This is a genomic window from Granulicella sp. S156 (assembly GCF_009766105.1).
In the GTDB taxonomy this organism is placed as follows: domain Bacteria; phylum Acidobacteriota; class Terriglobia; order Terriglobales; family Acidobacteriaceae; genus Granulicella.
In genome coordinates this window covers 1-54,406 of sequence record NZ_LMUH01000003.1, presented here as the reverse complement: position 1 = coordinate 54,406, position 54,406 = coordinate 1, and the positions used below count along the sequence as shown (strand labels likewise).

The window sequence follows — 54,406 nt, the reverse complement described above, 5'->3', positions numbered from 1 at the left end:
GGCAAATATCGCATAGAGCAGCAAAAATCTTGACGCCTCGGGCGCAAAGAAAAAGCGCAAAGGTACGCCACGGAAGCCGTCGCGTACCTTTGCGCTTTTTCTTTGCGCCCGTTGCGTCAAGGCTTTTTGCTGCTGCTTGGAAATGGCAAAGTCTGGATATCGGGATCGAGCCATGCCCTGCGAGCCTCCACCGAGAACAACCGTGGCCGAGACCAATACGTGAGAAGCCACTCGGATCTACCCAACGGAGAGGCCATCAGTTCATTGCACGTCACAAACAAAGGTCGTCGAGTATCCTTTGCGAGCAGCCAGATCACTGCCGCGAAATGAGCCGCATGAGTCCATGCCGCTTTAGGCAACGTCCGATCCATCAGACCATAACCGATCTCCAAAATCTCATCGTCAGAAGTAAACGGAACAAAGGGATGCATATCAGGCTCCAGGTGTGAATACCCGACAGGCCCATAAGAAAACCCGCCGGGTGGTGGCGGGTTTATCGGTTCCCAGTTCAGAGAAGTAGAAAGATTCAAAATCTTTTGCTTTTCAGTCTCCGGCGCCCACGCACGCAAACAACATCTGCGACGACTTTCGTTGCGTTTGCATGGTCTTTGAGCTGAGAAAAAACATATCTGAGCAGAGCATAGCCTGGGAGCAGTTATCGATCAAGATCAGTTTTTATGGATATCTCTCCCATTTTCATCAGAATTGCACGCATGCTCAGTGGTCCTTCTTTGCCTGTCTTTATAACTCGGCGATTGGTTGCATGGAAACGAAACCACCTTTTTCGATTTATGAATCCTTCTTCCTTGCTCGCGAGTCCTATATGCAGTTAGGAGGTGTTGAGATGAAAAGCCAATTGAAAAGCAAGTCATTTCGCATCGTCGTTGCAGCAGTCCTGGCACTCGCCCCTACTGTAGCTTTCGCACACACGCCCACAGTGGCGCATGATCATACCCCGGTTGTCCATACACACACGCCTCAGGCGCATGTTAGGACTGTCAGCGTCCATCGCTCGTAAGCGATTCAAAATCGGGAAACAGACTCGACCTGCTAAACGGCAGGTCCTGCCATTTAAGGCGCCTTTATTTTTATTCTGGAAGATTAATGCGGATTGATCCGTTCACGCTATCTAACCCTTAGCGTGATGCAGCCCGAGCCGCCGCAATAAATGCTCGCACCTTTTCAGGATCCTTTTTTCCAGGCGTCGCCTCAACCCCACTAGCCACATCCACGCCCCAGGGCTGAAGCGCCTTAATAGCCTCCGCAACATTCTCAGGCCGAAGGCCACCCGCAAGAATCACGCGAGGCCTCTCGCCTGAGGACGGATACGCACGCTGCAGTATCTCCGCAACGTGCTCCCAATCAAACACCACACCCAGCCCACCTGAAGCGCCCGACTTCGCCGTGTCCAGGAGCACTGCCCACACGGCAGGTTCTGCAAAGGCCGCCCGCAGCACAGCCTCGAATCGTTTATCCGATGCAGCAGGATCGGCAGGATTCAGTTCGTAGGCGACGGTCTGGATAATCTTCAGTTCGCCACCGAACTCTGCCGACAAAGCCTGCACCATCTCCTGATCGAAAGCACCGTGCAGTTGCGCTGCCGTGAGCTCCGAACAGGCCACATAGTGCTCCACCTCATAGGGGTCGTCGGTAGCAAAGACACCGACCTTTTCTACCCCAGCGGGCAGCTCGGGCGTAATCTCCGCGACCTGCTCCGCAGTCACCTGACGCTTGCTGGGCGCGAAGACGAAGCCAACCGCATCCGCACCCAGTTCAATGGCAAGCTGGGCATCAGCGAGGTTCGTATTGGCACAGATCTTGATGAACATAAACAGTAAACAGGTAAAAACAGCTGTGCGGACTACTTGGCTGCTTCATAGAGCAGATGCGTGAGCGCCTCGCCCGGATGCGGTTTCCGCATGAGCGACTCCCCGATGAGAAAAGCCTCATATCCCGCTGCGCGCAGGCGCTGCATGTCGGCGAGGGTGTGGATGCCGCTCTCGGCCACGCGCACAGCGCTTGCAGGCAGGTGCATAGCCAGCTCACACGCGCGGTCGAGCGAAACCTCAAATGTGCGCAGATCGCGGCTGTTTACGCCGACGCACTCGCAGTCGAGCGCCAGAGCGCGGTCGAGCTCTTCTCTATCGTGGACCTCGCACAACACATCCAGCCCATGCTGCTTCGCGGAGTCGCGCAGCGTACGAAGTTCAGCATCAGTCAGCGCGGCGACAATCAACAGAATCGCATCGGCGGCGTTCGCACGAGCTTCGAGAATCTGGAACTCGTCGACCATGAAGTCCTTGCGCAGGCACGGGATCTTTACCGCAGCCGAGGCACGGCGCAAGTTCTCGAGCGAGCCCTGGAAGAATTTTTCATCCGTAAGCACGGAGAGCACGGCCGCTCCCGCGGCCTCCAGCTGCGGCGCGAGTACTGCCGCATCAAAATCCGTACGGATAAGGCCCTTGGAGGGTGAAGCCTTCTTCAACTCCGCAATAATCGCCGGGCCCAGCTGCGCCTTCGCACGCAACGCCTTCGCAAACCCGCGCAGAGTGTGGGCTTCAGCTTGTTGCTCTAGCGCGCGCAGGTCAGCCGCAGCCTTGCGCTCCGCAACCACGGTACGCGTGTGCGCGAGAATTTCGGGAAGGTACATTGTGCGTTCTGTCGTAGCAGCCATCTCTTACATGCTACGGCAGCGGGGGCTACCAACGGAAACAGGATGCTACCCACAACCCCGTCATATGACCGCACCGGGGTGCTGCGTCAGTTTGAGATTTGGCCTCGGCTCTTGAATAAAACTCGCAAGATGACAATGAATCCGATCCCAGCGAGAGCGACAAACATATCGGTGATCCTGTTTGCTGGCCTATGCCAGTGAAACAAGGTCCAGACGCCCCAGCACAGTATGAGGAGTCTTCCCACCCACATCTCGAGGCGAAGCACTCGATCTGTTTCCATGCCAGCCATAATCTCATACATCTAGGACGTGTCTCAAATTGCGCGAAGCACGTTTCCTGATGCTTCAGCGTCAGGGAGACGGACGGAGCCGTAGCCTTTAGGCTACGGAAGAAAACCAGGCAAGAATCCGGCTTTAGCCGCGAGCCGTTTGCCAATACGGGCAAGAAACCCGGGCTAATTCCTGTCGCAATTCTTGAGGGCATCACTGAGGCAAAAACGAAACAGCGAGCCCCAACTACAGACTCGCTGTTTCCTGTTTGCTGTTTCCTGTTTCCTGCTTTTACGCCTTCCCCGCCAACTGGCGCAGCACATATTGCAGAATCCCGCCGTGCTGGTAGTAGAGGATCTCCTGCGGCGTATCGATGCGGACGGTCACGGAAAACTGGAACTTGTTCCCGTCAGCCGCAGTCGCAACGACACTCAGCTTCTTGCCATCGGCAAACTTCGAGTCGAGCATCGCCTTCAGGTCGCCGGGTGCCGTGCCGAGCGTAAAGATCTCCTCGCCCGTCAGGCCAAGACCTTCCACGTTCTCGCCCTCCTGGAACTGCAACGGAAGAATACCCATACCCACCAGATTGGACCGGTGAATACGCTCGTAACTCTCTGCGATGACAAAGCGAATCCCCAGCAGGCGTGGGCCCTTTGCCGCCCAGTCTCTGGAGGATCCAGACCCGTACTCCTTACCTGCAAGAATCGCCAGAGGCGTTGCACGCTTGGCATACTCGACCGAAGCGTCGTAGATGCTCATCCCAGTCCCTTCAGGCAGCAGCCGTGTGACGCCGCCCTCGGTGCCTGGAGCCAGCTTGTTGCGCAGCCGGACATTGGCAAATGTCCCGCGCACCATCACCTCGTGGTTACCGCGGCGTGAGCCATAGGAGTTAAAGTCCGAGGGCTTTACCCCGTGATCGGTCAGGTACTTCCCTGCCGGGCCATTGAGCTTGATCGAACCAGCAGGGGAGATGTGGTCCGTCGTCACCGAATCGCCGAGGACCGCCAATACACGCGCATCGCGGATGTCATCCACGGGTGCAGGTGTAGCGGGCATGCCGTCGAAGTACGGGGCTTTGCGAATATAGGTGGAATCGGCCTCCCACCCATACGTTTTGCCTGAGGGGAACTTCAGATTCTGCCAGTTGGCGTCGCCATCGGTAACGGTCGCATACTGCGTGCGGAACATTGTCGAGTCGATGCAGCTTGCGACGGTATCCGCAACTTCCTTCTGCGACGGCCAGATATCACGCAGATAAACAGGCTCGCCGTTCTTCCCCTTACCCAGCGGGTCCTTTTCGAAGTCATGCGAGATATGCCCTGCGAGCGCATACGCCACCACCAGCGGAGGACTCATCAGGTAGTTCGCACGAACCTCAGGCGAGATTCGACCCTCAAAGTTGCGGTTGCCGGACAGCACCGACACAGCTACCAGGCCATGCTCCTCAATGGCCTTCGAAACATCCGTGGGAAGTGGACCGGAGTTACCGATGCATGTTGTACATCCGTAACCGACAACCTGGAAGCGCAGCACGTCGAGGTACTGCAACAGGCCGGCGCGTGTGTAGTAGTCGGTCACCACACGCGAACCCGGCGCGAGTGAGGTCTTCACCCACGGCGGTGTGCTCAAGCCAGCCTCAACAGCCTTCTTCGCCAGCAGCCCTGCGGCGACCATCACATACGGATTGCTCGTGTTCGTGCAGCTCGTAATCGCGGCAATGACGATCGAGCCATCGACGAGGTACTTGTCCGGATCGACACCAAAGCGCGCCTGAACGGAGTGGGCAGTCTCGGTAACGGCGACAGAACCACCCGGGACTGCCGGCTCGTCATGCGTTGTGGTCAGCACAGCGACTGCCTCGGGTACCACCGGCGGTTGTGCTCCCTGAGAACTCATCAGATCGCCATTCGCCGATGCAAGTCCGCCTTCCCCCTCCCAGCGCACCATCTGGCGTACAACGGTGCGGTTGGCGTTCGGTCCCTGCAGTGCCGGCAACTGCTGCGCGAAACTCGCCGGCGTCTGCGAGAGCAGAACGCGGTCCTGCGGGCGCTTCGGCCCGGCGACACTGGGCTCGACCGTTGCGAGATCCAGCGAGAGTGTCGTGGAGTACTCAGCCTCATGCGCATCCGGCGTGTGGAAGAGGCCCTGCTCACGGAAGTAAGCTTCGGTAAGCGCAATGTGTTCTTCGCTGCGGCCCGTCAGGTGCAGGTACTTCAATGTCTCCTGGTCGACCGGGAAGATGCCGCAGGTAGCTCCATACTCAGGAGCCATATTGGCGATCGTCGCGCGGTCAGCCAGCGGAAGCTCGCTGATACCAGGGCCATAGAACTCGACAAACTTACCCACCACGCCGAGCTTGCGTAGCATCTCGGTAACAGTCAGCACGAGATCGGTCGCAGTAGCGCCTTCCTTCAGCTTGCCGGTCAGCTTGAAGCCGACGACCTGCGGAACGAGCATCGAGACAGACTGACCCAGCATCGCAGCCTCGGCCTCAATGCCGCCAACACCCCAACCCAGCACGCCCAGACCGTTCACCATCGTAGTGTGCGAGTCGGTGCCGACCAGCGTGTCGGGATAAGCCATAATGTTGCCCTCGGCATCGGGCTGCGTGGTGAAGACAACGCGCGCCAGATACTCCAGGTTGACCTGGTGGCAGATGCCCATACCCGGCGGCACGGCAGAGAAGTTGCGGAAGGCTGTCTGGCCCCACTTGAGGAAGGCGTAGCGCTCACGGTTGCGTGTGAACTCCAGCGCGGCGTTCAAGTCGTAGGCGTTGGCTGTGCCGTACTCGTCCACCTGTACCGAATGGTCGATGACCAGTTCGGCAGGCTGCAGCGGATTGATCTTCTCCGGGTCGCCGCCAAGCTGCTTCATAGCGTCGCGCATCGCAGCGAGATCGACGATCGCGGGTACTCCGGTAAAGTCCTGCATCAGCACGCGAGCAGGCATATAAGCGATCTCGCGCGAGGGCTCCGCCCTGGGATCCCAGTCAGCAAGAAAGCGGATGTCATCTGCGGTAACGGTCTTGCCGTCCTCGCAGCGCAGCAGATTTTCGAGCAAGATACGCAGCGAAAACGGCAGGCGCGCAAGATTGGTGTCCGCAAGCGCCTTCAGGCTGAAGTAGCTGACCTTCTGCGAGCCTGAGGTGAGCGTGGCGGCGGCATTGAAGCTATTGGGGTGCGTGGTGTTCGGCATAACGGGGCTTCTCCTTAGCTGAGTAGCGGACAGGCTGGGGAACTCGCGCACACTGGCAAGAAGCTCCCGAGCAACTGGGGCCGCGGCTTCGCATGTATACGGCGGCATGCGATGGCGGCAACGAAATCGGTAAATCGTATCGAGGGTAGCAGAGAACGGCGGCAGCTAGAGAGTGCGTCCGCGGTCGTGGCGTCCACGACGAAAGCGCTTGAGATGAGCGCAACTCGGCATGAAGTCATTTTACTCGGGGCAGCGTTTTTTTTCGAGGGAAGTTTTGGCAGGCGATGCGTTGTTTTACCTAGACGCTGTATGATCCCTGTGCATCTCATACAGTTGCGGCTGCCCCTGCAAATTTTGGGGAACGCGGGAGATTGGAACGATGACGACATATTTGTCCACCTTGTCTACAAAATATTGGCTGCGGAGCCTGGGTGCGGTCGGCCTTGCTGCCGGCCTTGCCCTCGGCGCAAACGGCTGCCATAGCAACACAGCACCGGCGCCTATTGTGAATAGTGGTGACGCCGCTAACAACACCGGTACCGATCCGGCCGCCGCCAACCAGGCACCAGCGGATGGCTCCAACACCGCCTCTAACACCGGTTCCAGCAATGGCTCGTCTAGCGGCGGCCAACCGACCCAGGTGATGAGCTCAAGCTCCTCTTATAACCAGCAACAGCAGTCTCAGAGCTATCCGCAGGACCAGCAGCAGGCCCCTGCTCCCATTCAACAGGGTTACGACAACTCACAGCAGGGCTACGACAATTCACAGCAACCTTACGACAACTCGCAAGACGCTGAGCCAGTCGCCCAGTCCGACCAGCCTCCACCACCGCTGCCCGACTATGAGCAGCCAGAGGCGCCCGAACCCAACTATCTGTGGACGCCCGGCTACTGGGGCTGGGGTGGTTCTGGCGGCTACTACTGGGTTCCGGGTGTATGGTGCCCGCCGCCCTACTACGGCGCGCTCTGGACGCCTCCCTACTGGGGCTTCTTCGGCGGCCACTACCGCTTCAACCGCGGCTACTGGGGCCAGCATATCGGCTTCTATGGCGGCATCAACTATGGCTATGGATACACTGGCAGCGGCTACGAGGGCGGCTACTGGAACGGCAACAACTTCTATTACAACCGCTCGGTTAATCGCATCAACATCGTCAACATTCATAACGTTTACAACCGCACCGTGATCGTCAACAACAACAACCGTGTGAGCTACAACGGTGGACGAGGCGGCATCAATGTTCAGCCGCGGCCTTACGAAGTAGCAGCCATGCGCGAAAACCACGTGGGTGCCGTGCCAGCTCAGGCACAGATCCGTCAGCAGGCTTCACAAAACAAGCAACAGTTCTTCAATAACAACCGCGGACGTCCGGCACAGGTAGCCTTCGCCCGTCCCGCTGGCGCGCAACCTGCCATCGCCAACCGGCCTGCAGTGATCAACCGTCCGGCGATCAACCAACCAGGAGTTAACCGTCCAGGGGTCAACCAGCCGGGGGTCAACCGTCCGGAGGTAAATCGCCCAGGAATCAATCAGCCTGCGGGTAACCGTCCTGGGGTCAACCAACCAACGGTGAACAGGCCAGAGGTGAATCGGCCTGGGGTCAACAACAACGTGCGTCCAACACAACCGGTACAGTCACGCAACAACGTGACGCCGCAGAGACCTGTCGAACCGCAACGCAATTTGCAGCAGCCAGCACGCAATACGCAGGTAGCACCGCAAAGGCCTGTGCAGCAGCCACAGCGTGCCCAGCCCGAGGTACAACGCCCTCAACCGCAACGCGCGGCTCCTCGCCAGGAGGCCGCACCTCGCCCTGAAGCGGCGCCACGCGCTGAGGCTGCTCCTCGTGCGCAGCCTCAAGCGCGACCAGCACCCGCTCCGCGTGCTCAACCCCAACAGCGCCCGGCACCCGCTCCGCGTCCAGCGCCCCGTGAGGAAGAGCACCCCAAATAACTGGTCGCTAACCTGCTAAAAGAAAATGCCCGCAGCATTGCGGGCATTTTTCTTTGGCCAGACTGACCTTGGCTCCCCTTGGACGGGGTTCGACTCACGATGGTTTACGGTTATACGGGCATTTACCGCATCTTATTTTCGGTACCTGTGTTTCAGCAGAAGTACGCCGTACCAGGAGATACATATGTTCGACATTCAAGAGAAAAATGGACGTACCTACATTTTTGCTGCCGTAATAGGGCTGGCAGCGCTGACCGGAATCGCAGGATGCAAAAAAAACACCCCCGCGCCGATCGTATCGACGACGAACGACTCAGGTCCTGACCCCGCCGCCGCCAATCTGGCTCCCGTCGATCCCAACAGCCAGCAGGTCAATGAGAGCCAGCAGCAAAATTTGGCCTCAGACCAGCAGCCAGCCCAGCAATCGGCTCCGGTCCCCTGCGCTCCTGCCCCGGCTCGAGCTTTGACGGCTACGAATTATAACCAGGTAGCTGCTCCAGCCCCCACAGAACAGGCTACCCAACCTCCTCCACCGCTGCCCGACTACCAGCAGCCTCCCGCGCCCGCCCCCAATGATCTCTGGACCCCCGGCTACTGGGGCTACGCGCCCACCGGTTATTACTGGGTTCCCGGCGTCTGGATAGCCGCACCCTACGTCGGCGCGCTCTGGACGCCTCCTTACTGGGGCTTCTTCGGCGGCCGCTATCTCTTCCATGGCGGATACTGGGGCCCGCACATTGGCTTCTATGGCGGCGTCAACTACGGCTTCGGCTACGGCGGCCACGGCTATGAGGGCGGCTATTGGCACGGTAACAACTTCTTCTACAACCGCTCCGTCAATCGCATCAACGAAGTCAACATCCACAACGTCTACAACCGCACTGTAGCCGTCAACAACTACAACCGCGTGAGCTACAACGGTGGGCGCGGCGGCATCAATCTACGGCCCTCCCTGGCAGAGTCCGAGGCGATGCGTGAGCGGCACACGCCTCCGGGGGCGGAGCAGAGAGAGCTTCACCAACAGGCTGGACAAAACCGGCAGCAGTTCTTCAACCAAAACCAGGGACATCCAGCGCAGGCCGCATTTGAGCATCCCGCCGCTGCACGAGCTGGTTTCGGAGCCGCGGGAAACCGGCCGGAGATCAATCGCCCTGGTGCCTCCAATGCGATGCGTGGCCCGCAATCACAGGTCCAACAGCATAACCAAGCACAGGAACAGCGCAACTTCCAACATAATCAGCCGCAGGAACAACGTAACGTCCAGCAGCAGAGAGCGCCACAGGAACAGCAACGCAGCTTCCAACAACAACGACAACCGCAGGAGCAACGCAACTTCCAGCAGCAGCGCGCTCAACCTCAACAACGGAGAGCCGAACCGCAACGTGCCGCACCGCAATCTCACGCGGCACCCCGTCAGCAGTCACGCCCGGCACCTCAAGCTCACGAAGAGAAAAGGCGCTAAGACTCGTAGCAAGCAAGGAAAACGGCATCAGCCCTGGGCTGATGCCGTTTTTCTTTGCCTGCAGTGTTCGCAGCTATCGTTATCCCATGGCCAACTGCAACAACAGCACCATGTTAAGTGCGAGGATAACCGTCGCCACTGTCCAACCTGCTGCGCGCATGCGGAACGCGCTCTTGAATTCTCCCATGACCTTCTCGCGATTGGTCAGCAGCAATAGCGGAATCAGCGCTGCGGGCAGCGTAAAGCTCAGCAGCACCTGCGAGCCAATGAGGATCTTCAGCGGGTCCCAGCCTACGCCGATGACGATCAGCGCCGGAACGACAGTGATGAACCGGCGCAGAAAGATCGGGAACTTGATCTCGAGGAAGCCCTCGATGATGACCTGTCCAGCCATGACTCCGACCGTCGAACTTGAGAGCCCGGAACACAGCAGCGCTACCGCAAAGACGATCGCCGCTGCGGGCCCCAGCAGCGGCCCGAGTGTATGGTACGCATCTTGAATCGTGGGCGAGATGCTTGGACCGTGAAAGAGTGCCACTGCGGCCATCACGATCATCGCGGAGTTGATGAGCCACGCCCCGTTCATGGCAACGAAGACGTCGATGAGCTCAAAGTGCAGATACTGCCGCAGGATGCTGGGCTTTGGATCCCGGGGCGGCGGAAGCAGCTCATTGAGCCGAGGCTGCACCAGTGCCGAGTGTAGATAGATGACGTGCGGCATGACGGTCGCACCCAGCATGCCAACCGCCGCATAAATCGAGCCGCGCATCGCATGCGAATCGAAGGTCGGCAGGATCGTTGCAACGAAGGCGCGGTGCCAGTCGGGATGCACGAGGAAGACCTCGAAGCCATAGCACAGGCCGATAACGCCAACGAAGGCCATGATGCCGCGCTCCAGCCACTGAAAACCTGCCAGATCGAGTGCCAGAATTGCGAAGACCGCGACCGTGGCGATCGTTGCCGCTAGAAACAGTGAACCCGTCGGGGAGAACCCATGCGCCTGTAGTGCGGGCCCGATCAGAAGGTCCAGGCCAATGGCCGCGCCCAGAAACTCGGCCAGGTCGGTCGCAACGGCAGAGACCTCGGCGCAGAGCCACAGGCCGATGCTCGTTCCCTTGCCGAAGTGCTTGCGGCAGTTCTGGGGCAGCGTCAGGCCGGTCACGATGCCGAGCTTCGCCGAGAGGTATTGAATGAGAATCGCCATGATGTTCGACCACAGCAAGACCCACAAAAGACGGTAGCCGAACTGGCTTCCACCAAGGATATTGGTGGCGAAGTTGCCCGGATCGATATAGGCAACCGACGCCACGAACGCCGGACCGAAGTAGCTCCATATCTGGTTGCTGCGGAAGGCGTTGCGCCCTTTGCCGCCAGGCGTCATTGCGGCCACGGAGGCCGGCGACAGTACAACCTCCTCTACGGCGCTATCGGGTGCAAACGACATATTTTCGCTGACACCGGACGGATTGGCATGCAATTCTGGCATTTCGACTAAATTTAGTCTAGCCTAAAAATGCTGCGACGAAACACCCATTCCGCCACACTTTGCCACAAAAACTGATGGGCAGTTCTTTTACAGGGGAAACATTCAGGCGTTATAGCATCTTCACAGCCATCGGAAGAGGAGATCCGCACGTTGACCAGCCTGACCGCAACCGAGGTACTGCATTGGAACGACACGAACACCGCGCAATGGCGCAAGCTGTTTGAGAGACATCCAGAGGCACTCGCGCTGCCCTGCGACATTCGCGGCAGCTCGACCGTGGCCGACCTGCTGCAACATATCGTTGCCGTGGAGCTTCGCTATGCCGAGCGACTCGGCGACGAAGCCGTTACGGAGTATGCCGATGTCTCTAAAGAAAGCATCATCAAGATCTTCGCCGTGCACGATCGAGCCATCGCAAAGATCAATATTCTCCTGGCAGATGCAACGTATGACTGGGAACTCGAGATCGACATGGAGACACGCCAGGGACGCCTGATTGCATCGCGAAAGGCCGTGCTCTTTCACGCTCTACTGCACTCCATGCGGCACTACGCGCAGTTGGCTACACTGCTCCGCCATGGCGGCATCACGGCAACATGGCCTATGGATTACCTCATGGTCACCGCGCGCCGAGCCTAAAGGCTCCAAAGAAACACGAAAAGCCCCGCATCCTCGAAGAGATGCGGGGCTTTCCATTGCAACCAGGGGTTGCCGATTGCTTACGCTGCGATAGTAGGCTCGATCGAGACGAAGCGACCGAGCTGACCGCGGTCTGCGAACTTGACTACGCCGCTGACCTTGGCGAAGAGGGTGTCGTCGCTGCCGCGACCGACGTTCTTGCCGGCCTTCAGCGGTGTGCCGCGCTGGCGAACGAGGATCGAACCGCCGGTAACTGTTTCGCCGCCGAAGCGCTTGACGCCGAGGCGCTGCGCGTTGGAATCGCGACCGTTCTTAGAGCTTCCTAGACCTTTTTTATGTGCCATTGCTGTGCCTCTTTCGCGTCGGGGCGCTCGCCCGCGCTTCTGAAATCATGCGGCTAAGCCGCGAACCTTGCTTTTATCGCTCCGCCGCGTCTGCGGTGGAACGGTACTTACTTCGCCTCAGCCTTGAAGCTCTTGCCGCCGACGAGGATCTCGTTGATTTTGACCTCAACGAAGCTCTGGCGATGGCCCTGCAGCTTCTTGTACTGCTTCTTGCGCTTGTAGTGGAACACGAGGATCTTGTCGCCACGGCCTTCGCTGACGACTTCGGCCAGCACCTTCGCGCCGCCCAGCTCCTGCTCAAACTTACCCTCTTCGCCGCTGACAGCAACAACGTCGGAGAACTCCAGCGTGCCGTTTTCGTGCGCGCTTTTCTCAATCCGGACGGTATCGCCGGGGGCCACGCGGTACTGCTTACCACCGGTGCGAATGACTGCGTACATAGCTTGAAACCTCATGCAGCGCGCAGAATGCCACGGCTGCTTTTCCTAATCTGCTCAATGTCTTGTCAGGAGGCGCTCGCCTTGCCGGTTCCGGATCTCGCAGCTTAAAACCCAGCTGCAACCCGCCCGGCACTGCAACTCTGTCCCTGGATGCCAGAGACACCGATTGCATCGCCAAACTTCATGAGTTTACTGGAAATTGGGGCCTCAGGTCAATATTTCTACGACATCACAGCTACTTTGTCCGCACAATCGACCCGATTTCAACACTTCCCTGGGCTTGAATCGGAGAATAGGTATAGTCCGCCGGGATCTCTGGCACGAGGGTCCGGTCGAGCAGAAGCAGCCGGGGTCCGTTCGCCATGGCCTCACTCAGGGGTTCGGGGTCAAAGAGATACCTCTCGACCGGCGTACCGGGAGGTACCGGCTGAAGCGTGACCTGCTGTACGGGACGTTGTGCATAAAAGATGCTGGAGGGAATCGGCACAAAGCGCGCCTGATTCCAGACCAGAAGGGGTCCCTGAATCGGCTGCGGATGCCGGAAGACACTTCGCAATAAGAGGACAGCGTCTTTGTTGTCCCCTGTTACCAAGCCATTGGAAAGCATAGGCGAGTGCAGCTGCTTGCGCGGCCCGATTGTGATCAGTGTGCAGGCAATGTAGGCCACTACGGCGGCGGCAACGATGCTCACTCGTACGGAGGCCTTTTTTCTATCCAGAGAGAACCTACGCCATTGCGCAGCCAGCCACGCTGCCGTCAGCGCGGCCAGCGCTGGATAGGCAGGTGCAATGTAGTGCGGCAGCCGCGTCTTCACCGCAGAGAAGAAGACGATCACTACCAGGGAAAAGACCGCGAAGACGCGAAGGCTCTTCATCTCCGGCCGCCGGAAAGCACCGGCAATCGCAGACGGGAACAGTAGAGAGAAGAATGGCGCAGAGACCAGCAAGACACCGAGGTAGTACCACGCATGCGTGACGTGGCCTTCGATCGCCGTTGCAGCACGTTGCAGCACCTGGTAGCCCAGGTAGTCCCCAAGAAATTCGCTGCCGAAGCGATGGATCATATACACATGCCAGGGCGCGACGACTGCGAGAAAGAGCGCCAGCCCCAGCACGAAGGCCTTGCCGCCATGCTTCCAGATACGACGTTGCATCACGGCAAAGAACAGGAGTGTAAAGACCAGGACGATGCTCGCGGCACCTTTCGTCATGACGGCGATGGCGAATCCGCCCCAGAAGAGATACCAGCCCCAGTGCCTGCCGGGCCAGTCTTCCTCCTGGAGTTCAGCCAGGCCAATCAAGGCCAACAGGCAGCCCAGCGTGAGCAGCATATCCACCTCTCCGGCCCTGGAGGCGTGCTGAAACCCGAAGTTGCTCAGCAGCAGCAGGCTGGAGAGCCAGGCGGTCAACCGGCTTTGCCGGAGAGCCAGCCAGCCATGCAGCAGACCGACGGTGGCTACGCCGGAGAAGGCTGACCCGGCTCTTGCCCAGAACTCCCCCACACCGAAGAGCTTGAAGAATACTGCGGTGATCCACATCATCAGGGGAGGCTTTACAAACCAGAGCTGCGCATTCCAATGGGGCACGAGCCATCCACTGGAGAGCATCTCACGCGAGACCTCGGCATAGATGCCCTCGTCCCAGGAGGTCAGCGGCCGGTGCCCCAGCAGAGGCAACAATACAAAGCAGGCGAGTACGGATGCCAGTGCGGCGGAGAAGAAGGCCACCCGCTTTCCACACCGAAGATCGCGTCCGAAAAGAGGTATGGCGTCAGACGGCTCATGCGATGCCGTCTCCTTGAAAGGTCTCTCCATATGACGAACATACGCGATCTCGGACGATCCTTCGACGGTGTCTCCCATTGGCTTCTTCGTTAGTAGAAGCGTCGGTGAATACAGGGGTTTCTCCGCTCCCGTTGGTCGGTCGAAATGACAGGCATTGGTGGTGGTCGAAATGACAGACGTCGAGGTGGATTTGTGGGGACAACTGTAATACTTACTAGAATGAAGCTCGCAGCGACTATGCCCGAATCCTCGAACCGCCGACTCAGCTTCCGAGCCCCCTGGGTCATCTTCTGGACCGGGTTTGTACTGCGGATAGCCTGCATCCTTATCGGCCATACCTATCGCATCCGTGCCTTCGACGATCACTTCGACTATGGTTTCGAGGCCGGACGGATCGCGCGCTCCGTGGTTCAGGGGCATGGCTATGGCAACCCTTTCAATGGCTTCTCGGGCCCCACGGCATGGCTTCCACCGCTCTATCCGCTGCTGATGGCGCTGAGCTTTAAGATCTTCGGCATTTATACAAACGCTGCAGCCATCTTCCTCATGGTCTGCGACAGCCTCTTTTCCGCCGCCATCGCGCCGGCGGTGTATGAGATCGCCGCGCGATGCTTCGATGCCCAGGGCATTGCCCGCCGCGCTTCCGCGAAAGCGACACCGATGGCACTGTGGTCGGCGTGGCTATGGGCTGTGTATCCGGCGGCGCTGCAGTATGCCGTCCACTGGCTTTGGGAGATGTCGCTTACAACATGCTTCTTCGCGTGGGCCTTTGTTTTAGCGCTTCGCCTGCGGCGCATTGGCGAGCAAGATGATGTTGAGCGGAAGACGAGTCGCGACTTCAAGCTTTGGGCATTCTTCGGCCTCCTGTGGGGAATGATCGCGCTTTCGAACGCATCGCTGCTGTTGTGTCTGCCTGTGTCGATCCTTTGGATTCTGTGGCCGCTAAGAGACAGCAAACAGCAAACAGCAAACAGGAACCAGTTATCCGGATACAACGATCGAAGCTTAAGCCAGTCTGTTGCAGGAGCTATTCTCGCGTGTGTCGTCTTTGCGGCGACGCTGGCTCCGTGGGTCGTACGCAACGAACGTGCTTTGCATGCGTTCGTGCCGACACGCTCCAACTTCGGCGTCGAGCTTTGGCAGAGTTCGCTCTTCTATCACGATGTCTTTCCCTGGGGGCAGGCTGTACCCCTATGGACGGGCGACCCCGAGTTCAAACTCTACGTGCAGATGGGTGAGTTGAACTACGCGAAGATGCGCGGGGCCCAGGCGATGGAGAATCTGCGCGCGCGACCGGACCTATTCGCGCGCTTCACACTGAAGCGCATTCAGTTCTTCTGGTTCGGTGTGCCGCACGCCTCAGAAAAACACGAGTCCAACGAAGTCGCTCGTATCTTCAACTACAGCTTTCTGAGCGTTGCCGGACTGCTTGGGCTGGGTCTCGCGCTCAAACGACGCGTGCTTGGCGCGTGGCTGATGGCGAGCGCCTTTCTGCTGGTTCCATTGGTCTACTATGCAGTCACCGTGCAGGCGCGGTTTCGTCATCCTATTGAGCCTTTGATCGCGATTCTGTCCGTGTATCTCTTTCGCTCGACGACATCGCGCAATCGCGTGGGATTGGGTACATAGAAAGCTGACATCGGCCACCTTGAACGGCTGTGATCGTGCCAGCGGGGCGAACGTTCGCGGTTGAAAAGGTGCGAACCGTTTGGGTGAGATAGGCCTCTTCGGGGTCCTTCGACTGTGCGTCTCGCAAAGTGCGCGAGCCGCTTCGCTCAGGATGACGATTTTGGGGTGAGGCAGGTGAGGTCGAAATGACAGGCTTTGTTAGGCAGGTTCGTAAGGACAACGGTAGTACTAACCGAAGTTTAGAATCGGGACGTGCGAACTTTGCAGTACAAGGAACAGGATCTTCAGGGCGAGTCAGGCTTATCGTTATGGCCCTGGCTAGATAAGTACGTGCTGGCTGCGATTGCGCTTTTCGGCGTTGTTGTGCTGCTCGCGCTCGTTTCAGCGCCCCATTTCTTTCTGCCTTCCGAAGACGTTGTCATTCTGTACCAATACAGCCATAACCTCGCGCATCATGGTGCCATTACCTACTATGCTGGCGGGCCACACGCGGAGGGTGCGACGGACTTTGCGTGGATGGTCCTCGTTGCCGCAGCGATACGGCTCGGCGTGGCTCCTTTCGTGTTCTCGGCGGTCGTGAACGTTTGCGCCCTGCCGTTGCTGGCACTGGCACTGCTGCGCTTGGGACGCATCCGCGTGACCTGGCTGCGGATACTCGTGATTGCCGGGGTGGCGGGTATGACGCCACAGATACTGGCTGCGGGTTTAGGCTTTGCGGTTCTTCCCGATGCGTTGCTGTTAGTACTTCTCACTCTCGCAGTGGAGCGTGAGCGAACAAGTATCGCGGCTCTCCTCGGACTAACCTTATGCCTCTTCCGGCCAGATGGCGTGCTGTTTGCAGTACCTCTGCTTGGGTCGCTACTGCTGCCCCGCAATGACCGAAAGCACCGAACGCTCCTTGTCTTTCTTTTGTTCGTTGTGCCGGGACTCGTCTATTTTGCGTGGCGAGCCCATTACTTCGGATCTATTTTGCCTTTGCCGTTCCTGGTTAAATCAGACGCACACCGTGCCCTGGGCATGTTCGTTGCACACTCACTTTGGCAAAGCCTGAAATATCTCCTGTTCATCGCGGCATTGCTGCTGCCTGTGCTGCTGAGGAAACCCCTCGACCCTTTCGTGCGTACCTTGTTTTTTGGAACGGTACTGGTGCCGACACTGTTCTTTTGGACTATGCGATTGGACCAAAATGTCGGGGACCGTTTCTTCTTCTATCTTCCGCTTTCCGCAGCGATGGTACTAGCACTCTCCTGGTCTGCACTTCCACCTCAAAGACGCCATATCCTCCTGTATGCCGGGCTTTTCGCATGGCTTGTGTTGTTGCTGGGTCCCCTGTTGCGCGAGGTGCGCAGCTTCCGCGATTACCAGTTTCAAGACGTGCAAGCCATCGCGCAGGAACTGGGACAACTGCCGATGCGCGGCTCGATGATTACTACGGAAGCGGGCTTTTTAGCCTACGGCTCGGGATGGGTAGCCTATGACGCCTGGGGACTCAACACGGCAGACTTCGCACGACATCCTATCCAGGCTGCCGATGTCGTCGCATTAGAGCCAGACCTGATCGTCATCCATCCCAACCCATTAGATAGCTGCGTGCCTGTGCAGAGCCAGTTTCCAGCTTCCAGTAGTCGTTCCTGGACTCAGGTGATACAAAGTCTGGTTTCAGGGGCACAACAAGTAGGCCCTTACCAGCTCTGGCTTCTCTCCTACGGCTCGCCCTTCTATCGCCAGCGCGAGCATTGGGGATATGGAGAAGGCAACCGGGAATGTTTTCTGGTGCGGGAGAATTCGCCTTTAGCAAAAGGAATTACCGATGCTTTAGAGAGGCATCACGCGGTCGGGCCGCCGAAGTCTATAGAGTTGGAGCAAGGCCACATTCACTGAGCCCGAGATGCTTATGAGACCGGCCTTCGCAGCATCGTGAGGGAAACGCATGGGTCATCCTCATGCATCTTCGGGCACATAAAAGAAGGCAATTCTGTCGTTGCGGCTGCGCCTTCACTCCGGGCCCTTCGACTACGCTCAGGGCAGAGCGGCATGGCTGAAGCCATGCCCTTCCGATTCGTGCCACCGCAGAGTGTTTGCGCGCTACGAGCGAGAATTTGAGGTCATACCCCAGGATGTGCCTCACCCCAAATCCTCGTGCTAAGCCGTTTTGCAAAGTAGATGATAAAGTTCAGACACCGTAGTAGCTGTTGAATCCTCCATAGAGTCAGGGGACTTCCCGCATGGCGCTTACGATTACAGGTCTATCGAAGACCTATCCGAATGGTGTTCACGCTCTCAAGAACATCTCGCTTACCATCGGCAACAATATGTTCGGTCTGCTGGGGCCGAACGGGGCGGGCAAGAGTACGCTGATGCGAACCATCGCCACCCTGCAGGAGCCCGACAGTGGAACCATCTTTCTCGATGGCCTTGACGTGCTCAAGGAGAAGGACTCCGTGCGCCAGACGCTCGGCTATCTGCCGCAGGAGTTCGGCGTCTATCCCAAGATGTCGGCACTCGACATGCTCTCGCATCTCGCGGTGATGAAGGGCATCACCAACGCCGGCGAGCGCAAAGAGATCGTCGATGCGCTGCTGAACCAGACGAACCTGTGGGCGTTTCGCAAGAAGGCGCTGAGCACTTACTCAGGCGGCATGAAGCAGCGGTTCGGCATCGCGCAGGCGCTGCTCGGCAAGCCGCGACTCATCATCGTCGACGAGCCGACGGCGGGGCTCGATCCCGCCGAGCGCAACCGTTTCCTCAATCTGCTTTCGTCGATTGGCCGCGACGTTACCGTCATTCTCTCGACGCACATCGTCGAAGATGTTCGCGAGCTCTGCCCGCGCATGGCGATCATCGCCGCCGGAGAGTTGCTGCTGGAGGGCGCACCCAGCGAGGCGCTGAGCGCCTTGAACGGAAAGATATGGTCGAAGGTCGTTGCGACCGATGACGAACTGCGCGCGCTGGAATCAGAGCTGCGCGTCATCTCCAGCCACCTGGTTGCTGGCCAGCACGAGATTCGCGTGTATGCCGACAGCTCTCCTGGCGAGGGCTTCCGCGGCGTGGACTCCGGCCTTGAGGATGTCTACTTCCTCAATCTCTCCAACCAGTCCCCGGCCAAGTCAGCCAACTAACTTTCCGCACTAATTTCCATACGGGGATCCACGATGAAACTCTTTTGGGAGTTCTTCTCCTTCGAGCTCAAGGTCCGACTGAAGAGCGCGTCGACGTACGTGTACTTTGCGATGTGGTTCTTCTTCAGCTTTCTTTCCGTCGCCGCTGAGGACTTCATCACCACGGGCAACGGCAAGCAGCTTCTGAATGGGCCGTACTCGAACACCATTCTGTACATGTTCTTCACGCTGTTCGGCACGATCGTCATCGCCGCCATCTTCGGCACGTCGATCCTGCGCGACTTCCAGCGCGATACCTTCCAACTGATCTTTACCAAGCCGATTACGAAGTTCGCCTATCTCGGCGGGCGCTGGGCGGGATCGTTTGTAACCTGCGTGTTCGCGTTCTCGGGAATCGTCTTCGGCGAAGCCCTTGGATCGTTGATGCCGTGGGCTGACCATACGCGCATCGCCAGCGGTCATATCTGGTGGTATGTGCAGCCATTCCTTTCAATCGTGGTCGTGCAGATCTTCTTTCTCGGCTCGATCTTCTTTCTGGTCGCCGCGCTCTCGCGCAAGATTGTCATTGTCTACCTGCAAGGCATCGCGGTACTGATGATCTATCTGCTGCTGCAAGCCGTATTCAGCGCGACGCGGTCGCTGGAGCACTTCTGGTCCGGCATCCTCGACCCCATCGGCTTGCAACTTGCGAGCGTGATCGCGCGCTACTGGACGGTGGCGGAGAAGAACTCACTGCTCTTCTCCTGGTCCGCGCATGTGGGCAACGGCGTCTTTCTCTACAACCGGCTGCTTTGGATAGCCGTAGGCTTCGTGTCGCTAGGCGCTGTGTACAGATTCTTCCCGATGTCCGTCGAGGAGCTGACGGCGAAGTCGCAGGGACGGCGAGCGGCGAAGGCCAAGCGCGAAGAGGCCGCCGAGCTTCAACCACGGCGCTCTCTGGTAGCCGCGCTGTTGCCGCGGGTGCGGCAGAACTTTGGAAGCGGCCTCTGGTTCACGCAACTGGTCTCGATGACGCGCCTGCGCATCTCCAACATCACGCATGAGCTGCTGTTCTGGGCGCTCGGCGTACTGATAGCTTTCTTCTCCCTGGTAAATGGCTACTTCGCAGGACATGCGCAGGAGTCAAATGTATGGCCCGTTACGTTCCTGATGCTGCAGTCCGTGGAGGGGCTCGCGGTCCTTCTGCTCTATGTGGTCGCGACCATCTATGCCGGAGAACTAGTGTGGCGAGAACGGGATACGCGCTTTGCGGGTATCCATGATGCGCTGCCGATGCGCGAGACAACGGATTGGCTTTCGAAGTTCTTCGCGCTCGCCTTCGTCGAGCTCGTTCTCCTGTGCGTGATCATGATCTGCGGCATTGTCATGCAGACCTTCGCGGGTTTCTATCAGTACGATCTCCTGCAGTATTTCCAGGAGCTGTTTCTCATCGTCTTTCCTGGGGTGATGGGCATCGCGCTGCTGGCGTTCTTCGTGCAGACGGTGGTCTCCAACAAATTTCTCGGCCACGCCATCGTCCTGGGCGTCTTCGTCATGCAGCCGATTCTCAATCGCTGGAACATCGAGAACACGCTTCTGGTGCCCACGCAGACTCCTTCGTACACCTACTCCGACATGAACGGCTACGGCCACTTTGTCGCGGCGCAGTTGTGGGCGAACGTGTATTGGATCTCGATCTTCGCGTTTCTAGCAGTCCTCTCGATTGCTCTGTCGCGACGCGGCGCCGAGAACGGCTGGCGCGCGCGCTGGGGACAAGCACGCCATCGTTTGCCACGATTGACGGCGGCGCTGGTGATCTTCGTACTGCTCGCTATCGGCAGCGGGAGCTGGTACTTCTACAACACGCACGTACTCAACACCTTCTATACACAGAAACAACTACGCGACTTCCAGGCACAGTACGAGCGTGATTTCAAGAAGTATGAGCGCCTCCCGCAGCCGAAGATCATCGCTGTTGATGCGAACATCGATCTCGATCCTTATCACCGCTCGTTCAGCGGCACCGGTCATTTTGTGCTGCAGAACAAGACACCGAATCCGATCCAGCAGATCCATATCACCGACCAGATGCAGTCCGTCTCTGACGTGCAGTTCGATCGGCCGTTTCATCACATCAGCAGTTCGGTACGAGATCTTTACTCGATCTATCAACTGGAGACACCGCTTGCTCCGGGAGAGAAGTTGAACATGACCTTCAAGGTCGGCTACCAGTCACACGGCTTCCGCGATGGTGGCGAGCGGCCCGAGCTGGCCTACAGCGGCATGTTCTTCGACTCCAGCTACTTCCCCACTATCGGATACAGCACCGATGTAGAGATCGACGATCCTCGCCGCCGCCGCGAGGAGAAGCTGCCATTGCTCGAGGACCTTCCGCCGCGTGGAGACCCCTATGGCAGCGTAACGAATCTCTTTACACCGAATTCCGACTGGATCAGCTATCACACAACGGTCAGCACGCCCGACGATCAGATCGCGCTCGCGCCTGGCTACCTGCAGCGTGACTGGCATCAGAACGGCCGCCACTACTTCTCCTACGACATGGGCGATGTGAAGATCCTCGATTTCTTCTCGTACATCTCCGGTCGCTATACGGTGAAGAAGGAGAACTACAAGGGCACCAACATTGAGATCTACTACGACTACCACCATCCCTGGAATGTCGACGACATGACGCAGGCCGCACGCGCGGGGCTTGACTACTACCAGGCCAACTACAGTCCGTTCCAGTACAAGCAGTTCCGCATCATCGAGTTCCCGCGCTATCGCGGCTTCGCCCAGTCGTTCTCCAACACTTCTCCCTTTACCGAGACGTTCTTCCTCTCGCGCGTGCTTGACCCGAAGAAGGACATCGACTTCACCTACTTCGTCACCGCGCATGAGCTCGCGCATCAGTGGTGGGCGCATCAGTTGATCGGAGGCCGCGTTGCCGGGTCGAACATGATGTCCGAGTCGTTGGCAGAGTACTCGGCACTGCGGGTCGCGGAGAAGAAGTATGGCGATGCCCAGATGCGCAAGTTCCTTTCGCATGAGCTCGATGGCTACCTGCGCGGGCGCTCCGGTGAAACTCGCAAAGAGCCGCCGCTAGGACAGGTGCAGCGTGAAGCTTATGTCTGGTATCAGAAGGGCAGCCTCATCCTTTATGCGCTCTCCGACTACATCGGAGAAGACAAGCTGAACCTCGCTCTGCATAACTTCCTGATGCAGTATCGCTACGCCAACGCTGACGACTCGCAATCCGGCCCGTACCCAGACACGCGTCAGCTCGAAGACGCACTACGCGCGCAGACGCCTGCCGACCTGCAGTACTTCATCGACGACAGCTTTGAGAAGATCACGCTCTATGACAACAAAGCGATCGAGGCGACCTCGCAGAAGACCGCCGACGGCAAGTACAAGGTCACGCTGATCGTCGAGGGGAAAAAGGCCTACGCCGATGGCAATGGTGTCGAAACGCCGACGTCGATCAACGACCTGATCGATGTGGGTGTCTTCAGCGGCAAGAAGGGCGAAGAACAACCGCTCTCGGTTCGCAAAGAACGCATCACGGGCGGGCGGCAGACCTTCGAGTTCATCGTGAACGAACAGCCGACTCGCGCCGGAATCGATCCTTATAACAAGCTCATCGACCGCAATCTGGATGACAACTCGATGGACGTTTCGAATCAGAAGTGAAGACGTGCGACACTGACTGTCGACGACATGAACGACACAAGAAATTCGCCCAGGATCCTCGTACAACGCCTCCACCCAGCGGCACAGCTTCCGCGCTATGCCCACACCGGCCCCTACGGCGACCTCGCCGCGGATCTCTTCGCAGCCGAAGCCGCAACACTCGCTCCGATCGGTCAGGCAGGCAGCACGCAGGCTGTGCGCACAGGTCTGGCGCTGGAGTTGCCCTCCACCCACGGCGCGCTGATCGAAGACCGCTCCGGCCTTGCGCTGCGCGGCATTACGACATTGGCAGGTGTTATTGACCCGGGCTATCGTGGCGAGCTGAAGATTGTGCTGACGAATCTTGCGGCTGAGCCGCAGGTGGTTGCACCTGGCCATCGCATCGCGCAGCTTCGCGTGGTGGAACGTATTCAGGCAAGCTTCGAAGAGACTGACATGCTCGCCGAGACACCACGCAATAGCGCGGGGTTTGGGTCGACGGGGGTATAGCTGTACCTCTAGCTTTTCGGTAATACAAGCAGCCGCCAAATACAGGGGTTTCTGGACGCAAAGCGCGCCACAAACATTTGCATAACGCTCTGCATCAAGGGGTTTCTCCACTCCCGTTGGTCGGTCGAAATGACAAGTTTAGGGGAGTTTGCAAGAACACCAGTATTAGGCGGCTAGTCAGCCAGCCATTACAGGTTTGCCCTTCTCGTTCCACTCCACATATGCCGCCGGCACCTGGTGGTCGTGCGTGAAGAGCACGAGCCAACGCTCGGGGATAGCTCGCGCTAGAAACCGCTTGCGCTGGGCGATGCATGTGAGCGGGTCGAGATCGTAGCCCATTACCCACGTCGGATCGAGGTGATGGTGCGTGGGAATGAGGTCGCTGATGTAACACGCGTGCTCGCTTGCGCCAGCGTGTGACTGCGATTCCAGGTGCACCGCCAACATGCTTGCTGTGTGTCCGGGGAAGGGTTCGACCCAGACTCCGGGAACGATCTCGGTGGAGGTCTGAATCGTAATGGGGGGCAAGGGCGTGGGTGCAGCCAGCCGCGAGTCGTCCGGCGTAAAGCCGCCGGCGCCGTGCGGGTCCAGCAAGGTTAGCTGGCCGCTGGCGATCAGTGGACCGTAGTTCGGGCCGAGGTAGCTGACGGCATCGCGCTCAAGCTGTAGCCGCCCGTGTGCGAGCTCTCCCGCCGCGGCGAAGTGGCGCGCGTTGGGGAACGTCGGCGTCACCGAGCCGTCGGGATGCAGGGTCGTGTTCCAGCCGCAGTGGTCGAAGTGCAGATGCGTGTTGATGACGTGAGTCACTTCATCGACGCGCACTCCTGCTGCCGCCAGCGACGCAGGCAGCAACTCCTGGTTGGCGTGGATCTCCCGCATTTTTGGGGGTTGCTTGTTGCCGATGCCTGTTTCGACCAGCACGACGTGCTTGCCGGTGCGGATGACGACTGTGTTCAGTCCCAGCAGGATGCGATTCGCCTCGTCGGCGGGGGTTCTCTTCTGCCACAGGGTCTTGGGGACGACGCCGAACATGGCACCGCCATCGAGCAGATAGCTGCCGTCCGAGCAAAATACAAGGTCGAAGTCACCGAGGGTGCGGCGACCACGAACGAGATCTGAATCCTGGGGAGGAGGAGTCGAGTGTATCGTGCCTGTTTCGCTGGCCATCTAAAACATCTTAGAGCAGCTACGCTGGAACAGCTTAGAACCGGCTGCGAGCTAAGCTTGTGCCGCTTTTGCCGCTGCCGCTAAAAGCTCGGCGGAGGCTGAAGGCTCGAGATTGCCAACCGATATAGACGCGGTGAAGGACGAGTCGAACCCATTGGTAGCGACAGCATGCTCCAAAGCGGCGCTGGCCTCGGCAATTCGCTTGGCTGGCTGGTCCATATTTGCGACCGCAGCCACGGCCGAAGGCACGCGTTTCATCTGGAAACAGGAACGACACAGCACCGGTCGACCCTGCGTAGGCTTGAACGGGACGGTGGTATCGATCCCACAGGCCGAACATTGGGTGCGCGTTTCGGTGCGCGACAGAGGAAGAGCCGCCGCCGCAACTCCCGGATTGGTAGACCGCCCCAGACCCGCTCGCTTGGCTTTACACAGCTTGCAGCGTTTCGGGTCGTTTTTGAACTGCTTATCGAAGAAAAAAAGCTGTTCGCCGGCGGTAAAGACAAATTCATTGCCGCAATCGCAGCACTTGAGAAGCCTATCGATGAATTCCATTGCGCCTTCTCCCATCGTGCGGGATCAGGATGAAGCCCCTCCGAAGATCGTTACGCAGAGCTTCGAATGCGGATTCAAGCCTAGATTTGCATATCGATTACATGTCGACAACCGGGCCCGGTGGATGCTGCGAGCGATGTGATTCAGGGTCGCTCTGAATAATACTAGGGAGGAGATGTAATTTGCATCCCCTCCCTACTTATTTTCAATAAGTACTACTAAACACCAATTTCAATTCTTTTGAAAAGAAATCTTTAGTCCTGTTCCTTGCGGACCTTCTTGCGATTGCGCTTGCGTGCAAGTGCTTCCTTCACACGCTTCTTCTCGCCTGGTTTCAGGTAGAAAGAGTGACGCTTGACTTCCTTGATGATGTCTTCCGTCTGCACCTTGCGCTTAAAACGGCGAAGAGCATTCTCAAGGGGTTCGCCTTCTTGAACTCGAACTTCTGCCAAGTTGTATACACCTCCAAACCTGCCAAACTGGCTTCACTATCATATGCCCTACACGGCGTGCATGGCGATATAAATTTGCAGGCAAACGATTTCCTAGGCTACAAAGACCGTTTTACTTGCTTTCAATTTTCCTTTTCTACGCATTACTTTCGCCTCATTTAGCTTTTGCCGTATAGCTGATGGCCCTGTACAGAGCTAAACTCGTGACCATGATCCGTTCCCATCAAGGCCGACGCCCTATAGTCCCTGCAACTGCCTATGTCGATGTTTCTGCACAGGTTATCGGTGAAGTGGAGCTGGGCGAACACTCCAGCGTATGGATGAACGCCGTGCTGCGCGGCGATGTGCATTCCATCAGCATTGGGGCAGAATCCAATGTGCAGGACTGTGCCGTGCTGCACGGCATGAAGTGCCTCTACCCGGTTGTGGTCGGCGATCGGGTGACCATCGGGCACAATGCGACCGTCCATGGCTGCGTGCTCGAGGATGATGTGCTGGTTGGCATTGGCGCGATCATCCTGAACGGCGCGCACATCGGCGCGGGATCAATCATCGCCGCTGGAGCTGTCATACCGGAGCGTACGATGATTCCGCCGCGAAGCCTGGTCGCCGGCGTTCCCGGCAAAGTGCGCCGCTCGCTCGACGACGACGACCTGGAGATGATCCGTGGCTATGCGCGGAACTATCTCGGATACACGAAGACCTATCTGGCCGAAGCCGCCGAAAGCGCCGGATAGGGTGACCTGTGGTTTTTGGCCATGAACGTGTATCTTTCGGATACAGGTTTCCCCTAACCCCATGAAGAACCGTTCGTTCTCCCTGTTCGCACTCGTCGCTGTGTCTTGCTGCGCGTTGTCTGCATCGGCGCAGGCTCCATCCTCCACGGCTGTCGTTTCTTCCACGACCGGCGCGGCCACAACGGCAAAGCCCGACTACACGCATGAATCTTCCGTCGTCGAACATCTGGATCGTGTCTATCGCTATGCAGCTGATGGCACAGGTTCGAAGGAGCTCTCCGCAGTCGTGGATATACGCGACGAGGCAGCGGTCAAGAGCTGGAGCGTGCTCAGTTTTTCCTTTGCCTCCAGCTCCGAGCATGTCGAGATCGACTATGTCCGGGTTCGCCGGGCCGATGGAACCGTTGTCGCGACTCCTTCCTCCGATGCGCAGGAACTGCCCGCCCCGGTAACTCGTGAGGCGCCTTTTTACAGTGACCTGAAGGAAGAACAGATTCCTGTGCGCAGCCTGCGCGAGGGCGACCATCTGGAGTACAAGGTGCGGATAGTGCGTGCGCATCCGGAGGCGCCGGGCCACTTCTGGGGACAAGATAGCTTCTACACGCCATCTTTGGGAGAAGTCGTATTGGAGGAGAGCGTCGAGCTGCACATTCCCCTCGCTGTCTATGTGCAGGTCTGGAGCCCGAAGAATAAGGCGACGATCTCAGAGACACCGACCGAACATGTCTACCGCTGGCAGAGTTCACAACCGCTGCCCGTTGCCGGCAAAAAGCCCAACGATCTGCTCCGCATGGAGAAGGACCAACCCATCGATGACGAGCCCAAGCTGCCGCCTATTGCCTGGACGAACTTCCATAGCTGGCAGGAGGTTGGGGCGTGGTATCGAGGGATGGAAGGTACGCGCATCACGCCCGACGACGAGGTCCGCGCACGTGTCACCGAGCTGACTGCCGGCAAGGCCACGCAGGAGGAAAAGACCCGCGCCATCTATGGATTCGTCGGACCACAGGTGCGCTACATCGGTGTCGCGTTTGGTGTCGGGCGATACCAGCCTCATGAGGCTTCCGATGTCCTGCGCAATCAGTATGGTGACTGCAAGGACAAGCACACGCTGCAGGCCGCGATGCTCTCCGCTGCCGGCATTCCCGCAGATGCCGCGTTGATCGGTGCGGGTGTTGCCTTTACTCCAGACCTGCCTTCGCCGGGTTGGTTCAATCACGTGATCACGGTTGCCCATGTGGACGGCAAGCCGGTCTGGCTCGATGCCACCGCCGAGGTGGCACCCTATCGGCTACTGCTGCAGGTGCTGCGCGGCAAGCAGGCGCTGGTGGTTCCTGCCAGTGGCGATGCCTACCTCGCAACTACCCCCAAAGACCCACCCTTTCCCTCCGAAGAGCGCTTCGAGGCTATAGGCACACTCGACGACAAGGGCGTCTCCCACTCGCATCTTGTGATGGACCTGCGCGGCGACTCCGAGATCATCTTCCGGGAGGCGGTCCGTTCGGTCTCGCCTGCACAGTGGGATGAGTTAATGCAGAACATCTCTTACAGAATGAGCTACGCGGGAAAAGTGACGCATGCGGAGTTCTCACGGCCCGATGACACGGCCGCACCCTTCCACATCGCCTATGACTATGAACGCGAGAAAGCTGGCGACTGGGATAACCTGCGAATCATCCCGCAGATTGCGCCCATTGGACTCGGGCCTGTCGATGAAAAAGACCTGCCCGTAGCACCCATCGAACTCGGAGAGCACCATGTTCAGATCTCTCGTGCTGTGATCAAGCTGCCGGAGGGTTGGGGAGCGGAACTGCCTCCCGCGATCCACGCCAAGGCGGCCTTTGCGACGCTGGATAAGACTTACAAGTTCGAAAACGGGACTTTGATTACGGATCAGCGCTTTGAGGTACTGATCGCCAAGATTCCCGCTGCCGACTGGCGCAGCTATCAGAAGTGGTACAAGGACGCTGGATTGGAGGGCGAAGCCTACATTCAGCTCACGCGCGCCGGCGGAAGCCATACAGCAACTGAGTCCAACGACGATGCCGCTCGATTGATCGAGCAAGCTATTCAACTGGAGCAGTCGCAATCGTGGGATGATGCCCACGCAAAACTTGACGCCGCGCGCGCTCTGAACGCCGATCAGGCATACCTGTGGAGCAACTACGGGTATCTTGCTATGCAGGACGGCAAGGCCAATGAAGCCGTTGCAGACTACAACCGCGAGATCTCAGCGCACCCTACGGAAGAGATTCCATATCGACTTCTAGCTGCGGCTCAGCTACGGCAGCGCAAACCGGAGGAGTCCGTCAAAACACTGCGTCAGCTGCTCGCACAATACCCCGGAGACGAGTACGGCGCAGGAATGCTTGCTGCCTATCTTTTGGCGGACACGATCCCTAAGGACCATGCTGCTGGAGAAACCGTCCTGCGTTCCGCGATAGCAGCTAATGGCGACAGTCTGCGGTTGAAATTGCAACTGGCCAAGGCCCTGCTGAGTGATGAAAAGAAGGATGAAGCGAAGCCGCTTCTACAAGAGGTCGCCAACAAGAGTGACGATGCCGGATTGCTGAATGACTCCGCCTATGAGCTTGCCGACCACTTGATCGATCTTGCGCTGGCCGATAAAACGTCGCAGCGCTCCCTGGCAATGCTTGAGGACCAGACCACCAGCCATGCCGGCTCTCCACAAGATGTACTCTCCCGCGCAGTGATGCTGATTGATGTGTGGGACACGGTCGGATGGACACTCTTTCGCGAAGACAAAGCCGCTCAAGCTGAACCGCTACTGCGCGCAGCGTGGCGCAATGGTTATGGCATGGAACCTGGCTACCATCTCGGTATGGTCCTCGAAAAAGAGGGTCGCCCCGCCGAAGCGATGACGCTCTATCATCTCGCCGCGAGCGGTGAACCCAGCGGCAATCAGAGTGCAACCTTGAAGCTTATCGCCGACCGGCTCTTCGCCCTGGCGAAAGCCGGTATCCATGCTGACGAACAGGATGCCAGGGCAACGCTCCAGAAGGAACGCACTTTCAAGGTGGAGGGCGGTAGCACTCCAAAGAGCGGCCTGGCTACCTTCGAGATTGAGTTCTCCGCACAGGGCACCGAGGAGGTACGCTTCGTGCACGGAGATGAAAGCCTGAAATCGCTGACAAGCGCTGTACTACACGTCGATTTCAAGGCTTCCATCCCAAAAGATAGTCACGCGAGACTGATTCGCCGCGGCATTTTGAGCTGTTCTTCTAGCTGCGAACTCGTGTTTATGCCCCCGCAGGAGGCGTTGACGGATCAGTAGCGCGATAGAGCGGAATCAGTGAGGTTGTGATTGCGGTTGCTGGGCCTGCTGCGCCGCGTTGGTCGCCTTGTCCTGATGTTTCAAGGCATCCGCCTGAGCCTTCTGGGCTTTGGCATTTTCTTTAGCGTCCTTCTCCTGGGCTTTCTGGGTCTTTCTTTGCGCCTTCATCTCATCCTTGGACATGGGAGCGGAATTCGGCGCAGCAGGATTCGCGCCGTTCGGTGCGGGCGTCTGAACGGAGCCCGCCGGCGGCGCAGGCGGTGGGGTCGTTTCCTGCTGGGCAGAAACAGCAGCAGGCATCGCCAGGGTTGTGGCAAGAGCCAGGAACATCATCTGATGTCTTCATCGTCATTGTGTTTTTCTTCATCATCAGCACTCCTTTCGGGAGAGCGTTTGCTCGTGGCCCGTGTTCTTCCGACCCACCTCGTGAGAAGAGTTGAGCCTGAAAAGTGCGATGCGGCAGGGTGGCGTGGCGATGCCTCGCCTCTGCCGGGCTACGGCTGGCGGATTGGGCGCATCAGAAAGCACAGGCTCTACAGAAACGATTGAGAGGAAAGAAGAAACGTTATGCCAAAAGGAAAAGAGAAGAACACCACGATCACTCGCAAGAAACTGATCGACCTGCTCAACCAGGACCTGGAGCGTGAGTTTCAAGCCGTCATCGCTTATGTGAATTACTCAGCGGTGCTCAAAGGCGCGGCCTATATGAACATCGCCGCTGAGCTTGCGGTTCATGCCAAGGAAGAGCTTGACCATGCGCTGATTCTCTCCGACCAGATTGACTACCTGGGCGGTGTACCAGCAGTGACGGCCAAGCCGGTGAAGACCAGCGACAAGGCCGAGGAGATGCTCAAGTTCGATCTGGCCAACGAAGTCGAGACGATTCGCAACTATCGCCGCCGCGTCAAGCAGGCCGATGAACTCAATGAGTTTGCGCTCAGTGAACAGATTCGCGAGATTCTGCTGCAAGAGCAGGACCATCTGACTGCGCTGGCGACGGCGCTGGGGATCGATCCGCCGAATCCGGGGATCGCCGATTAGAGTAGTTTCGCTATGTGATGTATGAACGAACCACCATTAGAACTGTCATCTCGACCAGAGCATGATGGTTTATCGTCATGCGTAGCGGAGAGACCCCTCGATGCAGAGCGTGATGCAAATGTTTGTGGCACGCTTTGCGTCTAGAGACCCCTGTATTTTGCCCGGAGCAGCATTACCGCCGCAGGCAAAATACAGGGGTCTCTCCACTACGGCGGCAAAAGCGCCGCCTTCGGTCGAGATGACACGGTATGGGGATAGTCGAGGCTAAACTTCGCGCTTCGCAGCGAGCCAGTAGGCGATTGCGCCAAGCTGCGCGAGGACGATCAGCTCGATATAGAACGTGACGCTGGTAAAGCTTGGGGTCACGTGTGGGGCCAGGGCGAACAAGACGATCGCCAGCACAACCATCGCAACGATTGCGACCGTGCGGCCGGCACGAATTACAGGACGAGCAGCGCGCTGCTTCGGCAGCGAAGCTACGACGCGAGCGGCAAAATCTGCGGGAATCGCCGAAATCGACGATTCAGAGCCATATTTCAGCTCAGGGCTATATCCCAGCTCAGGGCTGTGCTCCAGCGCGCGGGTAATCGCTGCTTCGAACTCCTCCTGCGGATTGTGTTCCTTCATCGTCATGCCTTCCCTGCCATTATCGCCCGTGTGGAGGGGCTGTTGCTACTGCTTTCGTTAGGATGCGGCTGTGCGGCGAAACGACTTCGCAGTCTCTCGCTGAGCCGCTTGCGCCCGCGGTGCAGGTGCGTGCGCACGGTGTTAAGGGGCAGCCCAAGAGCGACGGCGATGCCTTCGTAGCTGCACTCCTCCTGATGGTAGAGCACCAGCACGGAGCGCTCGATCTCGGGCAGGGCAAGTAGCTCGGCATCGACTGCGCTCTGTAGTTCGGCGTCGGAGAGCCGCTGTTCCGGCGTGCGCGCATGTTCGCCAGCGAGATCGTCGCCAGCGAAGTTCTCGATCCAGGCTGCCGATTCCTCTTCGCCCTCCAGAGATGCGGGCTCGGAAGCCAGATAGGTGCGCTCTTTGCGGCGGCGTTTCCACTCATCCTGGGAGAGATTGACGACGATTCGGTACAGATAGGTCGAGATCGTCGCATCACCGCGAAAGTCCGGCAGAGCGCGGTAGAGGCGCAGAAAAGCCTCCTGTGCGAGGTCTTCGACGTGTGGACCCCCGCCGGTCATGCGCGTGAGCGTACGGAAGACCAGTCCCTGGTGCTCGCGGACGAGGGCTTCGAAGTTCTCCGGCGATGAGAGATCGGCACGCATGTATCTAAACCGGGTCAGACTTCAGGATGCGCCAAAAGTTTCATGCACGGCTATGAAACTTTGCAAGGGTCGCTCAGTCGAAGGGGGCATAAGGTTTCGGCTGTGGCGCTGGACGCCGGCAGCCCTGAGGAGAAATTGTGATGGTGATGGAGATGAGTTGGGAGTTTCTGCAAAGTCCTTTTGTCATTCCCGTGGTCGGGTGCGTGGTTGGAGGGTGCATTGCTATTGCCGGGGTCCAGTCCAGTGTGCGTACCCGCGAGATACAGAGCCAGGAACGGCTGGCGGCAATCGCCAAGGGCGTACCCATTCCACCAACCTTAGAAGAACTGGCCATCATCCACGGCAAACCTTCCGTAGACAGTATTCGCCGGCGTGGCAACGTACGCCGGGGGGGTATCGTTCTGCTGGGCACTGCAGCAGGATTGATCCTCTTCTTTATCGCACTGGCTTCCGTACTGCAGGAGCGCGATGTGCTGTGCGGTGCGGCTGTCGGGTTGATTCCGTTCGGCATCGGTGTGGGCCTACTGATCGATGCGGGCATCCAGACGCGCGAGATCGAGGAGGCTACCCTTCAGAGTTCAGGGCCCAGGGGTCAGGGCACAGAAGGCGCGTTCTAGCCCCTAAGCTCTGGACCCTATGCCTAAAGCCCTGGCCTTGAGCCCTCCGCCAGTTCGATAGACTAGAAGGTCTATGAGCGAAAGCAACAACAAGCCCGCAGCACGGCCCACGATTAAGGCCGTGCGCGGCACTCGTGACCTCCTCCCCGACCAGACACCGCTTTGGAACCGTGTTGAAGCTACAGCCCGCGCCGTATTTGCACGCTATGGGTTCGGAGAGATTCGTACCCCGATCTTTGAAGCCACCGACCTGTTCGCGCGCGGCGTCGGCGAAGAGACCGACATCGTCTCCAAAGAGATGTTCACGTGGGAAGACCGTGCACGAGCGGCCAGCGAGAAGGCCCAAAATCTGACGCTACGGCCTGAATCGACCGCAGGCGTCGTGCGCGCGTACATCGAGCACAAACTCGGCGAGACGGGCCAGCTGCTGAAGCTCTACTACATTGGCCCGCAGTTTCGGCGCGAGCGTCCGCAGCGTGGGCGGTACCGGCAGTTCTGGCAGATCGGCGCGGAGGTCATTGGGCCGCAGAGTTCCGGGGCGGAGTCTGCCGTGCGTGACGCCGAGGTGCTGGAGATGCTGGCCAGCCTGCTCGACGAGTTGGGCGTTCGCGACTGGAAGCTGGAGCTGAACTCGGTCGGCAACACTGAAGACCGCGCTCGCTTCAACGTGGCCCTGCGGGAGGCGCTAGCTCCCGTAAAAGACCAGATGTGCCCGGACAATCAACGTCGCGCTGAGACCAATCCGCTGCGCGTGCTCGACTCGAAGGACGAAGCCGACCAGGAGATCATCAACGCGCTGCCGAAGATCGCCGACTACCTGGGTGACGAATCGCGCGAGCACTTTGAACAGGTAAAGGCCGCGCTCGATGCCTGTGGCGTGCCGTATCACGTGAATCCGCGGCTGGTACGCGGGCTTGACTACTACACACGCACGACCTTTGAGTTCACCGTGACGACCGGCCTGGGCACGCAGAATGCGCTGCTCGGCGGCGGGCGCTATGACGGGCTTTCCGAGATGCTCGGCGGCCCGAAGGCTCCCGGAATCGGCTTTGCGATCGGCGAAGACCGCCTCATCCTCACCCTGCAGGCGCAGGCTGAAGCCGACGCAGCCGCCAGCGGAGCGGCGCTTGTGGAGCCGAAGCTCGACGCTTACATCGCACCGCTCGGGGTTGCGCAGAATGCAGCCGCGCTCAAGCTCGCACGCGAGCTTCGCCGCGAAGGGCTTTCTGTCGAGGTCGGCGACGGCAGTTTCAGGCTGAAAAAGAGCTTCGATGCGGCGGACAAGGTCGCGCGGCATATTGTGCTTCTGGGCGAAGATGAGGTCGCTAGCAACACTTTCACTGTTAAAAGCTTCGCCACCGCGCAACAGGTAAAGGTGGAGCGAGGTGTTCTCATAGAGGAGTTAGGGAAGTAAACTGATTCTGCGATGGAGGAGAACATGGATTACGCAATCGAATTTGAACGCGAAGACGATGGTCGCTGGATCGCCGAAATTCCGGATCTTCCTGGAGTAATGGCCTACGGCGCATCAAAGCAGGAAGCCGAATCGAAGGTACAGTCAATCGCATTGCGGGTAATCGCGGACAAACTCGAACGCGATCACACAACGACAGATCACGTTCAGTTCGCAGCCGCGTGAGTAGTTGGCCGAGTTCGAAGGCACGGAAAGTTCTCAGAGCCCTTCATCGCATTGGTTGGACAGAAGATGTCCGAATCAGCGACGGCTCGCACCGGCAACTCATCCGCGAGGGCTATCCGCGGTTCACCTGGGCCTTCCACGACGGCGAAGAGATTGGCCCCGAAATGCTGGCGCGGATCGCAAAGCATACAGGGTTGAAGCCGGAAGATCTCTAAGGGTGATGCTTGAGGAGATGCTCGACTAGGGGAATCGATGCTGCGCAGAGCGTTTCTTAGCGGGGCTGTCGCGACCATAACGATCGCAGGTCGCACGCCAGATAACGGCGCGCACCTCGCGCAGTCTGCACGCAATCAGATCGGCGTTACCACCGGCTACGACCCGCACTACATCCGCATTCCTTACCCCGGTGGCGACGTTCCGCGTTCTACCGGGGTGTGCGCCGATGTGGTCGTTCGGGCTGGGCGCGATGGCCTTGGGCTGGACCTGCAGAAGCTCGTCCATGAGGACATGCTGCGTGACTTCGCCGCTTACCCCCGTACCTGGGGCATGGCCCATCCCGACAGCAACATCGATCATCGCCGCGTGCTCAACCTGGAGGCCTTCTGGCGGCGCTCAGGCTGTGAACTCTGGCGCGCGTCTGGCGCTGTAGCAGGTAATGCCTTCCCATCGCCCCTTGAGGTCGGCGATATCCTCACCTGGCGACTGGATGCGCGGCTGCCTCACATCGGCATTGTGGTCGCGGACAGCCTGCTCAGCACGCGCGTTGTGCACAATTGGGGCAACGGCGCGGAAGAGTCTTCTCTCTACACCTTTAGCCCGCATCGGGCCATTGGACATTATCGCTGGCCGAAGGTGTAACAGTCTTTCGTACAATAGGAAGATTGTGACACTCGACTTTTTAGGCAATCTGCAGCGCACGCATAAATGCGGCGAACTGCGCTCCTCCGACGCAGGCGCAACCGTAACGCTGATGGGCTGGGTCAACCGCCGCCGCGACCACGGCAACCTTATCTTCCTCGACGTACGCGACCGCACCGGCATTACGCAGATCGTGCTCGACAAGGAAGCCTCCCCCGAAGCCCACGCGAAGGCCGAGGCCGCGCGGCCGGAGTACGTCATCGCCGTCACCGGCAAGGTGCGCGTGCGTGGCCAGGGGCTGGCCAACCCGAACATGGCCACCGGCGATATTGAAGTCGTGGCGAATGAGCTATTGCTGCTCAACGAGGCGAAGACTCCTCCGTTCTCGCCCGCTGAAGACGCCATCGCCAATGAAGAGGTGCGGTTGAAGTACCGCTATCTCGACCTGCGCCGCGTTGAGATGCAGAAGAACTTTGAAGTCCGTTCGAAGGTTGCGATGGCTATCCGCAACTTCCTTGTCGAGCAGGGCTTCCTCGAGATCGAAACGCCGTTTATGACGCGGTCTACGCCCGAGGGCGCTCGCGATTACCTGGTGCCGAGCCGCGTTCATCCGGGCCACTTCTATGCGCTGCCGCAGTCGCCACAGATCTTCAAGCAGATCCTGATGATCTCGGGCTTCGACCGTTACTTCCAGGTCGCACGCTGCTTCCGCGACGAAGACCTCCGCGCCGATCGCCAGCCTGAGTTCACGCAGATCGATCTTGAGATGACGTTTCCTCGGCAGGAGACGATCTTCCGTGTTGTCGAGGGCTTTCTTCAGGCCGCGTTCAAGGCTGCCGGCATCGAGCTTGGGAATACAACATTTGTGCAGATGACCTATGACCAGGCCATCGCCCGATATGGCATCGACAAGCCCGACATGCGGCTGCCCGCGATGGTCGACCTCTCTGCGGAGCTTACAGCTGAGCTGCGCGAGACACTGAAGGTCGACCCTGCGCTGCCGGTGCTCGGCTTCACGATTCCACGCGTCGGCGAACTCAGCGGAACGGCGCGTAAAGCGCTCGTCAATGAGATTCGCGGCAGCTTCGGCGACTGTGGGCTCGACTTTCTGGATGTCGCGCGATTGCGAACGAACGAAGCGTTTGTGCCGCTCGCGGAGGCTATCGCGGCCAAGCTTACCGCAGAGCAGATCGTCTTCAACGGCGAGAACTTCACCACCGAGGACCTCGCTGTCGTCATTACGCCCAAGCCCGGCACTCCTGCCAAGTGGAACCATGACCCGCAGTGGATCTGGAAGCGCGTCGGGGCGCTGCGGCTGGAACTCGCGAAGAAGTTTGCCGACAAGCACGGCCTCTTCGTGCAGACCGGCACAGCCGCTGACTTCAAGTTCCTCTGGGTGACCGACTTCCCAATGTACGAGTGGAACGAGGAGGCGAAGACCTGGGACGCTGCCCACCACCCGTTCACCTCGCCCCACGAAGACGACATCACCAGCGGTCGTCTCGTGAACGACAAGGGTGCCGTGCGCGCGCTGGCGTATGACATCGTGCTCAACGGCACGGAGCTTGGCTCGGGGTCGATTCGTATCCATCGCCAGGATGTGCAGGCGGAGATCTTCCGGTCGCTCGGTATGAGTGACGAAGAGGCCAAGGCTCGTTTCGGCTTCTTCCTCGACGCACTCGAGTATGGCACGCCTCCGCATGGTGGCATTGCCCTGGGGCTGGATCGCATCGTGATGATCCTCGCCGGAGCGTCATCCCTGCGCGAGGTGATCGCCTTCCCCAAGACGGCTAAAGCTATCGACCTGATGGTCGACGCACCTACGCCGGTGAGCGAGCAACAGCTGCGGGAGTTGAGTTTGAGAGTAGCGGCGCGGAGCTAGTGTGGCCCTGGGCTGTTTGCCTGCATCGGCAAACGGCCCGCGCCAAAGTCTGTCATTTCGACCGACCAACGGGAGCGGAGAAACCCCTGTATTTTTTGCGCCGCCTACAAGAGCACGCTTGCCTGCTGGAAGAACATGCTTTGTGGTTGACGGCAGGCACCTCTGGCAAAAACAGCACAGTGTGTCCCCTTTGTTTCTTCGGTAGTACCAGCGGTCGCGAAATGCAGGGGTTTCTCCACTCCCGTTGGTCGGTCGAAATGACAGACTTTTAGGGCGGGTAGGTTTGTAAGTAGAACTAGTTCATCCAATTTCGATCATTGGGATCGCGCGGATTGCCATCCGGATCGATGTATCTTCCGCTGGGGTCGATGTTCACGTCCTTGCCCTGCTTGCGCATGTAGACCGTGAACTTCTTGGCAGCACGGAGGCGCCTGGCGCGGTAGTAAGAGTTGCGTACGCGGAACCAGCGCTCCGAAACCGCGAAGCGCAGGCCTTGACGCGGTGCGAGGCTCAGATACACGAAGCCGCAGAGCGCATTACATAGCGTCGTGAGCGCACCGAAACGATCACCGCCAATCAGGGCGATGGCGATGTAGAACAGCACGTAAATCCCGACCAGGTATTTGGCTTTGATCTTGAGGACAAAGTAAAGGCGGATCTCTTCGTTGGCATGAAATCGGCCATAGGCCAGCAGGATTGCGAGCACGGCGGGCCAAAGCCCTGAGGCCCGCTGCGCGGGGTCCAGACCAGGAATATGCGTTCCCGCCGCATACGCCAGGAGCGAGATCAGCACGCCGCCGCCGATCGTGGCGACCAGAAAGTACTCCCTGAACCAGTTGGAGCCGCGCTCGTCTTCCAGAACGGAGCCGAAGAACCAGACTGACAACACTGCAAACAGCACACTGAGAAAACCATCCATCATGAACGGATAGCTGAGGAGCTGCCATACGGCGCCGCGACGCAGCTCGTCTGGGTGCAACATGAGCTGGTCCATCAGAAGAGCCTGAAGTTTTGGAGCAAAAAGCCCCAGCACCAGCTGGCCGAAGTAGACGACCACCGCAGTCAGAATGATGCGACGGGTAACGCCACGAAACGCCGGTAACGCGAGCGTGATAGGACCGTTCGAACGAAAAGCCATGCAATTTCCTTAATTTACTGCCGTGCGGGCACGGGCGGTACGGGTAGAGAGCGATGTCCAGCGGCGTCGACCGAACGCACGCCGAAGAGCACGTTGTCCTTGCTGACATTGAGTTTGATGCGCGTCTCCGCTCCGGCGCTCTGAACATGCGTCCAGAGGGCGTCGGTGGAATTGCGCCAGACGACTTCATACGTGGTGCCAGGAGGCGCGAATGCCGCAGCATCCCAGGCCAATTCACTGTTATTGTCGAGCGCCTTGGTAAGCACGCGCACGTGTTGCGGCTCAGTGGGCGCTGAGGCCAGCGTGGCGAGCATCATCGAGTTGATGCGCGCGACGTTGGCAACGTAGTTGAAATCAACGAACTTGAGCAGGTCGCCGTACTCGACTCCGTCTTCGGTGCGTAGCGTCTGGTGCTGGTGGTCGAAGTTTTCGCGCCACTCGGTGAAGCGCACCGCGGCAAAGCCTTCGCCATTGAAGCTGGTGTGGTCGCCACCACGCAGATAGCGGTCGCGGCGCAGGACCAGTACGGGATGAAATGCCGGCACCAACCGCACCAATTGGCTGCGCGCCCTGCCTGGGCCGACGGGTGGAGGGCGAAGCTCCGTTGGCTTGAAGTACGCAGGCGCAAGCTCTGCAATCTGGCGCGCCAACTCGCGCGAGGGGGAGTCGTTCTCCGCACCCAGCGCAAGGATTTGTTTCGCCTGCTCGGGCGTGGCCACCGCCGGCACGCCTTCGGAGAAGACACGCACCGCAGTCTTGTCCTGCAGGAGATCGCCGGGGGTCGTATCGCCTCCAACGATGTCATTATTGAGCACGGCGACCAGCGGCCACCCCTGGGCCTTCGCGAGTTGCGCCAGATGCTTCGATCCGTTCAGGCCCTGCTCTTCGCCCGCGACGGCTACAAATACGATCGTCCCCGGCAGCTTCAGCTTGCTCAAGGCACGGGCCGACTCGATCGACACCGCAACGCCGCTGGCGTCGTCGTTGGCGCCGGGTGCGGCGGAGTGCGAGTCCATGACATCGGTTACGCGTGAGTCGTAGTGGCCGGACACCAACACCCAGGGAGCGGCCTTGTCGGGAGAGCTACCGTGCAGAATCGCGTATACGTTCGTCAGCTTCGTCGGTTTGGGAATCCGCGATCCCGGCCCGCTGCCGCCGGGTTCCGTGAACTCATCGCGCTTGACCTCAAGGCATCCACCGCAGGAAGCGGAGATAGAACGAAACTCTGACTCGATCCAGTCCGCTGCGGCGTTGATACCCTGCCCCGGAGGAAGATCCGTGTCCATGCTGGAGAGGGTGTTGCGAGTGCCGAAGCTGACCAGCTTTGTGATGTCCGCCTGGACCTGAGACGGGGATATGCCGGAGAGAGTTGCAGCAATGGCCGGATCGGCTGGAGGAACGCCGAGGGAAGCCCCATTTATCGCGGTCTGCGCGCAGCAGGCGGCAGATGTGGCCATCCCCAAAAGTACGCCTCCGATGCCTAACATCCGGTTCATTTTCCATCTCCGTTTCATCTTCAGGCCGGTGGGGATCACTCGGGTGTTGACGAGCCGCAAGCGTCCCGCTAGAACTAGTGAAAGCTGCTTAGTAGCCACTGGCTCCATCGTACAAGGGGAAGGCGGCTCGAAACTATGGCAGGGGGAGAGGTTTTATGTCAGTCTTATGCCCAGAATGCGACAATCCGCTGGATGTCGATACAGAGGATGTAGAAGAAGGTGAGATCATCCAGTGTGATGAGTGCGGCACAGATCTGGAGGTCGTCTCAAGCGATCCACTGGAGTTGGCGCCGGTGGATGAGGAAGGTTATGACGATGAAGAGGATCTGCACGGCGATGATGACGAGGACGAAGATGAGTAAACCGAGCGCCTGGCGCCGGGCAATTCTTCCTCGCAGTCTCAAGCTGAATAGGCTGGCTGCCGCCGGCCTCGCCGTCGCGCTGGGGATACTGCCTGCATGGGTGGCCTTGCGCGGTACGGTGGCCATTGCGCAGCAGCGCGGGCCTATACAGCGGATCGTCGAAGGCAAGGTCGAAAGCAAGGGCGGTGAGGGTGTCAAAGGCGCCATCGTGTACCTGAAGGACACCCGGACGCTGGCCATCAAAAGCTTTATCTCCGACGACGGTGGGACCTACCGCTTCGGACAGCTCTCCTCCAACACCGACTATGAGGTGTGGGCCGAAGCCAATGGCAAACGCTCCAAGACCAAGAGCATCAGCTCGTTCGACAACAAGAACAGCTTCAACTTCACGCTGGTAATCGGCGACTGAAGTTGGACAGCGGTCATCCCGGCCTACGCCGGATGACGATCGCCATGGCTCGGAGGCTGGCTCGTAACCAGAAAGCGCGTGTCAGCCTCACCGCGATTGATAGCCTGATGCGCCTTCTCGGGTGGAATCTCCAGCGCCTCGCCCGGGCGCAGCAGGTGGTGTTCGCCATCGAGCTCCATGGTTAGTTCGCCAGCCAACACATAAAACACCTGGCGCGAGCGACGATGGAGATGCCGCTGCTCGGCTGTGCCCGGAGGCATGCGTTCTTCGATCACACTCAACTCCGCGGAACGGAGCAGGTGCCAGCCATCGCAGGGGTGGGCGGGGTCGCCCCAATGATAGTGTTCGGCGGTTGCGGTGCTGATTTTGTGCGCCATGCCCCTTAACCTAGCATTTTCGCGAAGAAGCACCAGATTCACCTCAAAAGCGAAATAAAGGCGAATATAATCAGCTTAGTGATTTTATGGCTGATGCCGCCCATCCCGACCTCTTCGGCTTCCTGCACATCGACCTGAACTCTTTCTTCGCCTCGGTCGAGCAGCACCTGCATCCGGAGTACCGCGGCAAGCCCACGGCCGTGGTGCCCACCATGGCCGACACCACTTGCTGCATCGCCGCCAGCTACGAGGCCAAAGCCCTCGGCATCAAGACTGGGACGCGTGTCGGCGACGCGAAAAAGATCTGCCCAGAGATCATCCTCGTGAGCGGCGACCATGCCGAATACGCTAAGTTTTCACAAGACATTGCCAAAGCCGTTGAGGGCGTCTGCCCGGTCGCGCATACGCCCTCCATCGATGAGATGGTCTGCCAACTCATGGGCCGCGAACGCCAGCCACCCAACGCCCGCCGGATCGCACTCGCTATCAAAGAGGCCATCAAGACTGATGTCGGCGAGACGCTGCGTTGCTCCATCGGCATGGCGCCCAATCGCTATCTCGCCAAGATTGCCTCGGACATGCAGAAGCCCGACGGGCTGATCGGGCTGCTCCCCTCGCAATTGCCCAGGGCCATCGCGCATCTGGAGCTGCGCGACCTTCCCGGTATCGGCGCGCGGACGGAGATACGGCTGAAAGCCAAAGGCATCCACACGATGCCTGAGCTGCTGGCGCTCGACCGCAATGGCATGCACAAGCTCATGGACTCGGTGTGGGGCGACCGCATGTACCACTGGCTGCGCGGGCACGATACGGGCGACAACGGCGCGCCTGTGGCCAGCGACCTTCAGAAGTCACTTGGCCACTCGCATGTGCTCGCCCCGGAACACCGCTCGCAGGAGGGGGCCTGGGCCGTCGCGCATAAGCTGCTGCACAAGGCCGCGATGCGACTGCGGATGGAGAAGTTCTACACCGGCTCGCTCGCGGTGACGATCAAATACGCGCTCACTCGCGAGGAGACCGCGCTGGTTGCCAAGCTCAAAAAGCACACCAGCGGCATTCAGCATGCCGGCTGGGGCATGGAGGCGCGGTTTCGCCCCTGCCAGGACACACTCTCCCTACTGGAAGCCCTGCAGGGCTGCTGGAAGCAGCGGCCGCAGGAGGACCTGCACCAGAAGCCGTTTTTTGTCGGTGTCACGCTGCGCAATCTCATTCCCGAGGACGAGATGCAGACGATGCTCTTTGAAGAGCCGGGCAATCGCTCGCAACTCTCCGCCACCATGGATAAGCTGAATCTGAAGTACGGCCACACCACCCTGCACTTCGCCGGCATGCTGACGGCGAAAGACTCCGCGCCCACTCGCATCGCGTTTACGCAGATTCCGGTGCAGTATGGGACCGACTGGATGTAGCTACTCTTCGGGGTTGGGAGAGGACCATCGCGCCAGGGGTTTTCGCACGTACACCACAATCGTCTCCGCGATGCGGTCATGCACGCATTGCCGGTTGCGATTGATGTAGTACTGCAAAAATCCGAAGCCCCCTTCCAGCAGCGAGGCGCCATAACCCAACGCGCGTTCGGTCGACTGCCACCAGCCGAGCTCTTTGTGCGTCAGCGACACCACTCGTATCCCCATCAAATACTTACCCGGGGTCCAACCACGACCTAGCTTCAAGACCACGGCGAAGTACAGTACGGACTCCGCCAGGTCCTCCACCTTGTGCACCGCCTCCAGCAGGAACCAGCCGAAGGTGCCCTCGACGGCCTCATCGGAGCCGTGGTGGTGCTTCAGAAAGCCAAATGGCGACTTAAGAATGGCCACGATCAAAAAATCAATAAGGATCGCCCAGGCGCGGCGGCGAAAGCTCGCCAGCGGCAACCCATCGAGTTCATCCATCCGGTGCGTCTCATGCGCACGGAAGCTCCGCTTCTCCGTTAATCCCTGCAGTCGTTTCAGCATGCTATCTACTTTAGCCGAGACCGAACGAGCACCCCATTCGCTTTGCAACTAGGGCGGACGTAGCAAGGAAAGCGGCATGACAAACGTCATAACGCTTTGTTGACGACGCTCACTGCCTTTCATACTCGCAAGCTCCGATACTCAATCCTGCAAGCACAAGGAGCGGGCGATGAACGCAGTGATCGACGTTGCAGAATCCACTGAAACAAGACAGACCACAAAGACGCATGACACCGTCGCCTCGCTGAGTGACATCACCAAGCGCTACAGCAACGGTGTCGTGGCACTCGATGGCCTCTCGCTCGATCTGCGCCGTGGTGAAGTTGTCGCGCTGCTGGGGCCGAACGGCGCCGGCAAATCCACCGCCGTCAAGCTGATGATGGGTCTCAGCACGCCGACCTCGGGGAGCGTCCGCATCTTTGGCGCGGACCCGCGCAATGCTGCCGCACGCATCCGCACCGGAGTGATGCTGCAGGTGGGCCGCGCGCCCGAGATGCTGCGCGTACGCGAGCACCTCACGGTCTTCCGCGGCTACTACCCTAACCCGATGCCCTATGCTGACATCGTCAAGGCTGCCGGTCTCGAGGGGATCGAAGACCGTATGTTTGGCCAGATCTCCGGCGGCCAGAAGCAGCGTGTGCTCTTCGCAATCTCGCTCGCGGGCGATCCCGACCTCATCTTCCTCGACGAACCGACCGTTGGGCTCGATATCGAAGCCCGGCGCGGCATGTGGGCGGAGATTCGCTCGCTCGCGGCCCGCGGCAAAACGGTTCTGCTCACGACACACTATCTCGAAGAGGCCGACTCCCTCGCGCATCGGATCGTGGTCATCAACAAGGGCCGCGTGGTGTGCGAAGGAACACCTGCTGAGGTGAAGTCGATAGGAGCAGGGCTATCCACGCCGAGCGGCAATGTAACTGGCGACGTAAAGATCATCCGTTGCACAACTACACTCACCGGCAAACATCTGCTCGCGATGCCAGGAGTTTCTACCGTCGAGCTATACGGAAAGACTACTGTTATCACCAGCACGCAGCCCGAGTCCACTTTGCGCGAGATGCTCGCGCTCGACCAGCAGCTTCACTCGCTTGAAGTGCAGAGCCCCGCGCTCGAAGACGCCTTCCTCGCGCTCACCGCCGATCGCTCGTAACCAGGAGAACCTATGTCGACGACTGCCCTCTCGCTCCCTTCCGCTCCCACCAACGGCCTCCTGCGCAACCTCCGCATCTTCGCTCGCGAGGCACGCTTCGAGTTCGTCCGCCTGCTGCGCACGCGCACCTTCTCCCTCTCCGTCATCGGCTTTCCGGTGATGCTCTACACCCTCTTCGGCCTGCTGATGAACCGCGGCGAAAGCCTGGAAGGAATTGCCGTTGCCAAATACACGCTGGGCTCATACGCGGTCTTCGGCCTGGTCGGCGCGGCGCTTTTCGGCATCGGCGTAGGAATGGCGGCGGATTTCAGCGCAGGATGGCTGGAGCTCAAACGCGCCAGCCCCATGCCACCGCTCGCTTATCTGCTGGCCAAGTGCTGCACGGCGATGGCCTTTGGCGCTATCATCGTCAGCCTGCTCACGGTACTGGGCATCGCCTTCGGACACGTCCACCTCACGCTCGACGAGTATGCCCGCATGATCGCCTTCACTCTGACCGGCGCCATTCCCTTTGCCAGCCTCGGCCTGGTCATCGCGCTACTCGTACCGCTCAACTCCGCACCCGGCATCGCCAATCTCATTTATCTGCCAATGAGCTTCTGCAGCGGCCTGTGGATGCCCTTCAAATTCCTGCCGCACTCTATAAAGGTGATTGCGCCCTTCCTGCCGACCTATCACCTGTCGCAGCTCATGCTCGGTTCGCTCGGAGCTCCCATGGTCGGCACGACCGCCAGCCACTGGTCCGGACTGTTTGGCTTCACGCTGCTGATGCTCGGCATCGCATGGATCGCCTTCCGACGCCGGGAACAGAACTCGTAGCTGGAATTTACCGCCGCGCGGCGTAAACTTCAGAGGCTGGCCATGATGAACGGGAAAACCATTTCGACGCAACAGAAGTCCGCCTGGATATGGTTTGCCTATACCGGTTTTATCTTTATCGAACCGCTCATGGCGCCGAGTTGGCAGCGCTGGATCGTCGCACTCGCCAGTCTGGCTGTCTTCATCGTCATCTTCACGATCTATGTTCGAGCCATGGATTGCGGCAGCCGCGTTGCTCACTGGATGATCGCAGCGACCTTCGCGCTGGGGGTCATTACCTTTCCGTGGAATAGCGGTGCCTCCACATTTTTTGTGTACACCGCTGCCTTCCTTCCCTTTAGTATTCGCTCCACGAAGCTCGTGTTATCTCTCTTTCTCGTCGAGGCGCTCTTCCTCCTTGCCGAATCTCACTTCTTCTATCATGGCCTGGCAAATGGATTCTTCGGCATCTTCCTTCTCCTCATCATCGGTGGCAGCAACATCTTCTTTGCAGAACAGCGGCGAGCCGAAAACAAGCTTCTTGCGGCACAGGAAGAAAACATTACTCTGGCCGCGGTCGCCGAACGCGAGCGCATCGCGCGCGACCTGCACGATGTGCTCGGCCATACGCTGAGTGTCATCGTCTTGAAAGCAGAACTGGCAGGTAGATTGGTCGAGCGTGATCCGCAGCGTGCGATTGCAGAGATTGGCGACGTGGAACGCACGGCGCGCACAGCACTCTCCGAAGTACGTGAGGCTATCGTCGGCTACCGTGCACGCGGACTTGCGGCTGAGATTGAGACCGCGCGCCGCACGCTTGATGCCGCCGGTGTCACGCTGCTCAGCGACACGGAACACGCAGGCGCTACGGGCCTTACTTCTACCGAAGAGACCGTGCTCTCCCTGGCGCTACGCGAAGCCGTCACTAATATCGTTCGCCATGCACGCGCCACAACCTGCCGTCTGCACTTTGTCTCCGAGAATGGGCATCGCCGCCTGGTTGTCGAGGACAACGGAGAACATGCCATTTCGCATGAAGGGAATGGTCTTCGCGGCATGCGCGAACGTATCGAATCGATCGGTGGTCATCTCTCGCTTGAGCGAGAGAGCGGAACACGCCTGTTGATTGATCTGCCGCTACGCTCTGAGGGAGCGGTCTCGTGAGCGCAGCAGCTAAAACAATTCGGGTCCTGCTTGCCGAAGACCAGACGATGCTGCGAGGTGCACTCGCCGCTCTGCTGGAACTCGAGTCCGACATCAGCGTCGTCGCGCAGGCAGCCAATGGCCGCGAGGCTCAGCGGCTCGCGCGTGAATTCACTCCCGATGTCGTTGTGACCGATATTGAGATGCCTGAGATGACCGGGCTCGAATTTGCTACCGCGTTGAAGGAGAGCGAATCGAAGGCTCGGGTCATCATCCTGACGACCTTCGCACGGCCCGGCTATCTGCGCCGCGCACTCGATGCGGGTGCGCGTGGTTACCTGCTGAAAGAGCGCCCCGCAAGCGAACTCGCAGAAGCGATTCGCCGTGTCCACGCCGGTCTGCGCGCGGTCGATCCGGCACTGGCCGCCGAGGCCTGGAGTGCGGACGAAGACCCCCTCAGCGAACGTGAGCGTCAAATTCTGCAACGTGCCGGCGATGGCCGATCCTCGTCCGAGATCGCCACCGAACTGCGGCTCTCCGAGGGAACGGTACGCAACTATCTCTCCGAGGCCATCACCAAACTCGGGGCAGCGAACCGTGTGGACGCAGCGAGAATCGCACGTGCGCGAGGCTGGCTGTAGGGATGTCCGTACCGTACATCGGCAGGCTCGCCCCCTCGCCTACAGGCCTGCTGCATATAGGCCACGCACATACCTTCTGGATCGCCTACGAACGCGAACGCGCAGCCAAGGGCAAGCTCTGGCTGCGCGATGAAGACCTCGATCCGCAACGCTCACGTGCTGACTTTGCCGTGGCAATGCGTGAAGATCTGCACTGGCTCGGCATTACCTGGGAGGCAGAGATGCGCCAGAGCGAGCGTGTTGACCTATACCGTGCGGCGATGGAGAAATTGCTCCTCGATGGGCTCGTCTATCCCTGCTCGTGCAGCCGCAAAGACCTGCAACACGCCACACAGGCTCCGCACGAAGACAGCGATGACGAACCGGTCTACAACGGACGCTGCCGATTCGCTGCCGCGCCGAAGGCAATTCTCACGCCCAATACCAACTATCGCTTCCGCGTTCCTGACGGAGAGGCAATCCGCTTTGTCGACGTGCACGCCGGGCCGCAGAGCTTCCGCGCAGGCTGCGATGTCAGCGCAGACTTTGGAGACTTTCTCGTATGGCGTAAAGATGGTCTGCCCAGCTATCAGCTTGCATGCGTAGTAGACGATGCCGCAATGGGCATCACCGAGGTTGTGCGCGGACGCGATCTGCTCAAGTCAACCGCACGGCAGATTCTGCTGCAGCGCGCACTTGGATTCCCAACTCCGAGCTACTTTCACGCCGATCTGATGTGCGACGATGCGGGTGTTCGCCTCGCCAAACGGCACGATGCGCTGAGCCTGCGTGCGATGCGGGATGCAGGTTTATCACCGCAGGATGTACGCGACCGGTTTCCCGAACAGCGCAGCCCTGGCGCTTGAAACTGCATCCTATCCGGGGTGAGGTGAGACATGCGCAATTCTTTCAGGGCCATAACGATCCTGAGCATCGCAGCGATGCTATCGACCGGATGCAAAAAGACCGCCGACAACACCCTCAACCACAAGAGCGCTCTCAACACCTACTATGCGGCACATCCGTCCTGCCTCTGGCCACAGCCCATGCAGTTTCCTGTGCAGGTCGATGCCTCCGATACGACCAAGACCAGCCCCTATGACGCGCTCTACGATCAGGGCCTCCTGACCAGAGCCTCCGACGAAAAGAAGGTGTTCATCGTCGCGAGCAAGCGAGTCACCAACTATGACCTTAGCGATAATGGCCGCAGCATGTGGACCGCAGATACGACGCAACCAGGCTTCGGCAACTTCTGCTACGGCCATCGTACGGTGCAGTCAATCGACAGCGCCTCGCCCAACAATGGAGAGCCAGGCGCGACCACCCAGGTAAGTTATCGCTTTGGATTCTCAGGTGCGCCGGCGTGGGCACACGCCGCCGAGATTCAGAATGCCTTTCCGCAGGTAAAAGACGATCTCAGCAACGGCAGCGCGACTGCCACTCTTGTGGATACCAACAGTGGGTGGGTGGTACAAGCTCCTGCATCGTCTCATGCGGTCACAGGAGCGGACGGAAAGATCGTGGAGTAGTAAGTGATTCGGCGTGCCATCTAATGCAGGTGCAGGGTGGAAGCCGTGCAGACATTTTCTCTGTCATTTCGACCGACCAACGGGAGCGGAGAAACCCCTGTATTTCGCGGCTGCTTATAACACCGAAGAAGCCAAAGAAATATGCTGTATGACCTCGCCAGAGATGCCTGCCACCAATCACAAAACGTGTTCTTGCAGCATGCGGGTGTGCCCTTGGAAGCATTCACAATACAGGGGTTTCTCCGCTCCCGTTGGTCGGTCGAAATGACAAGTTTAGGGACAGGCAAGTTTGTAGCTACATCTGTAGCAGTAGAACTTGCTGCCTCGAACTAGCTACTGATCCTCACCATCAGCCACATCCTCCGACGGTCCATACATCAGACGAATCATCTCTGCCCAGGGCTTCATCTCGTAGTTCTCCGGAGGCACGCCTCCAGCGAGATTGCGCACAAAGTAGTCCCAACGACGGCGCATCACGTACTGCGACGCTTCCCCATAGCCATGATGCGCGTTTGGAATCATCAGCAGATCGAAGCTCTTGTTGGCTTTGATGAGCGCATCGACCACAAGCAGGGTGTTATTCATCGGAACGTTGTCGTCCATCGTTCCATGGGTGAGCATCAGGTGGCCCTTGAGATTTTTCGCGTAGTTCTCATTGGCCTGCGCGTCGTAGTTGCTTTTGCCATCGGGTGTGATGACTTCGAGGCCGGCCCACTTCTCATCCCAGTCGTCTTCATACTCGCGGTTGTCGTGGTTGCCGCTCTCGGCCCAGCCGACCTTGTAAAAGTCCGGATAGTGGAACATCGCATTGACGGTCGCATTGCCGCCACCGGAGTGTCCCCAGACGCCCACGCGATTGATGTCGATCCAGGAGAAACGCGACGCAAGCTCCTTGATGCCTGCTACCTGGTCCGGAATCGTGTCATCGGCGAGGTCCGCCGCTGTAGAGGCGTGCTCGTCGTGGAAGCTCTTGGAGCGGAACGGCGTTCCCAGGGCATCGATGCACACCACAACGAAGCCTAGATCGGCCAACGCCTGGTCATCGAGGTGCGACGCCGAGAAGCTGCGCCCGCCGCATGAACCTGTGTAGGGTCCTGCGTAGACATAGTTCACGATCGGATATTTCTTCGTTTCGTCGAAGTAGGTCGGCTTCCATAAAAAGCCGTACAAAGGCGTCTTGCCGTCACGCGCCTTTACCGTAATCGGGGTGGGCGGCTTCCATCCGGCCGCAAGCAACTGCGAGATGTCCTGCTGAGCGAGTGCCACCAGCACCTTGCCGGTGTTGTCGCGCAGTACTGCAGTCTGCGGTGTCTGAACGGTCGAGTAGACGTCGACAAACGTGCTGCCGTCAGGCGATGGGGTGACGACATGATCGGCCGTCTCCGGCGTCAGCAGTTGCTGGTGCTGGCCGTCGAAGTCCACCCGGTAGTAGTTCACAAAATAAGGGTCTTCCCCCTTCTCCTTGCCATCCGCCAAGAAGTAGAGCAGGTGATTCTTTTCGTCGACCTGCAGCAACTGCGTTACCGGACCTTCGCCGTGCGTGATCTGGTTCTTCAGCTTGCCGGTGGTCAGATCGTAGAGATAGAGCTGACCCCAGTTATCGCGCTCCGAGTACCAGATGAACTCGTTCGACTCCGGCAGATAGCGCCAACTCACCTTGCCCTGGCCGGATTCATAATATGTAGCCACGTGCTCGTGATAGACCTCTCTCACGTCGCCGGTCTCCGTGTCGGCCACCCGCAGCCAGGCGTCCTTGTGGTCGCGTGAGCTGGAGACAAACGCCACGTGTCTACCGTCCGGCGCGAACTGCACATCATCCCAGCCCGAGCCGCCACGGCAGCTCACATCGTCGCAGATCGTGCTGCGATGCTGGTCGGGCGGCATCTTCAGCCGCGTCACCTTCGCCGTATCCACATCGATGACCACACGTTCGATCGTCGTCACATCTTTGTCGCCGGCCAGCGGATACTTCCACTCATCGAGCTTGGGATGCCGGTTCGTTACAGGCACAAGGTACATGCTGCCGGTCTTGCGTTGGTCCTGCTGGAAGGTCGCGATCTTCTTCGAGTCCGGGGACCATAGGACGATCGGAGCATCGGAATGCGTCCAACCGGCGTTATCGGTGGCATAGCCGAAGTCCTTCACCCCATCGGTGGTGAGTTGGCGTTCGTCGCCGGTAGCCTCCACGCGCACCCAGAGATTGTTATCGCGGATGAACGCCGCAAGCTTCTTGTCGGGAGAGAGATCGAACGGCGCCTTGCCACGGCTGGCGGCTGGCTTCGAGGGCTTTGGCGAAGTCTCTGCCGTACACGCCGTGACCGCTGCATCGCAGTGGAACTTGTCCCAACCCAGATCGACGGTAAAACCACCGCCAGCGGCATCGGGGGCGTAATCCGTCACACCCAGATGCGCGGCCGAAACTGCCCGCTTGCTCACTGCCGTCAATGCCGACGCCAATTTCGCGCTGTCGAAGGCGAGGGCCTGCGTTTTCTGTGCCGGGTCGGCGATCTTATAGGCCACCCCTCCCGTATCCGGATCGTGATAGAAGACGCGGCCATCGGGTAGATACTCGATCCCACTGATCGTGTGATGCACGAGGCCGTTGACGTTATAGCTCATCCACCGCTCGGCCTGCGCGTAGTCGTGCGCGGTGTAGACCTGCTGCGCGGCAAGAGGAAAGGCAGTGAGAGCGACGACGAAAATCGAAGCGGAGCACTTGAACATATGGGAATAAGAGTACCGCGCCAGAGGGAAATCTTTAACGCAGAGGGCGCGGAGGTTTCGCGGAGTCCGCGACGAATGCCGTGGCGGCCTCCGCGAAACCTCCGCCCTCTGCGTTAAAAAGAGATCTTCCGGGAAATACCTCGTTTGCCCTACACCTGCACGGGAACCACTCTAAAAGCCTCAATTCAGCTAGAATCAAGAAGCAGCAAACACAGCAGAAAGCAGCCTGCGGTGCGGCAGCGAATGCCACGCCCAGCGGCACCCCGACAACGCGTGGCCCTCGAACTCTTCAATACTCTTTCCGGAAAAATCGAACCGATATTCGCCTCTAATGGTAGCGCTCTGCGCTTTTACTGTTGCGGCCCCACGGTCTACGACTATGGCCATATCGGCAATTTTCGAACGTTTCTCCACGTCGACGTGCTGCGCCGCACCGCCCGGCTGCACGGCATGGGCCTGCACCATGTGATGAACGTCACCGACGTCGACGACAAGATCATCCGCAATGCCGCCGCAGCGGGCCTACCCATCGGCGAATATACGGCGAAGTTCGAGCGTGCGTTCTTCGAGGACATGGAGGCGCTCGGCGTCGAACGGCCCGAGCAGATCGCCAGAGCGACCGAAAATATCAACGACATGGTCTCGCTCATCGAGCGGCTCGCCACCCAGGACATCGCCTACAAGGTCGAGGATGGCTCATGGTACTTCCGCATCAAACGCTTCCCGGAGTACGGCAAGCTTTCGAAGAAGGACTTCGAAGGCATCGAGGACGGTGCGCGCGTCGATGTGGATGAGTATGACAAAGACGCTGCCCGCGACTTTGCGCTGTGGAAGGCCACCAAGCCGGGTGAGACCAGCTGGGATACGCCGCTAGGAACTGGCCGGCCAGGCTGGCACATCGAGTGCTCGGCCATGGCGATGAAGTTTCTTGGCGATAGCTTCGACCTGCACGCCGGCGGCGAGGACCTGATGTTCCCGCACCATGAGAACGAGATCGCGCAGAGCGAATCGGCGACCCACAAGCCCTTTGCACGGCACTGGTTCCATGTGCGGTTCCTGCTGGTCGAAGGCAAGAAGATGTCGAAGTCCGAAGGCAACTTCTATACGCTGCGTGACCTGCTGCTGAAGGGCCATCGGGCGTCCGCGATCCGGTTTCTGCTTCTGAGTGTGCCGTATCGTCACCAGCTCAACTTCACCTTCGATGGCCTTACCGAATCGACCAACGCTATCGAACGCCTGCGCACGTTCCATGCGCGCATCCGCGAAGGCAAGTGGCCTGAGAGTTCTCCTGCGGATGACAACCTCACCACCGCGATTCGCACTGGCGACGAGAAGTTCACTGCGGCGCTGGCGAACGATCTGAATACTGCCGAGGCGCGTGCCGCGATCTTCGACGTGCTTCGCGCCGTCAACAGTGCCGCCGACCAATCAAAGCTCACACGCATCGATGCCGACGCGACACTGGCTCTGCTGGCAAAGTTCGACTCCATCTTCGCGGTGCTCGAAGACCGCGATGCTGAGCTGACGCGCACCGCCCTTGCCTGGGCGGAAGCCGAAGGCCGCCTCGGCGAGGCTGATGCTTCTCTGGTCGCGACGTTGAGCCTGACCGATGCGGACATCGACGCTCTCGTAGCGGAACGCACGCTGGCCAAGAAGCAGCGCAACTTCGCCCGTGCCGATGCCGTCCGCAATGAACTCCTCGAAAAGGGCATTCTGCTTGAGGACTCGAAGGACGGGGTGCGCTGGAAGCGCAAGTAGCCGCATTCAAGGCAGCCAGTTCGGTCCGATGAACTCGCGCAGCTTCTGTGGTGTGGCCCAGTCTGCTTTGCCCGCGAACCGTTTCACCCAGACCTCGTTTTCACCGATGCGCACGCGGTCAAGCGTGAACTCCGGAGAGAGAGCGTTGGCCATTAACGCATAACTAGCTCCCGGACGGAGCACCAGTGCCTTCCAGCATCCTGGCGGCACAGCCACCACAGGCCGCTCGCCCCTGGCGAGATCCATGCCAAGCGTAACCTTCTCTACTTGCCCATCCGGGTGAAAGATGAAGTAGTCCACCGGGCCGCCTTCAATCAGGATATGCGTGTCCGCCGGCTCCAGCTTATGCAGGTAGTTGATAGGCAGCTCGCGAGTGAGCATGTAGTAGTTCTGGCTCTGCACAGAGAGCCTGCGGCCATTCACGTCTGCCGTCTGCGGTGTCACTCCGATGATGCCGAGATAGCCCGACTCCTTGGGCAGCACCTGCAACTTGAGCTCGCGGATCAACTCTTGCGCTCTCGCATCGCTGCCAACCTGCTGTGCGTGCGCAGAGCACGCCATCACCACCACAGCCAGCATGCATACAACTCGTCTCATGCACGCAGACTATCAAAATTGCAAAATTGCCAACCTGCGCCCTACTCCACTGCATCTCCTGCCATGCCCACGATCTCGCGCTTAGTTCGATTGACCCGGCTGAGTACCACCATCGCCACGCCACAGACAACCACCGCCATGCCTGCGAGCTGAGTCTTGACCAGACGCTCGTGCAGAAACAGCACCCCAAGCAGCACGGCAATCACGGGATTCACGAAGGCGTAGGTAGCCACCTTCGTCACTGCGACGTTCTGCAAGAGATAGGTGAACGCGACCAAGCCAAACAGCGAGCCAAAGATCGAGAGATAGACGATTGCACCGAAGCCAGGCCACGTCCACACGGCGCGATGCAGGCCGCCACTGGCGATGGCGATCGTCGCATTGAAGATCCCCGCTGCTCCGAGCTGCCATCCTGTAGCAACCAGCGTGTCCGCCCGAAAGTGGAAGCGTCGCGACAGCACCGAACCGACGCCAAAAAACAGCGCAGCTCCCAGCAACACCAGCACCCCTAGGAGTGGTTGAGAGTAGCCCACCAGCGCAGCGCCATGATGGAGTGACGGCCATACCAGCACCACAATACCGAATGTCCCCAGCAGCGTGCCTGCCCACCCGCGCTTGTTCAGAGCGTCACCGTCGGGCAGCACCATCTCCATCAGCGCGATCATGATGGGCATTGTCGATACGATGAGCGATGCGAAGCCCGAGGGCACCATCTTCTCGCCCCACGTCAACATCATGTTGTTGCCGGACATGAACAACAACCCCACGAGGACGAGCTTCCACGCCTCACCCTTCGGCACGCGCAGGCTCTTCTTTCTCGCCAAGCAAATCACCAGCAGCAGTATCGCTGTAACCAGCGAACGAGCCCCCGACACCACCGGCACAGGCAGGTGTTCGCCCGCAACGTGAATGGCAAGGTAGGTCGATCCCCAGAAGAGATACACGCTGGCGAAAGCCAGCAGAACAAGCGTGGATTTAGGGAGTCGCGAGAACATCTGCTTCCATGCTACGGGAACAGGAAGAGAGTTCCCCCGTTGTCAGCTCTCAGCAAAGCCTCGACCGAGAGCCGACAACGGGTATCTGACAACTTAGAAGTGGAACGAAATCTCCCCTGTTACCGTTCGCGGAGACACGTAATGTGTTCCCGAGAACGTCGAGAGGAAGTTGTAGAGTGCGTACTTGTTGGTTACGTTGATCGCCGTTACTCGGGCACCGATCTTATAGCGCTGAGCATCGCCAAAGTGAACGACATTGTCGTCGCCCATCGCCATATCGAAGAGGTTGCGCGGCGCAATGCGTGTGGGATCGCGGTCGGCGTTTTCAGTTCCGGGGGCTGGAATATGAACCAGCTTGGAGGTCAACTGCGATGCCAGGCAGCTCTGAAAGCCGGAGGTCTCCGTCGCCTTTACACCGTTGCACACGAGACCGGCTTGGAACTCCTGATCGTCCGTGAATCCACTCAGGTTGATAAGCGGCTGACCGTTCAACGTAAGCGGCTGGCCGCTGGCGTTCAACGAGAAAGGGAGGCAGTCTGTGTTTGCGCTCGAATCCCCGTTATAGCAGGGTGCCGAGCCAGCCACTAGCCCCGAATCGTACTTCCAATTGAACGAGTAGTAGAGGCTCTTGCGGAAGGGCATCTTGTACTCGAGGTGCGTGGTCTGGTTGAAGTGTTCG

48 protein-coding genes and 1 pseudogene are annotated in these 54,406 nt (G+C 59.1%); 27 read left to right on the top strand and 22 right to left on the bottom strand.

The annotated features are described in order from the left end of the window. From GSQ91_RS25635 to GSQ91_RS01935, 4 genes are all read right to left on the bottom strand, one after another. Window positions 1-216 (bottom strand): hypothetical protein (locus GSQ91_RS25635; protein ID WP_216845021.1); only part of this gene is annotated, 216 nt, incomplete at its 3' end. A 920-nt stretch (window positions 217-1,136) separates the two neighbouring features. Continuing rightward, on the bottom strand, window positions 1,137-1,829 hold the full coding sequence (locus tag GSQ91_RS01945; RefSeq protein ID WP_158819578.1) for a phosphoribosylanthranilate isomerase: 693 nt from the start codon (window positions 1,827-1,829) through the stop codon (window positions 1,137-1,139). A 32-nt stretch (window positions 1,830-1,861) separates the two neighbouring features. Continuing rightward, the gene (gene trpC, locus GSQ91_RS01940; protein WP_158819577.1) at window positions 1,862-2,674 is read right to left on the bottom strand and encodes an indole-3-glycerol phosphate synthase TrpC; all 813 of its coding nucleotides are present in this window, start codon (window positions 2,672-2,674) and stop codon (window positions 1,862-1,864) included. A gap of 561 nt (window positions 2,675-3,235) precedes the next feature. After that, the gene (locus GSQ91_RS01935) at window positions 3,236-6,139 is read right to left on the bottom strand and encodes an aconitate hydratase (RefSeq protein WP_158819576.1); all 2,904 of its coding nucleotides are present in this window, start codon (window positions 6,137-6,139) and stop codon (window positions 3,236-3,238) included. A gap of 379 nt (window positions 6,140-6,518) precedes the next feature. On the opposite strand from GSQ91_RS01935, the gene GSQ91_RS25630 reads away from it, so the two are divergent. Continuing rightward, window positions 6,519-8,093: a hypothetical protein gene (locus tag GSQ91_RS25630; RefSeq protein WP_254064318.1), complete on the top strand. Its 1,575-nt coding sequence runs from the start codon at window positions 6,519-6,521 to the stop codon at window positions 8,091-8,093. A 184-nt stretch (window positions 8,094-8,277) separates the two neighbouring features. Then, window positions 8,278-9,555: a YXWGXW repeat-containing protein gene (locus tag GSQ91_RS01925; RefSeq protein WP_158819575.1), complete on the top strand. Its 1,278-nt coding sequence runs from the start codon at window positions 8,278-8,280 to the stop codon at window positions 9,553-9,555. Between the two features lie 79 nt (window positions 9,556-9,634). Here the strand turns inward: GSQ91_RS01925 and GSQ91_RS01920 are convergent, their stop codons facing one another. Continuing rightward, window positions 9,635-11,041 carry an Nramp family divalent metal transporter gene (locus tag GSQ91_RS01920; protein WP_158819574.1) on the bottom strand — a complete coding sequence of 469 codons (1,407 nt, stop codon included), beginning with the start codon at window positions 11,039-11,041 and terminating at the stop codon, window positions 9,635-9,637. A 150-nt stretch (window positions 11,042-11,191) separates the two neighbouring features. On the opposite strand from GSQ91_RS01920, the gene GSQ91_RS01915 reads away from it, so the two are divergent. After that, entirely contained in the window at window positions 11,192-11,680 is a 489-nt protein-coding gene (locus tag GSQ91_RS01915; protein ID WP_158819573.1) for a DinB family protein, read from the top strand. Window positions 11,681-11,760: 80 nt separating this feature from the next. Here GSQ91_RS01915 and rpmA read toward each other — a convergent pair whose 3' ends face one another. The 3 genes from rpmA to GSQ91_RS01900 all read right to left on the bottom strand — a co-directional run bounded on the left by rpmA (window position 11,761) and on the right by GSQ91_RS01900 (window position 14,325). Continuing rightward, window positions 11,761-12,024, bottom strand: a complete 264-nt coding sequence (gene rpmA / locus GSQ91_RS01910; protein WP_158819572.1) for a 50S ribosomal protein L27 — start codon at window positions 12,022-12,024, stop codon at window positions 11,761-11,763. Window positions 12,025-12,131: 107 nt separating this feature from the next. Next, window positions 12,132-12,464: a 50S ribosomal protein L21 gene (rplU, locus tag GSQ91_RS01905; RefSeq protein ID WP_158819571.1), complete on the bottom strand. Its 333-nt coding sequence runs from the start codon at window positions 12,462-12,464 to the stop codon at window positions 12,132-12,134. A gap of 235 nt (window positions 12,465-12,699) precedes the next feature. Further along, a complete protein-coding gene (locus tag GSQ91_RS01900) occupies window positions 12,700-14,325 on the bottom strand; it encodes a glycosyltransferase family 39 protein (RefSeq protein WP_158819570.1) in 1,626 nt (541 codons plus the stop codon). 159 nt (window positions 14,326-14,484) lie between these two features. Between GSQ91_RS01900 and GSQ91_RS01895 the strand changes: the two genes are divergently transcribed. The 5 genes from GSQ91_RS01895 to dut all read left to right on the top strand — a co-directional run bounded on the left by GSQ91_RS01895 (window position 14,485) and on the right by dut (window position 23,156). Next, window positions 14,485-15,876: a hypothetical protein gene (locus tag GSQ91_RS01895; protein ID WP_158819569.1), complete on the top strand. Its 1,392-nt coding sequence runs from the start codon at window positions 14,485-14,487 to the stop codon at window positions 15,874-15,876. Between the two features lie 252 nt (window positions 15,877-16,128). Then, window positions 16,129-17,757 (top strand): hypothetical protein, encoded by a 1,629-nt coding sequence (locus GSQ91_RS01890; RefSeq protein ID WP_158819568.1) that lies wholly within the window; start codon window positions 16,129-16,131, stop codon window positions 17,755-17,757. Window positions 17,758-18,101: 344 nt separating this feature from the next. Further along, entirely contained in the window at window positions 18,102-18,995 is an 894-nt protein-coding gene (locus GSQ91_RS01885; protein WP_158819567.1) for an ABC transporter ATP-binding protein, read from the top strand. Window positions 18,996-19,028: 33 nt separating this feature from the next. Next, on the top strand, window positions 19,029-22,667 hold the full coding sequence (locus GSQ91_RS01880) for a M1 family aminopeptidase (RefSeq protein WP_158819566.1): 3,639 nt from the start codon (window positions 19,029-19,031) through the stop codon (window positions 22,665-22,667). Window positions 22,668-22,694: 27 nt separating this feature from the next. Beyond that, window positions 22,695-23,156: a dUTP diphosphatase gene (dut, locus tag GSQ91_RS01875; protein ID WP_158819565.1), complete on the top strand. Its 462-nt coding sequence runs from the start codon at window positions 22,695-22,697 to the stop codon at window positions 23,154-23,156. Window positions 23,157-23,333: 177 nt separating this feature from the next. Here the strand turns inward: dut and GSQ91_RS01870 are convergent, their stop codons facing one another. The 3 genes from GSQ91_RS01870 to rpsU all read right to left on the bottom strand — a co-directional run bounded on the left by GSQ91_RS01870 (window position 23,334) and on the right by rpsU (window position 25,330). Next, the gene (locus GSQ91_RS01870; protein ID WP_158819564.1) at window positions 23,334-24,323 is read right to left on the bottom strand and encodes an MBL fold metallo-hydrolase; all 990 of its coding nucleotides are present in this window, start codon (window positions 24,321-24,323) and stop codon (window positions 23,334-23,336) included. A gap of 51 nt (window positions 24,324-24,374) precedes the next feature. After that, window positions 24,375-24,878 carry a zinc-ribbon domain containing protein gene (locus GSQ91_RS01865; protein ID WP_158819563.1) on the bottom strand — a complete coding sequence of 168 codons (504 nt, stop codon included), beginning with the start codon at window positions 24,876-24,878 and terminating at the stop codon, window positions 24,375-24,377. Between the two features lie 254 nt (window positions 24,879-25,132). Beyond that, window positions 25,133-25,330, bottom strand: coding sequence for a 30S ribosomal protein S21 (gene rpsU, locus GSQ91_RS01860; RefSeq protein ID WP_014267628.1), 198 nt, complete (start codon window positions 25,328-25,330; stop codon window positions 25,133-25,135). A 209-nt stretch (window positions 25,331-25,539) separates the two neighbouring features. Here rpsU and GSQ91_RS01855 point away from each other — a divergent pair, with 209 nt between their 5' ends. Together GSQ91_RS01855 and GSQ91_RS01850 are read left to right on the top strand one after the other, a co-directional pair. Continuing rightward, window positions 25,540-26,067 carry a gamma carbonic anhydrase family protein gene (locus tag GSQ91_RS01855; protein ID WP_158819562.1) on the top strand — a complete coding sequence of 176 codons (528 nt, stop codon included), beginning with the start codon at window positions 25,540-25,542 and terminating at the stop codon, window positions 26,065-26,067. A 61-nt stretch (window positions 26,068-26,128) separates the two neighbouring features. After that, entirely contained in the window at window positions 26,129-29,362 is a 3,234-nt protein-coding gene (locus GSQ91_RS01850; protein ID WP_158819561.1) for a DUF3857 domain-containing protein, read from the top strand. 15 nt (window positions 29,363-29,377) lie between these two features. Here GSQ91_RS01850 and GSQ91_RS01845 read toward each other — a convergent pair whose 3' ends face one another. Continuing rightward, on the bottom strand, window positions 29,378-29,695 hold the full coding sequence (locus tag GSQ91_RS01845) for a hypothetical protein (protein WP_158819560.1): 318 nt from the start codon (window positions 29,693-29,695) through the stop codon (window positions 29,378-29,380). A gap of 234 nt (window positions 29,696-29,929) precedes the next feature. Here GSQ91_RS01845 and GSQ91_RS01840 point away from each other — a divergent pair, with 234 nt between their 5' ends. Next, the gene (locus tag GSQ91_RS01840) at window positions 29,930-30,403 is read left to right on the top strand and encodes a bacterioferritin (RefSeq protein WP_158819559.1); all 474 of its coding nucleotides are present in this window, start codon (window positions 29,930-29,932) and stop codon (window positions 30,401-30,403) included. Window positions 30,404-30,667: 264 nt separating this feature from the next. Here GSQ91_RS01840 and GSQ91_RS01835 read toward each other — a convergent pair whose 3' ends face one another. Together GSQ91_RS01835 and GSQ91_RS01830 are read right to left on the bottom strand one after the other, a co-directional pair. Beyond that, window positions 30,668-31,030 (bottom strand): hypothetical protein, encoded by a 363-nt coding sequence (locus GSQ91_RS01835; protein WP_158819558.1) that lies wholly within the window; start codon window positions 31,028-31,030, stop codon window positions 30,668-30,670. Between the two features lie 2 nt (window positions 31,031-31,032). Then, a complete protein-coding gene (locus GSQ91_RS01830) occupies window positions 31,033-31,677 on the bottom strand; it encodes an RNA polymerase sigma factor (protein WP_158819557.1) in 645 nt (214 codons plus the stop codon). A gap of 137 nt (window positions 31,678-31,814) precedes the next feature. Between GSQ91_RS01830 and GSQ91_RS01825 the strand changes: the two genes are divergently transcribed. The 6 genes from GSQ91_RS01825 (at window position 31,815) to aspS (ending at window position 36,673) form a co-directional block, all read left to right on the top strand. Further along, a complete protein-coding gene (locus GSQ91_RS01825) occupies window positions 31,815-32,294 on the top strand; it encodes a DUF6249 domain-containing protein (RefSeq protein WP_158819556.1) in 480 nt (159 codons plus the stop codon). 73 nt (window positions 32,295-32,367) lie between these two features. Continuing rightward, entirely contained in the window at window positions 32,368-33,708 is a 1,341-nt protein-coding gene (gene hisS / locus GSQ91_RS01820; protein WP_158819555.1) for a histidine--tRNA ligase, read from the top strand. Window positions 33,709-33,732: 24 nt separating this feature from the next. Continuing rightward, the gene (locus GSQ91_RS01815; protein ID WP_158819554.1) at window positions 33,733-33,933 is read left to right on the top strand and encodes a type II toxin-antitoxin system HicB family antitoxin; all 201 of its coding nucleotides are present in this window, start codon (window positions 33,733-33,735) and stop codon (window positions 33,931-33,933) included. Further along, window positions 33,930-34,148: a type II toxin-antitoxin system HicA family toxin gene (locus GSQ91_RS01810; RefSeq protein ID WP_158819553.1), complete on the top strand. Its 219-nt coding sequence runs from the start codon at window positions 33,930-33,932 to the stop codon at window positions 34,146-34,148. The genes GSQ91_RS01815 and GSQ91_RS01810 overlap by 4 nt, the downstream gene beginning before the upstream one ends. A gap of 37 nt (window positions 34,149-34,185) precedes the next feature. After that, on the top strand, window positions 34,186-34,791 hold the full coding sequence (locus tag GSQ91_RS01805; RefSeq protein ID WP_158819552.1) for a DUF1287 domain-containing protein: 606 nt from the start codon (window positions 34,186-34,188) through the stop codon (window positions 34,789-34,791). A gap of 25 nt (window positions 34,792-34,816) precedes the next feature. Next, window positions 34,817-36,673: an aspartate--tRNA ligase gene (gene aspS, locus GSQ91_RS01800; protein WP_158819551.1), complete on the top strand. Its 1,857-nt coding sequence runs from the start codon at window positions 34,817-34,819 to the stop codon at window positions 36,671-36,673. Window positions 36,674-36,968: 295 nt separating this feature from the next. Here aspS and GSQ91_RS01795 read toward each other — a convergent pair whose 3' ends face one another. Together GSQ91_RS01795 and GSQ91_RS01790 are read right to left on the bottom strand one after the other, a co-directional pair. Further along, window positions 36,969-37,811: a rhomboid family intramembrane serine protease gene (locus GSQ91_RS01795; protein WP_158819550.1), complete on the bottom strand. Its 843-nt coding sequence runs from the start codon at window positions 37,809-37,811 to the stop codon at window positions 36,969-36,971. Between the two features lie 14 nt (window positions 37,812-37,825). Then, window positions 37,826-39,307: a M20/M25/M40 family metallo-hydrolase gene (locus GSQ91_RS01790; protein WP_158819549.1), complete on the bottom strand. Its 1,482-nt coding sequence runs from the start codon at window positions 39,305-39,307 to the stop codon at window positions 37,826-37,828. Between the two features lie 155 nt (window positions 39,308-39,462). On the opposite strand from GSQ91_RS01790, the gene GSQ91_RS01785 reads away from it, so the two are divergent. Continuing rightward, a complete protein-coding gene (locus tag GSQ91_RS01785; protein ID WP_158819548.1) occupies window positions 39,463-39,669 on the top strand; it encodes a hypothetical protein in 207 nt (68 codons plus the stop codon). Next, window positions 39,662-40,078, top strand: a complete 417-nt coding sequence (locus GSQ91_RS01780; RefSeq protein ID WP_158819547.1) for a carboxypeptidase-like regulatory domain-containing protein — start codon at window positions 39,662-39,664, stop codon at window positions 40,076-40,078. Before GSQ91_RS01785 ends, GSQ91_RS01780 begins: the two co-directional genes overlap by 8 nt. Window positions 40,079-40,101: 23 nt before the next feature. On the opposite strand, the gene GSQ91_RS01775 is transcribed toward GSQ91_RS01780, so the two are convergent. Beyond that, window positions 40,102-40,455: a cupin domain-containing protein gene (locus GSQ91_RS01775; protein WP_158819546.1), complete on the bottom strand. Its 354-nt coding sequence runs from the start codon at window positions 40,453-40,455 to the stop codon at window positions 40,102-40,104. Between the two features lie 86 nt (window positions 40,456-40,541). Here GSQ91_RS01775 and GSQ91_RS01770 point away from each other — a divergent pair, with 86 nt between their 5' ends. Beyond that, complete coding sequence (locus tag GSQ91_RS01770; protein ID WP_158819545.1) at window positions 40,542-41,864, top strand: DNA polymerase; 1,323 nt, start codon at window positions 40,542-40,544, stop codon at window positions 41,862-41,864. Here GSQ91_RS01770 and GSQ91_RS01765 read toward each other — a convergent pair whose 3' ends face one another. After that, window positions 41,865-42,413: an RDD family protein gene (locus GSQ91_RS01765; RefSeq protein WP_158819544.1), complete on the bottom strand. Its 549-nt coding sequence runs from the start codon at window positions 42,411-42,413 to the stop codon at window positions 41,865-41,867. It abuts the gene before it with no gap. Between the two features lie 169 nt (window positions 42,414-42,582). On the opposite strand from GSQ91_RS01765, the gene GSQ91_RS01760 reads away from it, so the two are divergent. Genes GSQ91_RS01760 through GSQ91_RS01735 form a run of 6 tightly spaced genes read left to right on the top strand, consistent with a single transcriptional unit; the run spans window position 42,583 to window position 47,653 of the window. Further along, complete coding sequence (locus GSQ91_RS01760; RefSeq protein ID WP_158819543.1) at window positions 42,583-43,563, top strand: ABC transporter ATP-binding protein; 981 nt, start codon at window positions 42,583-42,585, stop codon at window positions 43,561-43,563. 12 nt (window positions 43,564-43,575) lie between these two features. After that, window positions 43,576-44,382 (top strand): ABC transporter permease, encoded by an 807-nt coding sequence (locus GSQ91_RS01755; protein ID WP_158819542.1) that lies wholly within the window; start codon window positions 43,576-43,578, stop codon window positions 44,380-44,382. 42 nt (window positions 44,383-44,424) lie between these two features. Beyond that, window positions 44,425-45,525: a sensor histidine kinase gene (locus GSQ91_RS01750; RefSeq protein WP_254064317.1), complete on the top strand. Its 1,101-nt coding sequence runs from the start codon at window positions 44,425-44,427 to the stop codon at window positions 45,523-45,525. Beyond that, window positions 45,522-46,145, top strand: coding sequence for a response regulator transcription factor (locus GSQ91_RS01745; RefSeq protein ID WP_158819541.1), 624 nt, complete (start codon window positions 45,522-45,524; stop codon window positions 46,143-46,145). Before GSQ91_RS01750 ends, GSQ91_RS01745 begins: the two co-directional genes overlap by 4 nt. A 2-nt stretch (window positions 46,146-46,147) precedes the next feature. Then, entirely contained in the window at window positions 46,148-46,990 is an 843-nt protein-coding gene (gluQRS, locus tag GSQ91_RS01740) for a tRNA glutamyl-Q(34) synthetase GluQRS (protein ID WP_158819540.1), read from the top strand. A gap of 30 nt (window positions 46,991-47,020) precedes the next feature. After that, window positions 47,021-47,653: a hypothetical protein gene (locus tag GSQ91_RS01735; RefSeq protein ID WP_158819539.1), complete on the top strand. Its 633-nt coding sequence runs from the start codon at window positions 47,021-47,023 to the stop codon at window positions 47,651-47,653. A 333-nt stretch (window positions 47,654-47,986) separates the two neighbouring features. Here the strand turns inward: GSQ91_RS01735 and GSQ91_RS01730 are convergent, their stop codons facing one another. Further along, complete coding sequence (locus GSQ91_RS01730) at window positions 47,987-50,377, bottom strand: DPP IV N-terminal domain-containing protein (RefSeq protein ID WP_158819538.1); 2,391 nt, start codon at window positions 50,375-50,377, stop codon at window positions 47,987-47,989. Between the two features lie 273 nt (window positions 50,378-50,650). Here GSQ91_RS01730 and cysS point away from each other — a divergent pair, with 273 nt between their 5' ends. Then, window positions 50,651-52,135 (top strand): cysteine--tRNA ligase, encoded by a 1,485-nt coding sequence (gene cysS / locus GSQ91_RS01725; RefSeq protein WP_158819537.1) that lies wholly within the window; start codon window positions 50,651-50,653, stop codon window positions 52,133-52,135. Window positions 52,136-52,141: 6 nt separating this feature from the next. On the opposite strand, the gene GSQ91_RS01720 is transcribed toward cysS, so the two are convergent. From GSQ91_RS01720 to GSQ91_RS01710, 3 genes and pseudogenes are all read right to left on the bottom strand, one after another. Beyond that, window positions 52,142-52,732, bottom strand: coding sequence for a cupin domain-containing protein (locus GSQ91_RS01720; RefSeq protein WP_158819536.1), 591 nt, complete (start codon window positions 52,730-52,732; stop codon window positions 52,142-52,144). A 41-nt stretch (window positions 52,733-52,773) separates the two neighbouring features. After that, the gene (locus GSQ91_RS01715; RefSeq protein WP_158819535.1) at window positions 52,774-53,727 is read right to left on the bottom strand and encodes a DMT family transporter; all 954 of its coding nucleotides are present in this window, start codon (window positions 53,725-53,727) and stop codon (window positions 52,774-52,776) included. Between the two features lie 93 nt (window positions 53,728-53,820). Next, window positions 53,821-54,406: pseudogene (locus GSQ91_RS01710) on the bottom strand (hypothetical protein); the annotation flags it as partial.

Bases quoted from the DNA above. Each gene is read 5' to 3' on its own strand.
- GSQ91_RS01805 (WP_158819552.1), top strand. From the start codon at position 34,186: ATGCTGCGCAGAGCGTTTCTTAGCGGGGCTGTCGCGACCATAACGATC.
- GSQ91_RS01730 (WP_158819538.1), bottom strand. From the start codon at position 50,377: ATGTTCAAGTGCTCCGCTTCGATTTTCGTCGTCGCTCTCACTGCCTTT.
- GSQ91_RS01785 (WP_158819548.1), top strand. From the start codon at position 39,463: ATGTCAGTCTTATGCCCAGAATGCGACAATCCGCTGGATGTCGATACA.
- GSQ91_RS01895 (WP_158819569.1), top strand. From the start codon at position 14,485: ATGCCCGAATCCTCGAACCGCCGACTCAGCTTCCGAGCCCCCTGGGTC.
- GSQ91_RS01720 (WP_158819536.1), bottom strand. From the start codon at position 52,732: ATGAGACGAGTTGTATGCATGCTGGCTGTGGTGGTGATGGCGTGCTCT.
- GSQ91_RS01765 (WP_158819544.1), bottom strand. From the start codon at position 42,413: ATGCTGAAACGACTGCAGGGATTAACGGAGAAGCGGAGCTTCCGTGCG.
- GSQ91_RS01715 (WP_158819535.1), bottom strand. From the start codon at position 53,727: ATGTTCTCGCGACTCCCTAAATCCACGCTTGTTCTGCTGGCTTTCGCC.
- GSQ91_RS25630 (WP_254064318.1), top strand. From the start codon at position 6,519: ATGACGACATATTTGTCCACCTTGTCTACAAAATATTGGCTGCGGAGC.
- GSQ91_RS01935 (WP_158819576.1), bottom strand. From the start codon at position 6,139: ATGCCGAACACCACGCACCCCAATAGCTTCAATGCCGCCGCCACGCTC.
- GSQ91_RS01780 (WP_158819547.1), top strand. From the start codon at position 39,662: ATGAGTAAACCGAGCGCCTGGCGCCGGGCAATTCTTCCTCGCAGTCTC.
- GSQ91_RS01770 (WP_158819545.1), top strand. From the start codon at position 40,542: ATGGCTGATGCCGCCCATCCCGACCTCTTCGGCTTCCTGCACATCGAC.
- GSQ91_RS01865 (WP_158819563.1), bottom strand. From the start codon at position 24,878: ATGGAATTCATCGATAGGCTTCTCAAGTGCTGCGATTGCGGCAATGAA.
- GSQ91_RS01945 (WP_158819578.1), bottom strand. From the start codon at position 1,829: ATGTTCATCAAGATCTGTGCCAATACGAACCTCGCTGATGCCCAGCTT.
- trpC (WP_158819577.1), bottom strand. From the start codon at position 2,674: ATGGCTGCTACGACAGAACGCACAATGTACCTTCCCGAAATTCTCGCG.
- GSQ91_RS01900 (WP_158819570.1), bottom strand. From the start codon at position 14,325: ATGGGAGACACCGTCGAAGGATCGTCCGAGATCGCGTATGTTCGTCAT.
- GSQ91_RS01880 (WP_158819566.1), top strand. From the start codon at position 19,029: ATGAAACTCTTTTGGGAGTTCTTCTCCTTCGAGCTCAAGGTCCGACTG.
- GSQ91_RS01795 (WP_158819550.1), bottom strand. From the start codon at position 37,811: ATGGCTTTTCGTTCGAACGGTCCTATCACGCTCGCGTTACCGGCGTTT.
- rpmA (WP_158819572.1), bottom strand. From the start codon at position 12,024: ATGGCACATAAAAAAGGTCTAGGAAGCTCTAAGAACGGTCGCGATTCC.
- GSQ91_RS01755 (WP_158819542.1), top strand. From the start codon at position 43,576: ATGTCGACGACTGCCCTCTCGCTCCCTTCCGCTCCCACCAACGGCCTC.
- dut (WP_158819565.1), top strand. From the start codon at position 22,695: ATGAACGACACAAGAAATTCGCCCAGGATCCTCGTACAACGCCTCCAC.
- GSQ91_RS01775 (WP_158819546.1), bottom strand. From the start codon at position 40,455: ATGGCGCACAAAATCAGCACCGCAACCGCCGAACACTATCATTGGGGC.
- hisS (WP_158819555.1), top strand. From the start codon at position 32,368: ATGAGCGAAAGCAACAACAAGCCCGCAGCACGGCCCACGATTAAGGCC.
- GSQ91_RS01835 (WP_158819558.1), bottom strand. From the start codon at position 31,030: ATGAAGGAACACAATCCGCAGGAGGAGTTCGAAGCAGCGATTACCCGC.
- GSQ91_RS01855 (WP_158819562.1), top strand. From the start codon at position 25,540: ATGATCCGTTCCCATCAAGGCCGACGCCCTATAGTCCCTGCAACTGCC.
- GSQ91_RS01815 (WP_158819554.1), top strand. From the start codon at position 33,733: ATGGATTACGCAATCGAATTTGAACGCGAAGACGATGGTCGCTGGATC.
- GSQ91_RS01925 (WP_158819575.1), top strand. From the start codon at position 8,278: ATGTTCGACATTCAAGAGAAAAATGGACGTACCTACATTTTTGCTGCC.
- gluQRS (WP_158819540.1), top strand. From the start codon at position 46,148: ATGTCCGTACCGTACATCGGCAGGCTCGCCCCCTCGCCTACAGGCCTG.
- GSQ91_RS01790 (WP_158819549.1), bottom strand. From the start codon at position 39,307: ATGAACCGGATGTTAGGCATCGGAGGCGTACTTTTGGGGATGGCCACA.
- GSQ91_RS01850 (WP_158819561.1), top strand. From the start codon at position 26,129: ATGAAGAACCGTTCGTTCTCCCTGTTCGCACTCGTCGCTGTGTCTTGC.
- GSQ91_RS01845 (WP_158819560.1), bottom strand. From the start codon at position 29,695: ATGATGTTCCTGGCTCTTGCCACAACCCTGGCGATGCCTGCTGCTGTT.
- GSQ91_RS01830 (WP_158819557.1), bottom strand. From the start codon at position 31,677: ATGCGTGCCGATCTCTCATCGCCGGAGAACTTCGAAGCCCTCGTCCGC.
- GSQ91_RS01760 (WP_158819543.1), top strand. From the start codon at position 42,583: ATGAACGCAGTGATCGACGTTGCAGAATCCACTGAAACAAGACAGACC.
- GSQ91_RS01885 (WP_158819567.1), top strand. From the start codon at position 18,102: ATGGCGCTTACGATTACAGGTCTATCGAAGACCTATCCGAATGGTGTT.
- GSQ91_RS01920 (WP_158819574.1), bottom strand. From the start codon at position 11,041: ATGCCAGAATTGCATGCCAATCCGTCCGGTGTCAGCGAAAATATGTCG.
- rplU (WP_158819571.1), bottom strand. From the start codon at position 12,464: ATGTACGCAGTCATTCGCACCGGTGGTAAGCAGTACCGCGTGGCCCCC.
- GSQ91_RS01750 (WP_254064317.1), top strand. From the start codon at position 44,425: ATGATGAACGGGAAAACCATTTCGACGCAACAGAAGTCCGCCTGGATA.
- GSQ91_RS01870 (WP_158819564.1), bottom strand. From the start codon at position 24,323: ATGGCCAGCGAAACAGGCACGATACACTCGACTCCTCCTCCCCAGGAT.
- GSQ91_RS01840 (WP_158819559.1), top strand. From the start codon at position 29,930: ATGCCAAAAGGAAAAGAGAAGAACACCACGATCACTCGCAAGAAACTG.
- GSQ91_RS01735 (WP_158819539.1), top strand. From the start codon at position 47,021: ATGCGCAATTCTTTCAGGGCCATAACGATCCTGAGCATCGCAGCGATG.